The following is a 55837-nucleotide window of genomic DNA, read 5'->3' as shown; positions in this document are numbered from 1 at the left end:
CAGTACACCCTCAAGCAGCGCGAGCACGTCCTCACCGTCCCCGTAGCCGCCCTCGTGGCCCTCGCCGAAGGCGGCCACGGCCTCGAGCTCGCCGACGGCGAAAGCTTCGTCAAAGCGACCACCGGCCTCTTCGCCGACGGAAAAGTCGAGGTCAGCGGCCCCGGCATCCACGAGGGCCTGAAGGTGAGGATCCCCGAGTGACCGTCGTCCGCCTCGAAGACGTCACCAAGACCCACCCCGGCGGCGTCACCGCCCTCGACCACGCCGACCTCACCATCGGCCACGGCGAACTCGTCTGCGTCGTAGGCCACTCCGGCTCCGGCAAGTCCACCCTCCTCCACCTCATGGGCACCCTCGACCGCCCCACCACCGGCCGCGTCACCGTCGCCGGACACCGCGTCGACAAGCTCACCGACCGCCAGATATCGGCGCTCCGCGCCCAGCACATCGGCTTCGTCTTCCAGCAGTTCCACCTCGCCGTCGGCGTCCCCCTCCTCGACACCGTCGCCGACGGCCTCCTCTACGCCGGCATCCCCCTCCGCGAACGCCGCCGCCGCGCCGAGCACGCCCTCACCCGCGTCGGCCTCGCCCACCGCCTCGACCACCTCCCCCACCAGCTCTCCGGCGGCGAACGCCAACGCGCCGCCGTCGCCCGCGCCGTCGTAGGCGAACCCGTACTCCTCCTCGCCGACGAGCCCACCGGCAACCTCGACTCAGCCTCCGGAGCCGCCGTCCTCCAGCTCCTCCACGAACTCCACGCCGGCGGCACCACCGTCGTCGTCATCACCCACGACCGCGACCTGGCCCATACCTTCAACCGCCGCGTCGAACTCCACGACGGCCGGATCGTCGCGGGAGCCACACCATGAACCTCCGCCCCGCCCGCCTCAGCCCAGCCGACCTGATCCGCCTCGGCAGTACGGGCCTACGCACCCGCCCCCTCCGGGTCTTCCTCTCCGCCCTGGGCATCGCCATCGGCGTGGCCGCCATGATCGCCGTCGTCGGCATCTCCGGCTCCGGCCGCGCCGAAATCGACCGCCGCCTCGACCGCCTCGGCACCAACCTCCTCCGCGTCGCCCCCGGCCAGGAGGCCGGCGGAAAACAGACCGCCCTCCCGGACGAAGCCATCCCAATGATCCGCCGCGTCGGCCCCGTCGAAAGGGTTGCCGCCATCGGGGTAGTCGACGACGCCCGCGTCTACCGCAACGAGCACATCCCCCAAGGCCGCACCAGCAGCCTCCAGATAGCCGCCGCCGACCCCACCCTCCTCCCGGCCGTCGGCGCCGAACTGGCCGACGGCCGCTGGCTCACGGACGCCACCGAGGAGTACCCCGCCGTCGTCCTCGGCGCGACGGCGGCCCGGCGCCTCGACGTCCACCAACCCGGCCAGCGGCTGTGGCTCGGCGGCACCTGGTTCTCCCTCGTCGGCGTCCTGCGCCCCGTAGCCCTCGCCCCCGAGCTCGACACCTCCGCCCTCGTCGGACGGCAGGCGGCCGGTACGTACCTGCGCTACGACGGCCACGCCTCCACCGTCTACGTCCGCGCCCGCGACGACCGCGTCCCCCAGGTGCGCGCCGTCCTCGCCGCCACCGCCAACCCCGCCCACCCCAGCGGCGTCGTCGTCTCCCGCCCCTCCGACGCGCTCGCCGCCCGCGAGGCCGCCGAGTCGGCGCTGACGGGGCTGCTGCTGGGCCTCGGCGGGGTCGCGCTGCTGGTCGGCGGCGTCGGGGTGGGCAACACCATGGTGATCTCCGTCCTCGAACGCCGCCCCGAGATCGGCCTGCGCCGGGCGCTCGGCGCGACGAGCGGGCAGATCCGGGGCCAGTTCGTCGCCGAGTCCCTGCTCCTGTCCGCGCTCGGCGGCCTCGCCGGTACGGTCCTGGGCACGGCGATCACCGCCGTGTACGCCACGGTACGGGGCTGGCCGACCGCCGTCCCGCCCTGGGCGGCGGCGGCCGGCTGCGGCGTCACGCTGGTGATCGGCGCGGCGGCGGGCCTGTATCCGGCGGTACGGGCGGGCCGCCTGGCCCCGACGGAGGCGCTGGCGAGTCCGTGACCGCGGGGAGCGCGACGGTGAACACCGTCCCCGTCGTGCTCCCCACCCCGATCGTCCCCCCGTGGTCCACCACGATCTGCCGCGCGATGGACAACCCCAGCCCGCTCCCCCCGGTGTCCCGCCCCCGCGCCGCGTCCGCCCGCCAGAACCGGTCGAACACGTACGGCAGATCCTCCGCCGCGATCCCCGACCCCGTGTCCGCCACCTCCACCACGGCCCGCGCCCCGTCCCGCGTCAGCCGCAGCGTCACGGTCCCCCCGGGGCCGGTGTGCCGCAGGGCGTTGGTGAGCAGGTTCCCGACCACCTGACGCAGCCGCCCCGCGTCGGCGTGCACCCGCACCGGCTCCCCGGCGGACACCTCCAGCGCGACCCCGGCGGCAGCCGCCTGCGCCGCGTACGCCCGCCGGCAGCCCTCCAGCAGCGCGTCCAGCGGTACGTCCGCCCGGTGGTACGTGAGCGCTCCCGCCTCCGCCAGCGCCAGGTCCTGCAGGTCGTCGACGATGCGCTGCTGCTGCACGGCCTCCCCGTGCAGCGAGTCCAGCAGCTCCGGCGTCGGCTCCAGCACCCCGTCCCGCAGCGCCTCCAGATACCCCCGCAGATTGGCCAGCGGCGTCCGCAGCTCGTGCGCGATGTCGCCGGTGAGCCGGCGCTGGCGTTCCTCGGCGGACTGCACGGACCCCGCCATCCGGTTGAACGCCCGCCCCAGCTCCGCGATCTCGTCCCGCCCCGACACCGGTACGCGCCGCGCCAGATCCCCCTCCCCGACGTCCCGGGCGGCGGCCGTCAGCGCCCGTACGGGGCGCAGCACGGCGCGGCTGAGCCCCAGCGCGCCGAGGATCGCCGCCAGCGCCACGCCGGCGGCGACGGCGGCCGTGGGAGCGGCGGCGAGGGTGGGTGGGGCCTCGTCGCGGACCCCGAGGGTGATCTGCAGACCGGGCGGGGCGGTCCCGGTGACGAGGTCGTCGAACGCCCGCTGGAGGCAGTCGTCGGGGCGGGGGCCGGTGGCGCAGGGCCCGAGGACGTCGAGGTCCGCCCGGATGCGGGCCGTCCCGGTGTCCGGCGTCCGGGCGCAGCCGGGGATCTTCGCGTCAGAGGTGATCACCGGCATGCCGAAGTCGCCCTCGGCGGCCGTCACCCGGGCGCCGTTCGCGGTGAGGCAGGCGGCGTACGTGGCGGTGGCGCGGTAGCCGACCAGCGCGGTGGACGTCAGCTTGGGCTTCGACTGCGGGCGCATCCCCGCCGGGAGGCGGAGCGTCGGCCGGGGGTCGACGAGGAGCGGCGGCTGCGTACTCACCGCGCGCGGTGTCCGTCCGGCGAGCGCGTCGGAGTCCGCCAGCAGCACCCCGTCCTGCGTCGCCACCCGGATCCGCTGCCCGGTGTCGCGGGCCAGCGCGGCGATCACCGGGGACACGCCCGCCCAGGTGCCGTGGGTCCAGCCGTACGCGCGCAGCTCCCCGGTGATCCGCGCGGTCTCCTGCCGCCCGGCGGTGACGGAGTCCCGGACCTGCCGGTTCACCTGGCGCAGGGTGAGCCAGGCCGTGGCGGCGGTCGCGGCCAGGGCGACGAGCGTCAGCAGGGCGAGCGCCCGCAGCCGGAAGCTCACCCGGCGATCCGGTAGCCGCGCCCGTACACCGTCTCCACGTACCCCGGGCCGCCGAGCTTGCGCCGCAGGTTCATCACATGGGCGTCCACGGTCCGCTCCAGCACGTTGCGGTCGTAGCCGAAGACCCGGTCGATGATCTGCGCCCGGGTGAAGACCCGCCCCGGCTCCTCGGCCAGCGCGGTGAGGATCGCGAACTCCTTCCCCGTCAGCGCCACCGGCTTCCCGTCCGCCCGTACCTCGAAACGCGCCGTGTCGATCTCCAGCGCCCCCACCCGCAGCACGTCCGGTACGGCCGCCCCCGCGACGGCGCCCCGCCGCAGCAGCACCCGCACGCGGGCGGTCAGCTCGCGCGGGCTGTACGGCTTCGTCAGATAGTCGTCGGCGCCCAGATCGAGGCCCAGGAGCAGATCCTCCTCGGTGGTCCGCGCGGTGAGCATCAGGATCCGTACGTCGGCGGCCTCCGCCCGCAGGATCCGCGTCACGTCCAGGCCGTCCACGCCGGGCATCATCACGTCCAGCACGAGCAGGTCGGGCCGTACGGTACGGGCCCGCTCCAGCGCCGCCCGCCCGTCCCCGACGACCTGCACCTCGTGGCCCTCACGCTCCAGGTACACCCGGATCAGCCGGGCCTGCATCGCGTCGTCCTCGGCCACCAGGATGCGTGCGCTCATCCGGACCCCCCTTCCCGCAGGGGCTCAGCGTACGGACAATCCCCATCAGGATTCGAACGAGCCCTCTCATCCGCTTCTCAGGAAAGCGGTCTAGGGTGCGCACATGAGCGACACGAGCCCCTCCGGGTGGTACCCGGACCCGCAGCGCAGCGCAGACGATCCGCCGCGTGAGCGGCGATGGGACGGAGAGGTGTGGACCGACGAGGTCCGCGCCGCGCTCCCGGCGACGTTCGCCGCGCCCCCGCCGCCCAAGCGCGAGCGCCCGCACCCGGTGCGCTGGCTGCGGGCACGCCCCTTCATCGCCGGCATCGTCCTCGGCGCCCTCGGGATGCTCGTCGTCGGCGGCGGCATCACGGCCGGCGTAGTGGCGGCATCGGACGACGACGGCGGCGGCCACCGTCCGAGCGCCTTCGACCGCCGCGCACCGGGCGGAAACAAGGACAACAGGGACAATAAAGGCAACGGCGAAAAGGGTCCGCGGGGCGAACAGCCCGGCCCCGACACCCGCGGCCAGAAGATGCCGGGCATGGAAGACGGCTTCGCCACCGACCTCGCCAGCGGCATCAAGCTCCCCGTCCCCGACGGCTGGAAGTCCCAGTCCGGCATGGGCGCCAGCATCTCCACGGGCGAGTACAAGTGCCCCACGGCCCCCGACCAGACCTGCCTGCGCGGCGGCGTGAACTCCATCCCCGCGAAGGCCCTCGAGATCAAGGCGACCACGGCGAAGGCGGTGGCCGAGGCGGACATCGAGAAGAACGCCGAGGAGTCCTACGGCACCCAGGCGTACGGCGGCATCACCTCGCACGACGAGCTGAAGGCCGAGGCCGTGAAGGTCGCCGGCCAGGACGGCTACCTGATCCGCTGGCAGGTCGTCACCAAGACCGGCGACGACGGCTACGTCCAGTCCCTGGCCTTCCCGTCCCCCGCCGACGGCAAGACCATGATCCTCGTCCGCTACGGCTTCGACATCAGCGACAAGGCCCCGAAGCTCACCGAAATGGACACGATCACCAAGGGCATCAAGGCCGCCCGCCTGATGGGCTCCGGCAAGTCGGCCTAGCCCCCGAAAACGAGCGGTGCCGGACCACCTGCCCCGGCACCGCTCGGAACCAAAGAGCCCCGAGTTGCGCCTTTATACGTGGACGACGAAGGCAATGCTCTGGGGGATCATGTCTTTCGAAGACGAATGGGCACAGCTCAAAGCAGACGCGGCGATGCACCTCGACCGCGTCCCCGACCCGGGCCCCGGACCGCCGACGCCGCAGGGCGATCTCCAGGTGAACCAGAAGGACCTCGCCGCCGTCGGCGACGTCGCCTTCCGCCTGAACCAGTCCCTGGGCAACGACGGCCTCCACGCCATGACCGGCCTGTACGGAGCCTCGTACGCGCTGAAGACCGACTTCGCCCTCGGCGCCGCCCTCGACCAGGTGGCCGAACGCTGGACCGAGCAGGTCCGCAGCCTCCAGGGCGCCTGCGCGCACATCTCCAACCACCTGGACTACACGCAGAAGGCCCACGCGGGCGACGAGTTCTACCTCTTCACCCAGTTCAGCAACATCAACACCCTGGACGACGGCTTCCGCGAGGGGGACGCCTGATGGATTACGAGGCGCTGACCTTCACCAACTTCGGCGCGTTGAACACCGCCGTCACCGAGATGACCCAGATGATCGGCAAACTGGAGAAGCTGCAGACGCAGGCCGAGACCGAGCTCGACGGAAAATCCCGAAAAGCTGCCTGGGCCGGCGTCAACGCCACCGTGACCAGGGAGTTCATCTCGAAAACCGCCCGCGAATTCGGCCAGGCCGTCACCGAGGCCACCTCGATCCGCAACATCCTGCGCGACACCCACGGCGAGCTGACCGCCGCCCAGCAGGAGCTGAAGGGCGCCGTCGAGGCGGCCCGGCAGCGCGACATCCACGTCATCGGCCTCTGCGGCGGCTGGGGCTTCCGCGTCGAGGGCCGCTCCCCGGGCGGCAGCGCCCCCGCCCCGTCCCAGGGCGAGGTCGACGGCGTGGTCACGCAGATCGAGGGAATCCTCAAGCGCGCCACCGAATCCGACACCTCCGCCGCCGAAGCCCTCAAGGGCCTCGTCAGCCTGGCGAAGACCGGCTTCAGCAGCGCCCCCGTGATCGAGGACCGCGACCACGCGGGCACCGCCGTCCAGCGGGAGAAGATCCGGCTGCAGGGCATCGAGCTCTCCGAGAAGTACCGCAAGGAGACGAAGTGGCCCTTCGAATGGGGCCCCGACGGCAAGCACCCCCGCGGCCGGGACGCCGAGTACGAGGACTACGGCGGCATCCACTGGGCGGAGCGCGATCTGCTGAAGCAGCGCCCGTGGGAGGCGCTGACGTACAAGGAGGTCTCCGAGTGGGCGCTGGCCGAGTCGCAGGCGGAGAAGGCCCGTAACCCGAACATCGACCAGAACGCCTACCGCCACTCCATCTGGCAGGCCCGCCTCACCTACGAGCTGGGCCCGGAGAGCGCCGAACGATGGGCCGACGCGCACGAGGCGTACTACCCGAAGAACGAGCTCCCCGACCACCGGGCGGACCTGGTGAACAACGTGTACGGCCGGGGACTGGGGCAGGAGACCATGGACAAGGTCCCGCCGAAGTATCTGCCGAACTACAGCGGTGGGCCGCCCGTAAGGATCAACGGCGAGGAAGTGAACCAATACATCATCGAACAGGCCCGCCAGTACGCCCAGTCCGAACGCGCCGCGACGCCCGACCACTTCGCGCCGCGATGACCCGCCGCCTCCCAGTGGCTCTGCTGGGCGTCCTGCTGCTGACGGCCGGCTGCCAGTCGGACGCCGGAAAAGCCGGGGACGACGATGTCGTGGGCGTCTGGCAGAGCAATGCCGGCGGGCGGATGGAGTTCCACGCCGACGGGACGTTCGAGGCCGTGAACATCGCCGTCAACTCGCTGTGCGTCAAGAGCCAGGACCCGTTCGAGGAGAAACGCACCGACGCCACCGGGACCTGGGAGAACGAGGGCTTCTCGGACGAGGGCCCGGGCAGCCACATGGTGATCGACTCACCCGACGGCGTCCTCCACGACTGCGAGATCTGGACCACGTTCGTGGGCGACCCGGGCACCGAGCTGTACCTCATCCACCAGGACGGCGAGGGCGAACGCTACCGCCGTACGAGCAAGACGGCGCCGTAAAAAAGGGGGGCGGCGCCAACAAAGCACCGCCCCCCGGCTCACCCCCCGTACAACCCCTCGATCTCCTTCGCGTAAGCCGCCCCCACCGCATGCCGCTTGACCTTCAGCGACGGCGTCAGCAGCCCGTTCTCCTCCGAGAATTCCCCGGGCACGATCACGAACTTCCGTATCGACTCCGCCCGCGACACCGCCTCGTTCGCGTAATCCACCGCCCGCTGCACATCCCGCCGCAGTTCAGGATCCTCCACCAGCTCCGCGACCGGCGTATCCCGAGGCCGCTTGCGCACGGCCAGCCAGTGCTCCACCGCCTCCGCCTCCAGCGTGACCAGCGCCGCGATGAACGACCGGTTGTCCCCGACGACCATGCACTGCCCCACCGGCGGCCGGCTCCGCAGCCGGTCCTCGAGCACCGCCGGGGACACGTTCTTCCCCCCGGTAGTGATCAGGATGTCCTTCTTCCGCCCGGTGATCGTCAGATACCCGTCCCCGTCCAGCGCCCCCAGATCCCCGGTGGCGAACCACCCGTCATCCAGCGCCGCCCCCGTGGCCTGCGGGTTGTGCCAGTACGACCCGAACACGATCCCGCCCTTGACCAGCACCTCCCCGTCCTCCGCGATCCGCACCGACGTCCCCGGCACAGGCTTGCCCACCGTCCCGGGCCGAGGCTCCAGCGGCGGGCTGATGGTGGCCGCCGCGGTGGTCTCCGTCAGCCCGTAACCCTCGTAGATGACGATCCCGGCGGCGTAGAAGAAGAGACTCAGCCGACGGTCAAGAGGCGACCCCCCACTGATCGCGTACCGCAGCCGCCCCCCGAGCTCCTTCCGCACCCGCCGGAACACCAGCAGGTCGTACAGTGCCCACCCCAGCCGCAGCCCGAGCCCAGGACCCCGACCGGTCCCCAGATACCGGGCCAGATGCTGCTCCGCGAACCGAACCGCGATCCCGTCCGCCCGCTGAAAGGACGCCCCCCGGCCGATCTTCTCGGCCGTGGCCCGCCCCGTGTCGTGGATCTTCTCGAAGAGGTACGGCACCCCCACCAGAAACGTCGGCCTGAACGCCCGGAACTCCGGCCGCAGCTCGTCCGGTTTGATGCTCGGCCAGTGCCCGATCTCGATCCGCGCGCTCAGACACGCGATCTGGATCGCCCGCCCCAGGATGTGCGCCAGCGGCAGGAACAGCAGCGTCGACGCCGTCTGCCCGGTCACCGCCTTGAACACCGGATGCAGCAGCTCGATGGTGTTCGCGGCCTCCGCGTACAGATTGCCGTGCGTGAGCACGACGCCCTTCGGCCGCCCCGTCGTCCCGGACGTGTAGCAGACGGTCGCGATGGTGTCGGAGGTGAGAGCCGTACGACGCTTCGTCACCTCCTCGTCCGACACCCCCGCCCCGAGCGCCTGCAGCGCGACGAGCCCGTCGCCCTCCAGCGTCCAAGTCCGGGGAGAATCGGCAGAGTTGGCCGTAGCCGCGTTCTCCGCAGTCTCCACGACCAGATGCGTAGCCCCCGAGTCCTCGAGGATCCACGCCACCTGCTCCGCCGACGACGTCGGATAAATCGGCACGGTCTGCCCCCCGGCCGCCCACACCGCGAAGTCCAGCACGCACCACTCGTACCGCGTACGGGACATCAGCCCCACCCGCCCGCCGGACTCCAGCCCCGCCGCGATCAGCCCCTTGGCCGCCGCCATGACGTCCGCCGCGAAACCGGCCGCCGTCACCGGCCGCCACGGGCCCGACGTGTTCTGCTCCTTGCGCCGGATCGCGACCCGGTCCGGCTCCTCCGCCGCGTTGGTGAACGGGATGTCGGCACAGGTCCCGGTGGCCGGCGTGGCGACGAGGGCGCCCGCGCGCACCTCGCGCACCACATCGCCCTCCCGCACCACGTCGTACGTGACACGGCTCGCCAGGTCACCGCGCTGTCTCGCGCGCTTCAAATCCTTGCGTACGCCCATCTGCCAGCTCCCGTCTAAGCCTCGAGAATCGCCGTGACGCCCTGTCCACCCGCCGCGCAGATGGAGATCAGTCCCCGCGCCGGCGCGCCCTTGGCGTGCAGCATCTTGGCCAGCGTCGCCACCAGCCGCCCGCCCGTCGCGGCGAAGGGGTGTCCGGTCGCCAGCGACGACCCGTTGACGTTCAGCCGCGCCCGGTCGACGGTCCCGAGGGGGGCGTCGAGGCCGAGGCGGTCCTTGCAGAAGTCGGCGCTCTCCCACGCGGCCAGCGTCGCCAGCACCTGGGAGGCGAACGCCTCGTGGATCTCGTAGAAGTCCAGGTCCCCCAGTCCGATCCCGGCGTCGTCGAGCAGCTTCGGCACCGCGTACGCGGGCGCCGTGAGCAGCCCGTCCGGTCCCTCGACGTAGTCGACGGCGGCGCTGCGGGAGAAGCTGACGTACGCCAGCACGGGCAGCCCCCGCTCCGCCGCCCACTCCTCGCTCGCCAGCAGCACCGTCGAGGCGCCGTCCGTCAGCGGCGTGGAGTTGCCGGCGGTCATCGTGGCGCCCTCGCCCTTGCCGAAGACCGGCTTGAGGCGGGCCAGCTTCTCCGCCGTCGAGTCGGGGCGCAGGTTCTGGTCCCGGGTCAGGCCCCGGTACGGGGTGAGGAGGTCGGCGAAGAAGTCCGCCTCGTACGCCGCCGCCAGGCGCTGGTGGCTGGTCGCCGCCAGCTCGTCCTGCGCCTCGCGGGAGATCCGCCACTCCTTCGCCGTGCGCGCCGCGTGCTCGCCCATCGACAGGCCCGTCCGGGGCTCGGCGTTGCGCGGGATGTCGGGGACGACGTGCCGGGGGCGCACCTTGGCGAGGGCCTTGATCCGGCCGCCGGTGGTCTTGGCGCGGCGGGCCTCGAGCAGTAGCTTGCGCAGGTCGTCGTTCACGCCGAGGGGTGCGTCGCTCGCGGTGTCCACGCCGCCGGCGATCCCGGCGTCGATCTGGCCGAGGGCGATCTTGTTGGCCACGAGGATCACCGCCTCGAGCCCCGTGCCGCACGCCTGCTGGAGGTCGTACGCCGGGGTGCGGTGGTCCAGGGCGCTGCCCAGGACCGTCTCGCGGGCGAGGTTCCAGTCGCGGGCGTGCTTCAGGACGGCGCCGGCGACGAACTCGCCGAGCTGCGCGCCCTGGAGGTGGAACCGTTCGACGAGCCCTTGCAGCGCGGCACTCAGCATGTCCTGGTTGGAGGCCGTGGCGTACGGGCCGTCCGCGCGGGCGAACGGGATGCGGTTGCCGCCTATCACCGCGACGCGGCGGGGTCCTGCGGTGTTCATGTGACTCCTCGGGCGCCTTGTTCCTTGTGATCCTGAGCCGCTAACTTTACTCTTCAGTAGACTTACTCATCCGTTAAGGGGATTGCAATGGCCGATCGCTACCAGAAGTTCACGGCGAGCGGACCGGGGGGCTTTCTGGCCAAGCGGCTCGGCCTCCCGCGCCCGGAGCCCCTGCGCCGCCACCGCCCCGGTGACCCGGCCGTTCCCGGTCCGGTCGTGCTGGGCGGAGCGCCGGAGGGACGGCTGCTGAAGCCGGTACGGGCCGTCCTGGACGCGTGCGGCGCCACGCCGGGGGAGTCGGACCGTCCGCACGCGCTCGTCTTCGACGCGACGGGGATCACGACGAGCGCGGGGCTGCGGGAGCTGTACGACTTCTTCCACGGCCGGATCCGCTCGGTCGCCCCCTGCGGGCGGGTGATCGTGCTGGGTACGCCGCCCGAACTCGCCGGTACCGTCGCGGAGACGACGGCGCAGCGGGCGATCGAGGGCTTCGTACGGTCGGTCGGCAAGGAGCTGCGGCGGGGTGCGACCGCGCATCTGCTGCTGGTCGCGCCGGGGGCGGAGGGGTCGGTCGAGTCGTCGCTGCGCTTCGCGCTGTCGCCGCGGTCGGCGTACGTGTCGGGGCAGGCGGTACGGATCACCGGCACGTCCGCGGACGCGCCCGCCGACTGGGAGCGCCCGCTGGCCGGGCGTACGGCGCTGGTGACGGGGGCGTCGCGGGGGATCGGGGCGGTCGTCGCGGAGACGCTGCACCGGGACGGGGCATCGGTGACCGTGCTCGACGTGCCCGCGCAGTCGGGGGATCTGGCGGCGGTGGCGGTACGGGTGGACGGGCGGGCGCTGGAGCTCGACATCACGGCGCCGGACGCGGGGGAGCGGCTGGCGGCCCACTTCGGGGAGGGCGGGCTGGACATCGTCGTCCACAACGCGGGGATCACCCGGGACAAGACGCTGGGGCGGATGGACGAGAGCCGCTGGGACGCGGTGATCGCGGTGAACCTGACGTCGGTCGAGACCCTGACGGAGTCCTTGCTGGCGAAGGGGATTCTCGCGGACAACGCCCGGGTGATCTGCACGTCGTCGATCAGCGGCATCGCGGGCAACGTCGGCCAGACGAACTACTCCGCGAGCAAGGCCGGCCTCATCGGCTACGTCCAGTCCCTGGCCCCGTCCCTCACGGACCGCGGCATCACACTGAACGCGGTGGCCCCCGGCTTCATCGAGACGCAGATGACGGCGGCCGTCCCCCTCTTCATCCGCGAGGCGGGCCGCCGTATGACGTCCCTGAAGCAGGGCGGCCAGCCGGTGGACGTGGCGGAGACGGTGGCGTACTTCGCGTCGCCCGGCAGCGGGGCGATCACGGGCCAGGTGCTCCGCGTCTGCGGCCAGGGCCTGCTGGGGGCGTGAGGCGCATGCAGACGCTGCCGAAACCCCCGGGCCTGGCGGGCTCGTACGTCAAGGCGGTCCTCCCGCGCCGCCGCCCCCCGGGGGCGACGCTCCCGACGGAGGTCTTGCGCCTGGCGCCGACGCTCCCGTCGGAGGACCACGTCCGCCGCTACGCGAAGGTCTGCGGCTACTCAGAGGCCCCCGCCCACCTCCCGCCCCTCTACCCCCACATCGCGGCGTTCCCCCTGGCGATGCGCCTGATGACGTCCCCGGCCTTCCCGTACCCGGTCCTGGGAATGGTCCACCTCTCGAACCGCATCGACCACATCCGCCCGATAACCGCCACAGAACCCCTGACGTACGAGGTCTGGACGGAAAACCTCCGCCCCCACCCGAAGGGCAAAGCGTTCGACGTCCGCTCCCGAGCCCTCTCGAACGACACCCCGGTCTGGGACGAAACGTCCACATACCTGGCCAGAGGCAAGGGCGAAGGCACCACACCCCCCTGGCCGACCCGCGACTTCACCACCCCATCCCTGACGGAAACCTGGCAAGTCACGCAATCCACAATCCGCACCTACGCCGCAACCTCAGGCGACCGCAACCCAATCCACCTCCACCCCCTGACAGCCCGCCTCTTCGGCTTCCCCCGCTCAATAGCCCACGGCATGTGGACAAAGGCCCGCTCCCTGGCATCCCTGTCCTCAGCGGCCCTACTCCCGGACGCCTACACAGCCACCACAGACTTCCGAGCCCCGGTCCTCCTCCCAGCAACCCCAGAGTTCCGAGCGGCCAGCACTTCCGAAGGCACAGCCTTCGCCCTCCGCCGCCCAAACGATGAAAAGGAACACCTCAGGGGCTTGATCACGCCCCTGGAGCCCTGAAAGCAACGCCCGGGGTCCCAAAAAGCCGAGGACCCCGGGCAATTACCTCAGTGCCCCCGCTTGACCCACTCCTCCAGCTGCGGAGCCTCCGCACCGACCGTCGTCGACTCCCCGTGCCCCGTCAGCACCTCCGTCTCCGGCGGCAGCGTCAGCAGCCGGTCCCGGATCGAGTCGATGATCGTCGGGAAGTCGGAGAACGACCGCCCCGTAGCCCCCGGCCCGCCCTGGAACAGGGTGTCCCCGGTGAAGACCGTCCCCAAGGCCGGGGCGTGGAGGCACACCGCCCCCGGTGCGTGTCCCGGCGTGTGGATGACGTGGAGCGGGGTCACCGCCTCGATGATCTGCCCGTCCTCCAGCCACCCGTCCGGGTCCCGCTCCGGGTGCGTCTGGCGCCACAGCGGGAGGTCGTCCCGGTGCAGCAGGATCGCCGCCCCCGTGCGCGCCGCCAGGGCCGGGGCCGCGTCGATGTGGTCGTTGTGGGCGTGCGTGCAGATGATCGCCGTCAGCCGGCGGTCGCCCACCGCCGCCGCGATCGCGTCCGCGTCATGGGCGGCGTCGATGACGACCGCCTCCGCGTCGTCCCCGACGATCCACACGTTGTTGTCGACGTCCCACGTCCCCCCGTCCAGGCTGAACTGCCCCGACGTGACGAGCCGGTTGATACGAGCGGCGCCCATCAGAGGATCACGACCGACCGCAGCACGTCCCCGTGATGCATCCGCTCGAAGGCCGCCTCGACATCCCCCAGCCCGATCGTCTCGGTGACGAACTTGTCCAGCGGCAGCCGCCCCTGCAGATGCAGGTCGACGAGCATCGGGAAGTCCCGCGACGGCAGGCAGTCCCCGTACCACGACGACTTCAGCGACCCGCCCCGCCCGAAGACGTCGATCAGCGGCAGCTCGAGCTTCATCTCCGGCGTCGGTACGCCGACGAGGACCACGGTCCCCGCCAGATCCCGCGCGTAGAAGGCCTGCGCGTACGTGGCCGGATGTCCGACGGCCTCGATGGCGACGTCGACACCGAAGGTGTCCGTCAGCTCCCGGATCGCCTTGACGGGGTCGGTGGTCTTGGAGTTCACCGTATGGGTGGCGCCCATCCCGAGGGCGGTCTCCAGCTTACGATCATCGATATCCACCGCGATGATCTTCGAAGCCCCCGCCAGCCGCGCCCCCGCGATGGCCGCGTCCCCGACGCCCCCGCACCCGATGACGGCGACGGAGTCCCCCCGCCCGACCTGCCCGGTGTTGATGGCGGCCCCGATCCCGGCCATGACCCCGCACCCGAGCAGCCCCGCCACGGCCGGCGACACGGACGGATCCACCTTGGTGCACTGCCCCGCATGGACGAGCGTCTTCTCCGCGAACGCCCCGATCCCCAGCGCCGGACTCAGCTCGGTCCCATCGGTGAGCGTCATCTTCTGCTTCGCGTTGTGCGTGTTGAAGCAGTACCACGGCCGCCCCCGCAGACAGGCCCGGCACTGCCCGCAAACGGCCCGCCAGTTCAGTACGACGAAATCCCCGGGCGCCACATCCGTGACCCCGTCCCCCACAGCCTCGACGACCCCAGCCGCCTCATGCCCCAGCAGAAACGGAAACTCATCGTTGATCCCGCCCTGCTTGTAATGCAGATCCGTATGACACACCCCACAGGCCTGGATCTTCACCACGGCCTCCCCGGGCCCGGGATCCGGCACCACGATGGTCTCGACCCGAACGGCCTCGTTCTTACCCGGAGCGATGACGCCCCGTACTTCCTGCGCCATGGCGAAAAGCCCTTCCTCGACGGCTGCGGCAGCGGCCGGCGACACCGAAGCGATCATCGCCGACCGAACCCCTGACCACCGTATTACGCAGGACGGACCCGCTCAGGCACCCTCACCGGAAGGCGGTGTCCACACTTCCCCCCGCAGGGCGCTCCGCATCCCGATCCACACCATGTTCATCAGCCGCAGCGTCACCCGCTCCGGCGACTCCCCCGGATGCCGCTCCATCCAGTCCGTCAGCGAATCCGCCGCCCCCACCAGCGCGTGCGCCACGAACTCCGCCTCCTCCGAGGCGCCACCCGGAGAGCTCGACGCCACCAGCCCCGTCACCGCCGCCATCACCGACGACCGCTGCCGCGTCACCTCAGCCGCGACCTCCCCGCCCACCTCCGGCGCCTGCCGGTAGAGCACGACCCACCCGTCCCGATGCCCCGCGACGAACGTGAAGAACGCCGTCAGCCCCGCCCACAGCTGGGCCTCCGCACCGTGCCCCTCGCGGGCCGCGCCCTGGAACTCCTCCGTCAGGCGCTCGCCCTCGCGCCGGATGCACGCGATGAACAGCCCCTCCTTCGAGCCGAAGTACAGATACACCATCGGCTTGGAGATCCCCGCCAGGTCGGCGATCTCGTCGACGACCGCCGCGTGGTACCCGCGCTTGGAGAACACCTGCATACCGGCATCGATGATCTGCTGCTCCCGCACCTGCCGGGGCAACCTGCGCCTGACCTTCTCACTCACGCTTGCCAGCCTAACCGCCGAGCCGCTAATTTGACCCCAGAGTAAGTTTACTGCGCGGTAAGGACCCAGGGAAGGGCACCCAGATGACGGACCAGCAGAGCGCCGCCAAGACACTCGCGGACCTCGACTTCGCGACCGTCTCCCCGGAGGAGTTCGCGAGGATCGTGAAGAAGCTCTCCGACAAGGAGATCACCGAGATAGCCCGCGACGAGCCCCTCCGTGCCCGCGTCATCGCCGAGATCTTCGGCCGCATGGGCCGCCAGTTCCGCTCCGACATGGCCGGCTCCCTCAAGGCCCTGATCCGCTGGAAGATCACCGGCGACACCGAGATCGTCTACGAGACCGACCTCGACCACGGCGACATCAAGGTCACCGAGGGCCGCACCAACGCCGACCCCCGCACCACCCTCGTCATGAACGACGCCGCTTTCCTCAAGCTGACCTCCGGCAACGGCAACCCGGTCACGATGTTCATGACCCGCAAGCTCAAGGTCGCCGGCGACGTCGGCTTCGCCGCCGGCCTCACCCGCTACTTCGACATCCCCAAGGCCTGAGGGAGGCACCGGACCATGGCTTTCGGATTCGACCTCACCGAGGAGCAGGCGGACCTGCGCGACTGGGTGCACGGCTTCGCCAAGGACGTCGTACGCCCCGCCGCCGCCGAATGGGACGAGCGCGAGGAGACCCCCTGGCCCGTCATCCAGGAGGCCGCGAAGATCGGCCTGTACGGCTTCGAGTCCCTCGCCGACCTCTTCGGCGACCCCAGCGGCATCTCCCTCCAGCTGGCGAACGAGGAGCTCTTCTGGGGCGACGCCGGCATCGGCATGGCCCTCTTCGGCACCTCCCTGGCCGTCGCCGGCATCTTCGCCGCCGGCACCCCCGACCAGCTCGCCGACTGGGTCCCCGAGTGCTTCGGCGACGAGAACGACCCCAAGGTCGCCGCCTTCTGCGTCTCCGAGCCGCAGGCCGGCTCGGACGTCTCCGCGATGCGCACCCGCGCCCGCTACGACGAGGCGAAGGACGAGTGGGTGATCAACGGCCAGAAGGCATGGATCACCAACGGCGGCATCGCCAACATCCACGTCGTCGTCGCCTCCGTCGACCCGGACCTCGGCGCCCGCGGCCAGGCGGCGTTCATCGTCCCCCCGAACACCCCCGGCCTGGCCGGCAACAAGAAGATCAAGAAGCTGGGCCTGCGCGCCTCCCACACCGCCGACGTCTTCCTCGACGACGTCCGCGTCCCCGGCAGCTGCCTCCTGGGCGGAAAGGACCGCCTGGACCGCCGCCTCGCCCGCGCCCGCGAGGGCACGACGGCCAAGGGCCAGGCCGCCATGGCCACCTTCGAGGTCTCCCGCCCCACCGTCGGCGCCCAGGCGCTGGGCATCGCACGGGCGGCGTACGAGTACGCCCTGGAGTACGCGGGCGACCGCGAGGCGTTCGGCCGCCCCATCGTCGACAACCAGGCCATCGCCTTCGCCCTGGCGGACACCCGCACGGAGATCGAGGCGGTGCGCCTGCTGATCTGGCAGGCGGCATGGATGGCCCGTAACGACAAGACCTTCGACGCCGCGCAGGGCTCGATGGCCAAACTCCGCGCCGGCGAACTGGCCGTGGCCGCCACGGAGAAGGCGATCCAGATTCTGGGCGGCGCGGGTTACAGCCGCGAACACCCGGTGGAGCGAATGTACCGGGACGCAAAGATCTACACGATCTTCGAGGGCACCAGCGAAATCCAGCGCCTGGTGATCTCCCGAGCAATAACGGGCCGCCACATCCGCTGACCGGCAACCCGGCAACCCGGCAACCCGGCAAACCGGTGAACCGGTGAACGGTGAACGGTGAACGGTGAACGAAAGAGCGTCGGCCTGGGGTGCCCCCGTTGAAACGGTAACGGGCGGCTGCGGGTGGGATTCCCCCCGCGCCGAAGGCGCGGGCAGGCCGACGCGCTCACCGTCACCCCCGGCAAAGGCCCCAGCATAGGCCCCGGCCCCAGCCGCACTGCAGTCGCCCGGGACCGGAAACCACGAGTCCGGAGGACTTACCCCCCGTCGTACGGAACGCCACCCTGAGCCCGATCCCGCAACTCAAGCGCCCGCAGCACAGCCTCCAACGCGAACCGACTCTCCGCCTCGGCCATCTCATGCCCGAACAACTGATCAGTAACCCGCAGCCGATACCGAATCGTCTGCGGATGCACACGCAACTGCTCAGCCATCTGCACCGCAGTCCCCCGAGTGGTGAGCCACACCTGCAGCGTCTCCGAGATCCGCTCCCGCCGCCCCGGCGTAAGCCCCGCCAGCGGCGCCAGCCGCCGCCCGGCGATCTGCTCCACCAGCGCCGGATCGGCCATCAGCCACAGCGTGAGCAGATGATCCTCACACCGCACCAGCGGCCCGTCCTGGACGATCCCGGTCTCCACGAGCCGCAGCACCCGCCGCGCCCACCGCAGCCCATCGGCCGCCTCGTGCAGCGGCAGGGTCAGCCCCACCGCGGCCGGCGGATGCGACACCGCGTCCCGCAGCGCGGCGAACCGCTCCTCGCCGACCTCACCGGGCACCAGCGCGTACGGCTGCGGCCCGGCCGTGTCGACCAGCACGTCCGGCCCCAGCCCCGCGGGCAGCGGCCCGTCCCCGCGCAGGGCGACCGCCGTCGCCTCGGCGGGCAGCGGCCACTCGGCCCGTTCGGCCAGCGCCTCGATCGCGCCGGTCGTCACGGCGGTGCCGGTGACCAGCAGCCGCAGCAGCCGACGCCGTGCCGTGTCCCGTTCCTCGGCGTTCCCGGCGACGGCCTCCTGGTATCCCTCGCGGGCCAGGACCGACAGCTCGTCGATGTACGCGAACAGCGCGTCCGCGAACACGATCATCACCTGCGAGGAGATACGGTGCCGCTGCCCGATCTTCATGGCCCGGCGCCAGGCGACCCGGCCGCCGATGCGATACGCGGCCTGCAGGGAGTCCAGACTCCGTCCCTCGAGCGCCTCGAACTTGCCGAGCCGCCGGTGGACCTCGTCGAATTGTGCCGTGGTCGCCCGGGGGGCGGCGACCCGTTCGGCGAAGCCGTCCAGGGACCGCTCCACCCCCGTCCTCAGGACCCGGTCATAGACGGACCCCCTCGCGTGCGCGTACTCGGGAAGCGCTCGGCGGATCTCATGGGTGATCTCCTTGAAGAGGCTCGGCAGTTCGGGCCGGATCACCGCGGCTAGCTGTTGCGGTAATTCGGGCCGCTCGGCGAGCGGTGGTATACGTGCTGCCGATTGCATACAACAACCCCTCACGTCACCGGCAGGGTACGGCCGGCAGCTTGGCGTGTTTGATGGCTGCGGCGCCGGCTGGTGTGGGGGAGGTGACCGGCGGACCGCAGGGCGTGACCTGGAACACACGTTACGTCGTTAACATAGAACAAATGGCGTATGCACGCACAGGCTGCGGAACGCGCTTTCCTGAACAGGTTTGACAAACTGCGCGGTAGGGTACGTCCCGTGCCCCGCCGCCCGGGCATGTCTCAGCCCGGGCCGGCCGCGCCCGCGGCCCGCTTGCCGGGGTCCGTGCCGTCGTCCGCCCCGTCCGCGCCCTCCCGCAGGCGCAGTGCCCGCAGCGCCACCTCGATGGCGAACCGCCGGTCCGGTTCCTGCAGCCGGTTCCCGAAGCTGTGCCCGAGGTTGCGCAGCCGGTAGCGCACGGTCTGCGGATGCACCCCGAGATCCTCCGCGACCGCCGCCGCCGTCCCCCGGGTGGTGAGCCACACCCGCAGCGTCTCGAGCATCCGCCCCTGCCGTACGGGCGTCAGCCCGTCCAGCGGCGCCAGTTCCTGCCGTGCCAGCACCTCCACCAGCGCCGGGTCCGAGAGCAGCAGCAGCGTGACGAGATGCCGCTCGGCCCGCAGCAGCGGTTCCGCCTCGATCAGCCCGGTCCGGGCCAGCTCCAGCAACTGCCGTGCCCAGCGCAGCGAATCGTCTGTCTCCGCCAGCGGTACGGTCAGCCCGGCCGCCGTCGGCCGCCCCTGAGCCGCCTCCAGCAGCATGCGCTGCCGCGCGTCGTCCAGCGGGCCGGGGACGAGCAGATGGGGCTGCGTGCCCTCCTCCTCGGCCAGTACGTCGGTGTCCAGCGCCGCCCGGTCCAGCCCCATCCCCGGCGTCAGCGCCACCGGCGTGGCCTCCTCGGGCAGCGCCCACCCCGATTCGTCCGCCAGATCCACCACCGCCGGATGGCCGGGCGTCGAGCCCCCCGCGACGACGAGCCGCAGCAGCCGGCGGCGCAGCGCGCCCTGCTCCTCGCCGGGGGTGGACAGCGCCTCCAGATAGCTGCGGTGGCACAGCACCTCGATCTCGTCGATGTACGCGAAGACGGCGTCCGCGAACATCGCGATCAGCGCGGGCGCGATCTGGTAGCGGGCGGCGACCGTACGCGCCCGGCGCAGGGCCACCCGCGCGCCGGTCCGCAGGGCGGTGCGCAGCACCTGGAAGTCCCGCCCCTCGAACGCCTCGAACCGGCCGAGCCGGCGGCAGACCTCGTCGCGCAGCGCCAGGGCCGTGCCGGGGTGGGCGACCTCGTCGACGAAGACGGAGAGGCTTTGGCCCACGCCGTCCTGCACCATCCGCCCGTACGGACCGGCCAGCAGATGCCCGTACTCCGGCACCACCCGGCCGATCTCCCGGGAGATGTCCGCGATCAGACTGGGTAACTCCGGCCGCATGACGGCCGCGAGCTCCTGGGGCAGGGGCTCGGGCGGCTGGCTGAGCCCGGAGGGTTCTGTGACCGGCATTCGGCGTCTCCTCCCGCCGCGCTGCTCTCGTCGCGCGGAGGGGCATGGGCGGTGCCCGGCGAAGGGGCCGAGGGGGCGGCCCGGGGGGCGGCGGCGGGGCACCGGGGTCGCGCCGCCCACGCGCAGCATGGACCGCCGGGGGCGGGAGCAGCAGGCGGACGGCGAGGATTTCGCACCGGGCCACAAAGCGCGCGGGGGGAAACGCTCAGCGGGTGACAAGAAAAGGGTGTGGGGTGTGGTCGCTGTCGGGTGATGGTGTGAAGGTGTTGCGCGTCATCGGTGGCGCCCGTAGCGTCCCGCCCGCCGGGTGGTGGGCGGCCGGCCCGCCGGTGATCGAGTCGAGGGAGGTGCCCGGACGGATGTCGGATTGCTCATCAAGTTACAAAAAAGAACGGCCGGACGCGCACTTCCTTAACGCAATTTACCCAACGGTAAGAATTGCCGGACTTTCTCTGAAACCTCTCTTGCGTGCTGGGTTACCGGTACGTAACGTCCTGTGCTGCAAGGTGCTCCTACCGGGAATGCAGCCCAACGGCGCCACAACACCAGTGGTGATCGCGGATGTCGCCCGCGCATCCGAGCAAGGGGGCTGTGATCCAGTGTACTTCCACTCACGGCGGGCTCAAGAGGAGAAGAGGAGAAACCCCCTATGAGCAAGTTCGCAAAGCGCACGGCGTTCGTCGGTGCGGCTCTGATCGCGGCGGCGGGTATGACCGTGTCGTCGGCGTCGGCTACGGCGGCGAGTCACCCGTATGTCGTTACCGGCGGCGGGGCGTACACGGCCACGGCAACCGGTCCCACGCTCGCCGTTCCGAACGCGACCCTTATATGCGACAGCGCGACGGCCTCTGGCTCCGTCAACGGTGGTTCGGCTGTGAACAACCCCCTTGCGACGATCACCAGCCTCGCGTTCCTCAACTGTTCGGTGTCCGGGATCCGCTTCGGCGTGACGATCTCGGGCCTGCCCTACACGCTGAATGGTGACCACACCGACACCGTGAACGGCGTAAGCACTGGCACGGTTAACGGCGCCATCCACGCCGAGATCGTGGACACGGACACGGGCGGCATGCTGTGCAGCGCGACGTTCGTGGGCACCACGATCGACGGGGCGTACGACAACAACTCGAACCAGCTGAACGTCCTCGGCGGCGGTGACCTGCACGCCTCGGCAGCTAACTGCCTCGGCTTCATCAACACGGGCGACCACGCCGACTTCGAGGGCGAATTCGTCCTCAACCACGCGGTCACGGTCAACCACTGAGCACGGAGCAATCCGAACCATCAGCAGGGTGCCCGGGCCACCGGGCACCCTGCGCCCCCTCACAGCCCCACCGAGCCGTACCCAGTACAACAACGCGGGCGGGAGCCGTAGGCTCCGTGGTCCGTCGGAGGAGTAGCGGAGAATGGACAGACGCCGCACGACGCGTGTCGCATCCGTGGGAGCGATTGCGCTCCTCTGCGGACTGCTTCCCCTGGCCGAGTCGGCCGCGCAGGAACGCAGGGCAGAGACGAGCGCCGCGTACAGCTGCGCGTTCCCGTCCGGGCCGCAGGACGTGTCTGCGGTGGTTACTGCCGACTTTCCGACCACGGGCGCCGTGGACAAGCCGATGCAGCCCCGCAACATCTCCGTGGCAGTATCACTCCCGAGTGACCTGCTGAGCGCTCTGCCAGGCGGCGATGCTCCCGGACTCACTGCCGCCGCCGAGTTGAAGGTCCAGGTGGAGCAGGGCAAGCAGACGGCTGTCGCTCCCTGGGCCGGCCTCACGGCGAAGCCCGTGTCGCAGGCCGACGAGAAGACCACGCTCCTGGAGTTCACCGGTGAGGTGCCCACCGTCACCGTGACCTCTCCCGGGACGGTGGGGTTCAGCGCCGGGCATCTTGATCTCGTGCTGACGCCCGGTGCGGTGGAGGGCGGGGCCGAGGCGTCATCGATCGCCTGTGACCTTGCTCCCCTTGAGTCCGGGTTGCTCGCGGCAGTAACCGTGCCGGGCGAAGTCGTCGATGAAGATGCCCCCTCGGACGCGCCCAAGAGTCCAACCGCGCAGCCCCAGGACGATCAGAAGAGAACCCAGGACGACGCGGCCGGTCCGGGAATTACAGCGACTGCGGACCCCGTGACCATACAGCCGTGTCCGACCGACAGGCCCACGATTGACTGGGACCCGTCGTTCTTCCCACCGCCGATTCCAGGGAATGTGATATCGGACAATCCCCTGGGCGGGGTGTACCAGTGCGCCTACATCCTTGGAATCGCGAACGCGGCCAAGCTGGGATCCGCGACCATGCTCAACAATCCAGCAGGGGTCGTACCCGCGCAAATACTGAGCAATGTCCAGTTCTCTGGCCGGGAGCAACGCGGAAAGGCCCAGCTAAATCTTCCGGATTCCACCTCCACCAACCTGACGTTCGGATTCATGCCGGTCACCGCTACCGTTGAGTTCAACGTGGGGCCGACTACCTTCTATGCCAGAGATGAGAAGAGCTCGGGGGTTCCCACCTACATACGGATGCGCATGAACCAGACCATGCGGATCAAGGATGTCCGGATCAATGGCGTTGTCTATGACGTAGGCAATGAGTGTCGTTCCGGCCCTATGCGGGTGGATGTGACGGGATTCGACTCCAACCGCGACCCCGAACCCCCGGAGTACACGGTCTTTCAGGGGGGTACCCTCCGGAGTTCCGTTACGATCCCGCCCTTCTCCGGCTGTGCCCACGGAAGCGAGGATCTGAACGATCTGCTGACGGCTACATTGTCGGGTCCCGGTAACTACATCGAACTGCGGCAGGGCTGGCTCTGCATACCAGCCACATGTTTCATCCTGCCTCAGGTGAAGCCGACGCTCCCCCAGTAGTGCCGGACAGTATCGCTCACCCGAATCCCCCGGCCGCGGCACCGCACCTTCGTGGTCAGTACCGCGGCCGGGTTGTGTTCCATCGCGCAACGCCGTCCATTCAGTGTGTGTACGAACCAATCTCGGGAGACACCAGATGAAGCGAATGCGAGCCACCCTGACGGGCCGTGGAAGAGCCGTGGTCCGCGCCATGATGGGCGTGTGCGCCGCCGCCGGACTCGTCGTCCTCGGCGCCGGGCCCGCGTCGGCCGCCCCCGTCCCGCTCGACTATCCGATCACCGGCGTCACGCATCTGGCCGGCACGGACTCGGACCTGAACCTCGGTCCCGGCACGCTGAAAATGAACGTCGACCTGAACGCCGGGACCATAACCGGCAACACGATCATTCCGCCGGCCACCGGCTCGTTCAAGACCTTTGACCTCCTCCCGGTCACCGCGACGACCGAGTTCGTCGAGACGGAGCCCACGACCGGGACCATCAGCACCACCGGCCAGGTCAACACGACCTCGAAGATCAAGCTGCGGATCACCTCCCTCAAGATCCTCGGCATCCCCCAGCTCATCGGCCCGTGGTGTGAGACCGAGGTCCCGGCGACCATCAACCTTCAGTCGCAGCCCGGCTTCAGCCCCTTCCTGGGCGGCGACATGGCAGGCACATACACCATCCCGAAGTTCGAGCACTGCCTCCTGCTGACCCCGGTCATCAACCTGCTGATCCCGAGTGACGGCAACACCATCTCGCTGACGCTGGGCAGGGCACAGGCGGGCAGTTGACCACCTCGGCTGACCCGAGCGCCTGACACAGGGCCGTGCACCGCGCGCACCACCGTGCCCGCGCGATGCACGGCCCGTTCGGCTGTGCGCAGGGCGGCGTTCCGGCCGGTGGTCGGGACTCCGGGGCTTACGTTGTATGTGCTGCGAGGGCTCGGCGTTCGCGTACCGCGTCGCGGAGGGCAGCCACCCGGGCGGCGAAGTTCGCGGTTTGCGTGGATGGGTCGGTGACGTGAGCCGGGGCGACCCCGGCGCAACTGGCGCACAGGCCCGTGTGCTGGTTGCGGGGGAGTGGGTCGCGGCATTCGGCGCACTCCGGCAGTGGGGCGGCGGGATCGCGGTGGGCACGGGGTGCGGGCAGCTTGTCGCGGAGGCGGTGGGCCAGGAAGCCGCGGGGGTGGTTCACGCGTTCCGGCAGTCCTGAGGTCAGTGCGTGGAGCATCACCAGCCGCGAGCAGCCGCGTTCCAGCCAGGGGATCACGAGGGGCGCCAGGGTGAGGGTCTCGCGCGGCGAGAGGGTCAGCTTCGGTTCGGCGGCGGTGATGTGGGCGAGTATCGCCGCCGCTTCGGTGATCTGCGGGTCGGCTTCGGGCGCGGGTCCGGCTTTGGGCTGCGCTGCGGCCCCGGGGTCCGGGAGGGCTTCGGGCTCTGGGGCGTCGCCGGGATCAGCGGGCTCATCGTGGGCCGGGGGCGGATCTTCCGCGTGCGCGGCGACCGCGCCCGCCCCCCGGGGGGTTGGTACATCTTCCCCGGTATTTCTTCCCGAAGGGAACGCTCCCGGGTTCGGGCCTGCCGGTTCACCGCTTCCCGGGGGCATGGGAAGCGGCGAACCGGCAGGGATGGGTGTATCGGTGACGTACGTCCAGCAGCGGATGCGTCCGGTGTCCGGATCGCGCGTCGTACGGCGGTGGTAGTAGCCGGCCTCGATCAGCTCGTCCAGCGCCTTGGAGATGTTCCGCCGGCCGACCTTGGGGTGCTTGTCGGCGAGGGTGCGGGCGTCCTCGCGGCTGCCGTCGGGCAGGGAGAGCAGGTACACCAGGATGCCTCGGGCCGTGAAGCTGAGGCGTGGGTCCCTGAGGACCTCGTCGCGGAGGACGGTGTAGTGGCGCGTGGGCGCGCTAAGGTGGATGCGCATCGAAGGTCTCGCTTCGGTGTCCGGCCCCGGGGTGTTGCTAGCACCGCCGGGGTCACTTACGTGACGTTATGGCTGCGGAGCGTATCCGCCCGATCGCTCTACGTCTAACTGGGCGCCATCGGACGGTACTTGGTGTATAAGCAGGGCACATTCTTTGTGAGACGCCGTGAGGCCCGTCGCATGTAGGAGCGGCCTCAAACCGCCCGGGTGATCGGACAGCTGAGGCCGCTTGGCGCGTGAGCGAAGTTGCTCAATCCCGGATACGGGCCACGAACGCGGACCAGGCTTCACGGGTGAAGGTGAGGTGGGGACCCGTGGGGTTCTTCGAGTCGCGGACGTGGACGTGGGTGGGGGCCGTGGCTATCTCGACGCACTGGCCCCCTTCGCTGTCGCTATAGCTGCTCTTGATCCAGGCTGTCGGCTCGGTGCGTGTGGACTCGCTCATGTCTCTCCCAAGATCTTTTCGATGTGGGACAGCGATTCGTGCGGAGTCAATGCCTGGGCCCGGATGAGCCCGTACCTTGCCTCCATCTCACGGACCCTGTCCGGTTCGGTGATGACCCGGCTGACTGCCTGCACCTCTACGTACCCCATCCTGCGGTGGCCTTGAGTGTCGAGCAAGGTCATGGGTCCAGCCAGTCCGGCGTGATCCGTGCAGTTGGTCGGCATCACCTGGATCTCCACGTTCCGTTGCTGCCCCACCAGAAGCAGCTGTTCGAGCTGCCCCTTCAACACGTCTCGTCCGCCGATGGGGCGGTGGAGCAGTACTTCCTCCATGACGAAGCTCATCAAAGGTGCGGGCTTGCGATGAAGGATCTTCTGGCGTGCCAGACGTGTCGCAATTCGCTGTTCGAGGGTCGCTTCATCCAGTACCGGACGACGGGTGTTGAGTACGGCTCTGGCGTACTCCTCCGTCTGCAGCAGTCCATTAGCGACCCGCGAATCGTAGGCGTGGAGCTCGAGCGCTTCGGCCTCCAGCTTCGCGAAGTCCCGAAAGAACGCTGGGTACCGGGCCTGCTCGACCCCGTCCTTGGCCGCGATGAGTAACCCGCCCGCCCCCAGCACCTCATCCGCGCGGTCGATGAACTCGGGCTGCGGGATCCGCCGCCCCTGCTCGATCGACGCGATCAACTCCGCGCTGTACCCGAGCAGCTCGGCCAGCTCCGCCCGGCTCAGCCCCGCCCGCTCGCGGCACAGCTTGAGCTGCCGCCCGAAGCCCCGCAGAAACGCGGCGCCGTCATCCCGTTGCCGTGTGATGGTCGTCATCGCCAGTACCTCCCACCGATGGGAACGTGCCCGGCACAAGTTACGGACCGTGAGATGACCCCGACCCCGATACGACTGAAATACCACCCGAATGTGCGCGTACCGACGCGTACGGACCTCGTACATACAACGCCGGGTACGCTGCCCTTTCCTGGCCCACCGCCCTCACCAGCAGAAATGCTGACGGCCATGGACCTCACGCACCACACACCGGCACCACCCCGACCGGTGCCCCCCACCCGCGACTTCGAGATGTGCTTCACCTCGACCCCACGCGGCGCCCGCCTGGCCCGCCTCCTCGCCGCCCAGCGCCTCGACAGCTGGGGCATCCCGTACGACACCCCCGCCTCGACATCGGCCACGGCGGTGGTCGCGGAACTCGCGTCGAACGCCATCACCCACGCCCTCGTCCCTGGCCGCGACTTCCGCCTCCGCCTCCTGCTCCTCCCCAACACAATCCGCATCGAACTCACGGACACCCACCCGGAGTGGCTCCCACCCACCCCCTCTCCAGCCCCCCTATCGGAATCGGGCCGCGGCCTCACCCTGGTCGCCTACCACGCCACCCGCTGGGGCGTGACGCCGTGCGTACCCACCGGGAAGATGGTCTGGGCGGATTGTGCACTGCCGGGGTGATGGTGATTCGGGGCTCCGGCCGACGAGGTCAGGGGGTGATCAGCTCACCGGGAGTGCTGATCGGAATTCGGGTCCGGCTGAGGACGGTTGGGGCAAGGGGTGAGTGCGCTCTCGGCGACAGCCAAGCGGATTATGCGGCGAGATTTGTGCAATGTGGGCTTACCTCGGAACTGGAAGGGGCTGCGGTCGGCGACGGAGAGATCGCGCGGTGCCGAGCTCAATTTTTTGCAGATCTGCGACGGCCGCACCGCAGGACGGCATGGGCGGAATGTGTGATACCGCTGACAAGATGACGCGCGGAAACGTGGATAATTGCTCACCCTTCGATAATTTGAGGGGAATCGATCGGATGCGCGCGACGTCGTGTGCTGTGTTAGCAGCCGTGGCGTGCACGGATATTGTGGACCTCGGTGTAAATGTGTATGGTGCATGGGGTGATGTGCTGACGGAGCGTGTAATCGATATGCGGAACCAGTTGAGGAGTTGGATCGTGCGAAATGTGTCTCGGTGCTTTACTTCGGCACTGTTCTCGCTGGTCACGGCGCTGGGATTGGCGGTGACACCAGCCCAGGCGGTGGGGCCAGTCCAGACGTCGGAAAGGCTGTTTATGTCTGGCCCGAACGCAATAATAACTTGTGAGCTCGGCGCCTACTTTACCGGTGATCTTTCGACGCTGACTCCACACGTCGATATCTGTCGGATGAGCGGTCTTGAGTTTGGCGTGAATTTCGGCGGATATCCCTGGCAGTTCGTTGCTCAAGGAGAGGGCATCCCCGCGTCGGGAGAGATTGTCGGTGCCATTCAGATATTCGCGATTTCCGAACCATCTATCTGCACGTTTAGTGTCGATGGTGCCGAGATCTCGGCCGCCTATGATCCGGAGCTCCATGGGTTGCATCTGCTGGATGAGGGCGATCTTGTGGTGACGGTCGCGGACTGTGTCGGCCTCTTCAACGCGGGTGACCCCCTCACCCTCTCCGGCTTCATGCCGATCCTGCCGTAGTTCCGGCCCAATCCCGTCCCCACCCGCCCGTACACACGCACTGTGCGTTCCGCACGCCGCCGGGCCTGGTGGGGACGCGTCGTTCCGGAGCCCGGAGCCGGGCCAGGTGGACCCCCTGCCGGAATCGGGCCGCGGCCTCATCTTGGTCGCCCACTACGCCACGCGCTGGGGCGTGACACCGTGCGCACCCATCGGGAAGATGGTCTGGGCGGATTGCGCTCTGCCGGGGCGGTGAGGGGGCGGTATGGGCGAGGCTGAGTTCGGACCGGGGTCCGGGGAGTATCCGGCTGCCGGAGGTCCGTCTGCGGGCAGGAGCGGCGCCACGTGCGTCAACTCGGCGGGGGATGTGGCGGGGTACACGATTCCGGGGCGCGGCCTGCTGCCGGTCCTGTGGCGCGGTGGGGTCTCGGCCGTGTTACTGGCTCAGGTTCCCGACAGCATCCATGGTGCGGTCACCGTGATCAACGACGCCGGCGAATGCGCCGGTACGGACCAGACCGGGGAACACCCGTCCATGCCCGTGCGCTGGTCGGCGTCAGGGGCGGTCGTCGTGATGGAGACGCTGCCCGGCGGCCTCAGCATCGTAAGCGGTATCAACGCGGGTGGTGTCACCGTGGGTTCGTGCTTTACGGAGGAGGGGACGCCGGGGGCCGTGCGATGGGACCGTGGCGGCGAGGTCACTGCTCTCGGGCTGCCGGACAGCCACGTGGTCTCCCTCGCGTGCGACATCAACGATGCCGGCGTGATCGTGGGTAACGCCGGCCCGGCCGACCTCATGGGCAAGGCCGTGCGCTGGAACGCCGATGGGACGATTACCGAACTGCCCATGCCCGAGGATGCCGAGAACGCGGTCGCGATGGCGATCAACAACGCGGGCGTCATCGTAGGTGAGGCAACGTCCGGCCGGCTGCTCGCCGAAAGCGGCTCCGACCCGGGGCAAGCCGTGCGCTGGAACACCGACGGTACGGTGACCCGGCTGCCGACCCTGGGCGGAGACCACGCGGCGGCCCAGGACATCAACGACAGCGGCGTGGTGGTGGGCAGCGCCCGTCGCGCGGACGGTTCGGTGCGGGCGGTGCGCTGGTCGGCCGAGGGGGAGGTCGTGGACCTCGGGGTCTTGGCCGGCGACGTGAAGAGCCGCGCGGAAGCGGTGAACAACGCGGGCGTCGTGGTCGGCGAGTCCATCAACGCGAACGACGAAACGCACGCGGTGCTGTGGCAGCCGGACGGAACCATGGTGGCCCTCGGCCAGCTGCCGCCCCGGCGCCCTGACCCGAGCTGACCGGCGATCAGCGCACCGGGAGCACGGAGAACTTCCCGCTGACCTTGAACACCAGCGGCACGCCGTCGATCGCCTGCGGCGACTCGGGCACATCGGCGAGGGAGAGCACGTACACGTGAATCGCGAAGTTCTCACCCTGCCCGGAGGCGTCGGTCACGCTGTCGTCAAACGCACCGATCCCCGTCCCCTGCACCGACCGATACCGCTCCCGGATGACGTCCCGATTCCGCTCGACGACCTCCTTCGCCCGGTTGTACGACACACCACGGGCCGGAGCCGGGGATTCCGAAGGCGGTGTCGCCTCCACCGCCGGAGAGTTCGAGGGCGGTGTTGTCTCCGCCGCCGGAGAGGGAGTCTCGGCGGCCTCGGGCTGACCGCTCTCCGCACCCTGCTGCCCTTGATCCCCGCAGGCGGCAAGCGCACCTCCGACAACAGCCAACACGACTAATCGACGCGAGACACCCGACATGAACTCACCTCGGAAGCTCCCCGGGCCGACACCTCCATCGGCCCCTTGGCCGGACCCTGACACACCCACGCGGACGGGACAAGACATCCGAGACCACCGAGGACGTCACGCCCGGTACGGATCCGCCAGCCGCAGCATCCGGTTTGCTGTCGGGGTGTAGGAGCGGTGGCTCGAAGGCGCAATGTCGCAATCATTGCGACATTCGGACGTGGAGCCGTCGTTGCTTCCTGATGGGCGGGTGGCATCAGGAGCAGCATGAGATACCCGTCACTGTCGCTCCCGCTCCACCGAACAGTGCCGCCGTACAGTGAATGATTCGTCACTCTAGGTTGCGTAAGTTCAGTTATCATAACTGGACCTATGTAAGTTGAGAGGTGATGGGCATGGCGCTGCCCCGGCCGTCCGAGATGTTCGATCGCGAGCGGGAGTGGTCCGCCCTCGGTGCGTTCGCTGGTGACACCCGGCCTGGCGCGGCGCTCGGCATCGTGTCCGGGCGGCGGCGGCAGGGGAAGACCTTTCTGCTCCGGGCTCTGTGCCAGGCGACCGGGGGCTTCTACTTCGCCGCCGACGAAGCGGCCGACGCGGAGTCGTTGCGGCGGCTCGGGGCCGCGCTCGGGGAGTATCTCGGGACGCCGACGACGCTGGTGCCGCAGGACTGGCATGAGGCGGTCGATGCGCTGTTGGCTCTCGGGCGTGAGCGACCCGTGCCTGTGGTGATCGACGAGTTTCCCTACCTCGCTCGGGTCAACACCCAGTTGCCTTCAATCGTGCAGAACGCTCTCGCGCCGCTGCGCGCGGAGCGCGACGAGAGCCGTAGCCGACTGCTGCTTTGCGGATCCGCCATGTCCTTCATGGGGCGGCTGCTGGGAGGAAACGCGCCCTTGCGGGGGCGGGCGAGCCTCGAACTCGTCGTGCCGACGCTGGATCACCGGCTGGCGGCCGAGTTCTGGGGGATCGATGATCCGGTGACCGCCCTCAAGGTCAACGCCATCGTCGGCGGCACTCCGGCGTATCGCCGCGAGTTCGTCCGCGACGACGTGCCCGCCGGACCGGACGACTTCGACCCGTGGGTGCTGCGGACGGTGTTGAGTCCGACGAGCCCGCTCTTCCGTGAGGCGCGCTATCTCCTGGCGGACGAGCCGGAGATAAAGGACGCGGGCCTCTATCACTCGGTCCTGGCCGCGATCGCCTCGGGGAACGCGAGCCGAGGCGGGATCGCCTCGTACCTCGGGCGCAAGTCCGGTGATCTGGCGCATCCGCTGACGGTCCTCGAGGACTGCGGACTGGTCGTGCGTGAGCCGGATGTGTTCCGGGACAACCGGACCGCGTACCGGATCGCGGAGCCGCTGGTGACCTTCTATCACGCGGTGATGCGTCCGATCTGGTCGGATCTGGAGCACTCGAGGGACGCCGGCCGGTTGTGGGAGCGCAGCCGCTCGCGCTTCGAGAGCGGCGTCATGGGGCCGCACTTCGAGCAGGTCTGCCGGTACTGGACGCGCTTCACGGCACCTCCCGAACTCCTCGGGGACTATCCGAACCGGGTCGGTTCCGGAGCGGTCAACGACCCATCGAACAAGACCAGTCACCAGCTCGACGTGGTGGCGTTCGGCCTGGAGGACGGAGGGCGCAGCCCGCTGCTCGCCATCGGGGAGGCGAAGTGGCAGGAGGTGATGGGCACGGCGCATCTGGACCGGCTTCGCCGCGTCCGCGCTCTCCTCGCGGGGCAGGGTCGCTACGGGGCGGAGACGGCGAAGCTGGTCTGCTACAGCGGCGCGGGGTTCAGCGAGGCGCTGCGACGGGAGGCGGCGGAGGGCACGGACGTCGTACTGGTGGGGGCGGACGCGCTCTACCGGTGAGGGGTGGGGCGTAGGTTGGTGCGCCTGGAAGGGGCGGCGCGCACCCGTCATCCTCCACCCGGAGCGCCGCTGCACCCCTATCACCGCAAGACTTACTTATCGACAAAGCGGCACCCTCACCTCACTTGTCCCGCGTGATCGGCGGGCGAAAATTGCTCACCCGGTTATAGAAACCACCTCCCTGCCGCTCGCCCGTCGACAAGAAAAATCCCCCCTTCGCGCCCTCGCGATTTTTCTCGGAAACGAGTATTGCGCAGCGAGTTACCCGTGCGTAGCGTCCCCTTCGCGGAGCGCTCACCGGAGTTGCTTCCTCCACCGCAATCCCAGATGTCGCCGCCGGGCGTCGGCGACTGGTGTACGCGGATTCGGACTGTCTGGAATCGCCCCCCAAGGCCTGGAGGTCGGCCGTGCGCGCAAGGTGTCGGGGTTCGGATCGGCGGCAGGCCGTGGTCGTTCGGGGGCGACGCGCGGGGTCCGCGCAGGTCGGCCCGGCCGGGCTGCTGGTCGGGGCCGGGGTTGTTCGGGGCCGGGGGCCGGGGCGCCCCCGGAATACGCGGTATCGGGAATCGCTCACGGAAGGACAAGGTCGTGATGGCGGTTTGTCACATGGTGACAAGGAATCCGGCGGGCCGGTTTCGGTGGCGATCACCTGTGCTGAGCTATGGCCGCAATTCGACGGCGACTGCGAAGTGGGGGGTGTGACATGGGCGTCGAGGTGAAGGTCGAGGGCCTCAGCATGGCGTTCGGCCGGCAGCAGGTGTGGGAGGACGTCTCGCTCACCTTGCCCGCCGGTGAGGTGAGCGTGATGCTCGGACCTTCCGGCACCGGCAAGACGGTGTTCCTGAAGTCGCTCGTCGGACTGCTCAAGCCCCAGCGGGGCACCGTGCACGTCGACGGCTGCAACATGGTCAGGGACCGCGAGCGGGACGTCTTCGAGGCCCGGAAGATGTTCGGGCTGATGTTCCAGGACGGCGCGCTGTTCGGGTCGATGACCCTCTTCGACAACATCGCCTTCCCGCTGCGCGAGCACACCCGCAAGAAGGAGCGGGAGATCCGCGACATCGTGATGGAGCGGATGGAGCTCGTCGGCCTGGTCGGCGCGGAGGACAAGCTCCCCGGCGAGATCTCCGGCGGTATGCGTAAACGCGCCGGCCTCGCGCGGGCGCTGGTGCTCGACCCGCAGATCATCCTGTGCGACGAGCCCGACTCGGGCCTGGACCCGGTCCGTACGGCCCTGCTGTCGCAGCTGCTCATCGACGTGAACACGCAGATCGACGCGACGATGCTCATCGTCACCCACAACATCGACATCGCGTCCACCGTCCCCGACAACATGGGGATGCTCTACCGGCGTTCGCTGGTCACGTTCGGCCCCCGCGAGGCGCTGCTGACCAGCGAGGAGCCGGTCGTCGCGCAGTTCCTCAACGGCAGCCCGCACGGCCCCATCGGGATGACCGAGGAGAAGGACTCCGCGACGCTCGACGCCGAGCTGGCGATGGGCAACGGCCTGGACTTCCAGACCCGCGAGATCGTCCCGCAGCTCGAACCCTCGCCAGGTCTGCCGCCGCGCGCGGCCGTGCACCGGCGCCGGGAGCGCGTACTGGGGATGCTGGCCACCCTGCCCCACGCCGCGCGGGAGGCCATCCTCGCGACGATGCCGGGGCACACGCACCCCACACCGCCGCCCGCCGCTCCCGACGCGGAGACCCTGGCCATGGAGCCGCTGCGGGTCGATCCGAGCACCTGGAGCCCGAGACCGGAGGGCCAGGCATGACGACCCTGATCCCGCCCCCGCCGCCGGGCGGGCCGCCCGGCGACCCGGCGGATGACGGCGAGACGACGACGCGGAAGCAGACCGGCGAGCGGCGGCCCGTACCCGGCCTGGGCTGGCTCCGGCAGACCGGGGCGCTGTTCTCGCTGTCGCTGTCCGTGCTGCGGATGATCTTCAAGCGGCCGTTCCAGTTCCGCGAGTTCATCGAGCAGTTCTGGTTCATCGCCAGCGTGACGATCCTCCCGGCGGCCCTGGTCTCCATCCCGTTCGGCGCGGTGATCGCCCTCCAGGTCGGCTCCCTCACCGAGCAGTTCGGCGCCCAGTCCTTCACCGGCGGCGCGAGCGTGCTGGCGGTGATCCAGCAGGCATCGCCGCTGATCGTGGCGCTGCTGATCTCCGGCGCCGGCGGCTCCGCGATCTGCGCCGACCTCGGGTCGCGGAAGATCCGCGAGGAGCTGGACGCGATGGAGGTCATGGGCGTCTCACCCGTGCAGCGCCTCGTCGTACCGCGGGTGCTGGCCGTGATGGGCGTGGCCGTCCTGCTCAACGGGCTGGTGTCCGTCGTCGGCACCCTCGGCGGCTACTTCTTCAACGTGATCATGCAGGGCGGCACGCCGGGCGCGTATCTCTCCAGCTTCTCGGCCCTCGCCCAGCTGCCCGACCTCTACATCAGCGAGATCAAGGCACTGATCTTCGGCTTCATCGCCGGCATCGTCGCCGCGTACCGGGGTCTGAACCCGCGCGGCGGCCCCAAGGGCGTGGGTGACGCGGTGAACCAGTCCGTGGTCATCACGTTCCTGCTGCTCTTCCTGGTCAACGTGATCCTCACGGGGATCTACCTCGAGCTCGTCCCGGCGAAGGGAAGCTGACGATGGCGCTTCTCGACCGCAAGCCCACCCCGGCCCCGGACCCGGAGTCCGGCCCGCCCGTCCCCGCGAAGCCGCAGCGGCCCCCGCTCCTCGACCGCTATCTCGGCTGGCTCGACGCGGCCGGCGACCAGCTGCTGTTCTATGTCCGCGCCCTGCTGTGGATCCCGCGCACCTTCCGCCGCTACATGAAGGAAGTGATGCGGCTGCTGTCGGAGGTCGCCTTCGGCAGCGGCGGTCTCGGCGTGATCGGCGGCACCATCGGCGTGATGTTCGCTATGACGCTGTTCACCGGCACCGTCGTCGGCCTCCAGGGCTACGCGGCGCTCGACCAGATCGGCACCGCGGCGTTCACCGGCTTCGTCTCCGCGTACTTCAACACCCGTGAGATCTCCCCGCTGGTGGCGGGCCTCGCGCTCTCCGCGACCGTCGGCGCCGGGTTCACCGCGCAGCTCGGCGCGATGCGGATCAACGAGGAGATCGACGCGCTGGAGTCGATGGCGGTGCGCTCCATGCCGTACCTCGTCTCGACCCGCATCATCGCCGGCGTCGTGGCGATCATCCCGCTGTACGGGATCGGGCTGCTCAGCTCCTTCCTGGCCTCGCGCACCGTGACGGTCGTCTTCAACGGCCAGTCCACCGGTACGTACGACCACTACTTCAATCTGTTCCTGTCGCCCACGGACGTGCTGCTGTCGATCGTCAAAGTGCTGATCTTCAGCGTGATGGTGATCCTCGCGCACTGCTACTACGGCTTCCGCGCCACCGGCGGTCCCGCCGGCGTGGGTGTGGCCGTGGGTCGCTCGGTGCGTACCGCGATCGTGCTGATCGCGGTCACCGACTTCTTCCTCAGCCTGGCGATCTGGGGCACCACGACGACCGTGAAGGTGGCCGGATGAGTACGCACACGCTCGGCCGCCGGGCCGCCGGACTGGTGTTCCTGCTGGTGCTGGCAGTGCTGGTCTGGCTGTCGGTGGCCATCTACGACAAGCAGTTCACCGACACCGTGACCGTGACCGTCGAGACCTCCAGCGTCGGCAACGAGATGCACCCCTACGCCGAGGTGAAGATGCGCGGCGTCGTCATCGGCGAGGTCCGCGAGATCGAGACCCGCGGCGGCGGGGAGGGCGCCCGGCTGGTGCTGGCGATGAAGCCGGACAAGGTGGGCTCGGTCCCGTCCGACGTACAGGCGCGGATGCTGCCGACCACGCTGTTCGGGGAGCGGTTCGTGTCCCTGGAGGTGCCGGAGGGCTCGTCCGCCGAGCCGCTGCGCGAGGGCAGCGTCATCCCGCAGGACCGCAGCGCCAACGCGATCGAGCTGGAGCAGGTCCTGGACCACTCGCTGCCGCTGCTCACCGCCGTAAAGCCGGAGAAGCTGTCCGCGACCCTGACGGCGATGTCCACGGCGCTCGACGGCCGCGGCGAGAAACTCGGCGACACGCTCGTCGAACTCGACAAGCACCTGAAGGAACTCAACCCGCACCTGCCGACCCTCAACGAGGACATCCGCCAGCTGGTCGAGTTCAGCCAGCTGTACGCGGACACGGCACCCGACATCATCGACGCCCTGCGCGACGCCACGCACACCAGCGCCACCATCGCCGAGCAGCGCGAGAACCTCGGCAGCCTGTACGGCGCGATGACGGGCGCCACCCAGAACCTCGACACCTTCCTGAAGCAGAACCGGGAGAACATCATCCGGCTCACCGGCGACAGCCGCGCGAGCGTCGAGCTCCTGGCCCGCTACTCGCCCGCCTTCGGCTGCACGCTGCGCACCATGGCCGACTTCGTGCCGGTGATGGACAAGGCGCTCGGCAAGGGCACGAACAAACCGGGCCTGCACATCAACGTCGAGGTCCGGCCCGCGCGCGGCAAGTACGTCCCCGGCAAGGACACCCCCCGCTACACCGCCGGCGGCGGACCCAAGTGCTACGGCGTGCCCTACACCGGCAAGCCCAGCACCCGCGCCGCGAACACCGCGGAGCAGACCGCGGCGACCCTCACGACCACCACCACCGTCCCGGACGGGCTCGGCCTGCCCAACTCGCCGGAGGAGAACGAGCTGGTGAACGAACTGCTGGCGGCCGGCATGAAGCAGCGGCCCCAGGACCTGCCCGACTGGTCGAGCCTGCTGGCCGGCCCGGCGTTCCGCGGGGCGGAGGTGACGGTCGAATGAGCGCGCACAGCCGCGGCATCGGCGGACCCCTCGTCAAATCCGCGATCTTCGTGCTGGTGACCGTCCTGGCCACCACCGCACTGGCGTTCAGCATCGCCAACACCGGCGTCGGGGACACCGACACCTACCGGGCCCGCTTCACCAACGCCACCGGCCTGATCAGCGGCGACAGCGTCCGTATCGCCGGGGTGAAGGTCGGCGAGGTCGAATCCATCAAGATCGTCGACCGGCGTTACGCACAGGTCGAGTTCACCCTCCGCAAGGGCCGTACGCTCCCCGCGTCGTCCACCGCGTCGATCAAGTACCTCAACATGGTCGGCCAGCGGTACGTCGAACTCGCCCAGGGCGACGGACCGATGAACAAGACCCTCACGCCCGGCACCGAGATCCCGCTGGCGCGCACCCAGCCCGCCCTGGACCTCACCCAGCTGTTCAACGGCTTCCAGCCGCTGTTCGCCGGACTCTCCCCGCAGGACACCAACAAGCTCGCCGGTGAGATCGTCCAGGTACTCCAGGGCGAGGGCTCCACCGTGGAGTCACTGGTGCGCACCGTCGGCTCGCTGACATCGACGCTCGCCACCAAGGACCAGGTGATCGGGCAGGTCATCGACAACCTCACCCAGGTCGTCGACACCGTCAACAACCGGCAGACCGAGTTCAACGACCTGCTGGTCACCCTCCAGGAGCTGGTCTCCGGCTTCGCCGACGACCGCGAGCCGCTGGGCGACGCCATCCAGGCGATGAGCGACCTGACGGTGAGCACGGCCGGCCTGGTCGACGAGGGCCGCGCCCCGCTGAAGAACGACATCCATCAGCTCGGCCGGCTCACCGACACCCTCGGCGACAACATCGTGCCGCTGGAGAACTTCCTGACCAAGACGCCGCAGAAGATGAACGCGATCGCCCGGCTCTCGTCCTACGGCTCCTGGTTCAACCTGTATCTCTGCGAGGCCAACGTGAGCGGAGTGTCGACGACCGACGGAAGCGAGCCGTCCACCGGCATCGCCATCACCCAGCCGAGGTGCACGCGATGAGACTCCCGCACCTCAAACCCATCCGCGAACGCAACCAGGTCGCCGTCGCCCTCGTCGGTCTCCTCGTCGTCGCGCTGATCTCCCTCGCCGCGTACCGGGCGGACGCGCTGCCGTTCGTCGGGAGCAACGGCACCACGTACACGGCGGACTTCAAGGAGTCCGCGGGCCTGAAGTCCGGTGACGAGGTACGTATCGCCGGCGTCAAGACCGGCGAGGTCACCGGCGTCGCGCTGGACGGTCCGAAGGTGAAGGTGACCTTCGAGGTCGAAGACGCCTGGGTCGGCGACTCCAGCACCGTGGGCATCGCCATCAAGACGCTGCTGGGCGAGAAGTTCCTGGCCCTGGAGCCGCGCGGCTCCGTCCGCCAGGACCCCGGCAGCCGCATCCCGATGTCCCGCACCACCTCCCCGTACGACGTGACGGCCGCCCTGCAGGATCTGGCCGGCACCGTCGGGGAGCTGGACACCGGGGAACTGGAGAAGAGCTTCCAGACGATCTCCGACACCTTCCGCAACACCCCGCCGCACGTGAAGAAGGCGGCGGAGGGACTCGCGGACCTGTCCCGGACCGTCTCCACCCGGGACGCCGAACTGGCCCGGCTGCTGTCCGGCAGCAACCAGGTCACGGCCACCCTCAAGGATCAGAACGAGACGTTCCAGACCCTCCTCACCGACGGCAACCTGCTGCTGGCGGAGATCAGCAGCAGGCGCGCCGCCATCCACTCGCTGTTCACCGGCACCCGCGATCTGGGCACCGAGCTCGAGGGTCTGGTCAGCGACAACGAGAAGCAGCTCGGCCCGACGCTCGACGCGCTCACCCGGGTCACCGACGTACTGGAACGCAACGAGAAGAACCTCGACAAGGTGCTGGCCGCCGTCGGCCCGTACTACCGGCTCGTCGGCAACAGCCTCGGCAACGGCCGCTGGTTCGACAGCTACATCTGCGGGCTGGTGCCCAAGAATTACGCGCCCAACGGCGTCCCGGACACCGGCTGCATGCCGCCCAAGCAGAAGGGAGCCCGGTGATGGCGCAGGCCACGACCGTGCGAGCGCGGCTGCGCGACGCCGCCGGCGGCTTCACCGCGCACCGCCGGATCATCGGGGTGCTGCTGGTCCTCGCGCTGCTGATCGCCGCCGGGGTCACCTGGGGCGTGAGCGCCCTGGCCCGGAACGACGGACGCGAGATCACCGCGTACTTCAGCTCCGGCGTCGGCGTCTACCCCGGCTCCGAGCTGAAGATCCTCGGCGTCGCCGTCGGCACCGTCGACTCGATCGAGCCGCAGGGCGAGAAGGTCAAGGTCACCATGACCCTGGACGACGGGGTGCAGGTCCCCGCGGACGTCAACGCCGTCGTCATCTCCCCGAGCGTCGTCTCCGGCCGCTACGTCCAGCTCACCCCCGCGTACGAGAGCGGACCCGAGCTGAAGGCCGGCGCGAAGATCCCGGTGGAGCGCACCGCGACACCGGTGGAGATCGACGAGCTGTACGCGTCGATCACCGAGCTCACCGACGCCCTCGGCCCGGGCGGCGCCAACGTCAACGGGGCGCTCAGCGACCTCATCGACACCGGCGCCGAGAACCTGAAGGGTAACGGCAAGGAGATGGCCGACAGCATCGAGGCGTTCGGCGACGCCACCGCGACCCTCTCCGGACGCAGCGAGCAACTCTTCGGCACCATCCGCAACCTGCAGTCCTTCACCACGATGCTGAAGAACAACGACACCCAGGTCTCCACCGCCGAGCAGCAGCTCAGCGACGTCATGGGCTTCCTGGCGCAGGACAAGACGGAGCTGGCCGAGGCGCTGCGCCAGCTCGGCGACGCGCTCGGCCGGGTCGAGACGTTCGTCAAGGACAACCGCGGCAAGCTCAAGCTCAACGTCGACCGGCTCGCCCAGATCACCGGGAAGCTGGTGGAGAACCGGGCGTCGTTCGCCGAGTTCATGGACGTGGCGCCGCTGGCCGCGGACAACTTCCTCAAGGCGTACGACCCCAACAGCCGCACCATCGACGGCCGCGGCAACCTCAACGAGATCAGCATGGGCGGACCGCTGTTCGAGCCGACCGGCACCGAGGGTCTCGCCCCGGTGTCCGCCGCGGAGCAGAAGTCCCTGCCGCCGCTGCCGCTGCCGACAGTCGGCGACGTCTACGGCACGCCCGGCTCGGCGGAGAAGACCGACGGGCAGTCCACGGAGAAGAAGGGAGGCGGGCAGTGAGACGCGACACCAAGACCGCACTCATCGGTGTGGCCCTGCTGGCGCTGCTGGCCTCCCCGCTGCCGCTGGTCCTGGCGTTCGGCGACGGCGCGCCCGAGTTCACCGGCATCCAGGACCTGCCGCTGCCCGGCGGCGCCGACCTCGGCGACCACCCGCACGAGATCACCGCCGAGTTCGGCAACGTACAGAGCCTGGTGCCGCAGTCGTCGGTGAAGGTCAACGACGTCGCCGTGGGCCGCGTCACCGACATCGACCTCGCCGACGACGGCTGGACCGCGCTGGTCACCATGAAGGTCAACGGCGACGTGGACCTGCCCGACGGCGCGTATGCCCGGATCGAGCAGTCCAGCCTGCTGGGCGAGAAATACGTCCAGCTGATCCCGCCGCCCGAGGAGCAGCAGGTCGACGCGCAGCCGGCCGCCGCCACCATCGCCACCACCCAGCAGGACGTGGACATCCCCCTGGCCCACACCAACCGCAACCCCGAGGTCGAGGAGGTCTTCGGCGCCCTGTCGATGCTCCTCAACGGCGGCGGCATCGAGCAGCTGCGCACCATCTCGCAGGAGCTCAACAAGGCTCTCGGCGGCAACGAACCGCAGGTCCGCTCGATGCTCAAGCAGGTCGACACCCTGATGAAGAGCCTGGACGGCAACAAACAGGCCATCACCGACGCCCTCGACGGCGTCAACCGGCTCTCCGCCACCCTCGCCACCCGCAAGACCGAGATCGGTGACGTGATCACCGGGATGAGTCCCGGCATGAAGGTGCTGGAGCAGCAGCGCGGCTCGCTGATGACGATGCTGCGATCGCTCAACGACCTGTCCGACACCGCCGTCGACACCATCGACCGGAGCAAGGAGGACATGGTCGCCGACCTCAAGTCGATCGGCGTCATCCTGAAGAACCTGGCCGACGCCGGTGAGGCCCTGCCCGCGTCGCTCCAGGTGCTGCTCACCTATCCGTTCACCGACGAGGTGCTCACCGGGGTCAAGGGCGACTACCTCAACGTGTATCTGAAGCTCACCGCGGCGCCCGGCACACAGATCATGCCGCCGATCGCCGAGGACCCGATCCAGGTGGCTCCATGGGAGCAGCAGACCTCGGTCGGCGGAGTCAGCACCCAGTCGGAGTCGCTGCCGCTGCCGCTGCCCTCCACCGACGACAGCCAGGGAGGTGGCCGGTCGTGATCACGCGCGCCGTCGTCGTCAAGAACCTCGCCTTCCTCGTCGTCGCCGTCCTGGTGCTCGGCTTCATCGGAGTCCGGTACGCCGATGTGGGACGGCTCGTCGGGGTCAGGGACTACTACACCGTCAGCGTCGAACTGCCCCGGACCGGTGGTCTGTTCACGCACTCCGAGGTCACCTATCGTGGGGTCGCCGTCGGCCGGGTCGGGCCGATCGAGCTCACCGACCACGGGGTGGAGGCCGAGCTGCGGATCAACGACTCCGCCCCCGTCATCCCCGCCGACCTCGACGCGGTGGTGGCCAGCTACTCGGCGGTGGGCGAGCAGTACATCGACCTGCGGCCCAAGACCGAGGGCGCCCCCTATCTGGAGGACGGCGCGGTCATCGCCGAGCAGGCCACCAGCGTGCCCGCCCCGGTCACCAACATGCTGAGCAGCATCGACACCTTCGCCACGTCCGTCGACACGGAGAACCTGCGCACGGTCGTCGACGAACTCGGCACCGCCTTCAACGGGCAGAGCCAGAACCTCCAGCAGCTGCTCGACACCGGCAGCGAGTTCGTCCGGGCGGCGGACGCGGCCCTGCCGTACAGCACCAAGCTGATGATCGACGGCAAGACCGTACTGATCACCCAGAACCAGGCCGGTCAGGCGCTGCAGTCCTTCGCCGACGGCGCCGCGCAGTTCGCCGAGCAGCTCCGGGACTCCGACGCCGACATCCGGGAGATCATCACCACCGGACCCAAGGCCGCCAAGCAGGTCACGGGCGTGCTGCGGGATCTGGACCCCTCCTTGAGCGTGCTGCTGGCGAACCTCCTCACCACGTCCGAGGTCGCGGTGAGCCGGCAGGACGGCATCGAACAGATCCTGGTCCGGTTGCCGCAGGTCACCGCGGCCGGGTCGACGGCCATCAACAACTCCGGTGCCCGCTTCGGTATGGCGCTGACCTTCTTCGACCCGCTGCCGTGCACCGCCGGCTACGGGGCGACGAAGTACCGCAACGGCCTGAACACCGACACCGCGCCACCGCTCAACACGGCTGCCCGCTGCACCTCGCCGGCGAGCTCGGGCATCAACGTCCGCGGCTCCGCCAACGCGCCGCGCGGCGGACCGGTGCCGAAGCCGGCCGAGCCGGGTTCGGGGCTGGCCGACGACCGGGCGGACACGCTGAGCACGGCGGACACCGGCAGCCCGCTGCCGGGGGCGCTGAAGCTGCCGGCGCTGCCGGACGGCGGGCCGGACGACATGGCGGGGCTGCTCGGGCTGTGAGTGCCGGGGTTGTGAGGGCCGGGGTTGTGAGTGCTCGGGCTGTGAGGGCTCGGGCCGTGCGGCCGGGGCCGTGAGGGAGCCGGGAATGAGGGAGCGACGAGATGGCGGATAAGCGCGGCGGCACGGCCGTCGAACCCGAGGCCGTCGGACCGGAGGCCGAGGAGCCGGAGGCGGCCGAGGCGACCCCGGGCGCGGTCGAGGAGGCCGGGCCCGGGGAGCCCGCGGGGGCCGGGGAGTCCCGGGAGCCCGGGGCGGACGCTCCCGCGGCTGCCGCGCGCCGCCGTACGCTGCCGCGCGCCGCCTTCGCGCTGCTCGTCGCCGCCGTGCTCGCCTTCGCCGGCTTCGCGGCGACGACGTACGCGGACGCCGCCGGTGACGACGACCTGGCGTTCGCCCGGGACCGGGACCGGGTGCTGGCGGCCGGACGCGAGCACATCGCCCGGGTCAACAGCATCGACGCCAAGAACGCCGACGCCGGGTTCGCCGGCTGGCTGGACGCCACCACGGGCCCGCTGCACGACGACCTCAAGCGCCAGCGCGACACCGGCGCCGCCGCGCTGAAGCGGTCCGGCAAGGTGGCCCGCGCCACCGTCACCGAGGCCGCCGTCATCGACCTCGACACCCGCGCCGGGACCGCGAAGGTCATCGCCAGCGTACGGATCGAGCTGAGCGGCGGCACGGACGCGCCGGCCACCGACCGCAAGCGGTTCGAGGCGGCGCTGGAGGACACCGGCGACGGCTGGAAGCTGCGCTCGCTCACCGCGATCACCGTCGAGGAGGCGTCATGACGGGCCGCCGCCGTATCGGGTGGATCACGGGCTGGACGGTGCTCGCCGTGCTGGTGCTGGGCAGCGCCGGCCTGCTGATCCGGGCCGGACAGCTCACCGGCACGGCCGCCGCGAAGAACCGGGCGCTGACCGACTCCGCCGCGACGAGCACCGTGACGGGTGCCGTCAGCGACACCCTGACGCGGATCTTCTCGTACTCCCCGAAGAGCACCGACACCACCGAGGCCGCCGCCGCCGACCGGCTCGACGGCAAGGCCAAGAAGCAGTACACGGACCTCTTCGCCCAGGTGAAACAGCGCGTGGCCGAGCAGAAGCTGACGCTCACCACGCATGTCGTACGGGCCGGGGCGGTCCGGCTCGAGGACGGCGAGGCCACCGTGCTCGTCTTCCTGGACCAGGTCACCGAACGCACCGGCGCCGAACCGACGTCCGTCGCCGCGCAGCTGTCGGTGACCGCGAAAGAACACGACGGCCAGTGGCTCATCACCGACATGAAGTCCCGCTGACCGCACCCGAACCGAGAGGCAGACCCCGATGAGGCTCACGAAGAACCCGCTGCTCCTCGCGGCCCTCGTGCTGGCCGTGCTCGCGGCGGCGGCCGCCCTCTGGTCCGGCACGTCCTGGTACGCGGCGGCACAGGACTCCGACGCCGACTTCGCCCGCAGCCGCGACGACGCGGTGAGCGCCGCCCGGCAGGGGGTGCAGAACCTCAACACCCTGGACTACCGGAAGATCGACGAGGGCCTGGCCAACTGGGAGGAGTCCGCGACCGGCGCGCTGCTCGAGCAGCTGAAGGGCGGCCGGGACGCGTTCAAGAAGTCCGTGGGCGAGGCGAAGACGGTCACCACCGCCAAGGTGTTCTCCGCCGCGCTGACCGAACTCAACGAGCGCGAGGGCAAGGCGAACGTGATGGTCGCCGTACGGATCACCGTGACCCCGGCCGAGGGGAAACCGCAGGCCAAGCAGAGCCGGATGCTCGGCGAGCTGACCCGCACCCCGGACGGCTGGAAGCTCAGCGCCCTGGCCCAGGCACCCGTGGGGAACACGGGCAGCCCGGCCGGGAACTGAGCGAGGAAGACGAGAGGACGCCGCCATGTCGACCACCCGCCATCTGATCAACCGCCGCCGGCGGGCAGCCGCCGCGACGGAGACCCCGCCCACCCGGGCCAAGTCCACGACGACGACCACCGCCGCCGATCCGGTACGGGCCAAGCGCCCCGGGCCGGTACGGACCGTGAAGGTACAGCCCAAACCCCGGCCGCAGCAGACCGAGGACAAGCCGTCCCCCACCAAGTCCCGCCCCCCGGCGCCTTCGGCCCGCCGCGGCCTGCGGCTGCCGATCGTGCTCGGTGTCCTCACCGTGCTCCTCGGCGGCTTCGCCGCCTTCGCCACGGTCCGGACCTCCGAGGCCGGGGACGCGGGGAGCGGCAACGCGGCGCTCACCGACGCCGCCCTCACCAGCGAGGTCAAGGGCGGTGTGACGGAGGCGGTGAACGCCGTGTTCTCCGTCGACTACGCCGACACCGGCAAGAACGAGGCCGCCGCCCAGAAGTACCTCACCGGCACGGCGGTCGAGCAGCACCAGACGATGCTCGCCGAGGTCAAGGCCCAGGCGGCGAAGAAGAAGCTGGTCCTCACCACCACCGTCACCGACGTGGGCGTCGAATCCCTCCAGGGCGAGCGGGCCCGGGTGCTGGTCTTCGCGGACCAGCGCAACACCGGTACGGACAAGAAGGAGGAGACGACGTACGGCGCGGCGATGCTCGCCGTCGACACGGTACGGACGGACGGCGTGTGGAAGATCGCGAACATCGAGACCTTCACCCGCTGAGCGGGCCGGACGGAGGAACGCGACAATGAGCCTGTTTCACAGGCGGCCCCGGAAGGAGTGGGCGACCGGCGACGAGTTCGCCGAGTGGCTGGGGGAGACGACCGGGCCCGAGGACGATCCGTGGGGCGGCACGGCGACGGACACGCCCGAGCGCGGTGAGGAACTCGCGGACGACGGGAAGGACTCGTACGGGGAACCCGCGGACGACGACGAGACCGTCGTGGCGAACCACCCCCGTGGCAAGGTCCGGCGCGGCTCCACCCGCGCGGCCATCGCGGCCGTGGCGATGGTGGCGCTGACCGCCTCCCAGGCGCCGGGACTGGCCGACACGCCCCGGCCGAAGCCGCGGGTGGCCGACCTCCCGCCGGGCCAGCCCACCGACACCAACTACCACACCGAGCTGCCGCCGTTGGCCGCCGCCGACCCCACCACCGGCCGGCCGGCCGCCCCGCAGCTGACGATCGGCGAGCAGCAGGGCATCCCGGCCACGGTGCTGGCGGCGTACAAACACGCCGAGCGGAAACTCCGCGGCTCCGACCCCGGCTGCCGGCTGCCGTGGGAGCTGCTGGCCGCGATCGGCAAGGTGGAATCCGGCCACGCCCAGGGCGGCCGGGTAGACGCCAACGGCACGACCAGGGCCGTCATCCTCGGCCCGATGCTCACCGGCGAGGAGTTCGCGCGGATCACCGACACCGACGACGGACTGCTCGACGGCGACAAGGTGTGGGACCGGGCCGTGGGCCCGATGCAGTTCATCCCCTCGACGTGGGCCCGCTGGGGCGCCGACGGCAACGGCGACGGCCAGGCCAACCCGAACAACGTGTACGACGCCGCCCTGGCCGCCGGGCAGTACCTGTGCGCCGGGCAGCGGAATCTGTCGGTGTCCGACCAGCTGAACGCGGCGATCCTCAGCTACAACAACTCCAACACATACCTGGCGACCGTCCTGTCCTGGCTGGCCTTCTACCGCAGCGGCGTCCACTCGGTCCCCGACGGCCTCGGCGTCCTGCCGACGTCCCCGGGCGCGGGCAATCCGAAGACGGAGGAGTCGGGCGACTACAACGGCGACGGCAAGAAGGACCCGGGCATCATCATCGGCCCCCAGCCGTCACCGTCGCCGACGCCCCCGTCGACGGGCGGCAACCCGCTCCCCGGCCTGCCTCCTGACTCGCAGCCCCCGACGGATGATCCGACGGACCCCACGGAGGACCCGACGACGGATCCGACTGACCCGACGGAGGACCCGACGGACCCGACCGAGGACCCCACGACGGATCCGACGGACGATCCCACCGAGGACCCGACCACGGACCCCACGACCGACCCGACCGAGGACCCGACCACCGATCCCACGACCGATCCGACCGAGGACCCCGTCACGACCGACCCGACCGCGGATCCCTGCGTGGACCCGGCCGACCCGGCCTGCGCGACGACGGACCCCGGGGGCGAGCCCCCCTCGCCGTGACGCGGACAGAAGAGTGCCCTCGGCGCCTGGGGGGGGAGTAGGCACCGAGGGCGGTCTATGGGACGGGGTCTTACGCTGCCGCGTCGAACCCCGTGCTGTGGGCGAGCTTCTTCAGCTCGACCAGCGCGTGCTTCTCGATCTGACGGATCCGCTCGCGGGTCAGCCCGTGCTGCTTGCCGACCTCCGTCAGCGTCCGCTCACGTCCGTCGTCTATACCGTAACGCGCCTTGATGATCGATGCCGTCCGAGGCTCCAGCCGGCCGATCAGATCGTCCAGCTCCTCCCGGCGCAGCATCACCAGCACGGACGACTCCGGCGACTCGGCGCCGGTGTCCTCCAGCAGGTCACCGAACTGGGTCTCGCCCTCATCGTCCACCGACATGTTCAGCGACACGGGATCCCGCGCCCAGTCCAGCACGTCCGTCACCCGCTCGGGCGTCGACCCGAGCTCCGTGGCGACCTCCGCCGGCTCCGGATCGCGTCCGTGCTCACGGTTGAACTCCCGCTGCACCCGGCGGATCCGGCCCAGCTCCTCCACCAGATGGACGGGAAGCCGGATGGTCCGGGACTGGTCGGCGATCGATCGCGTGATGGCCTGACGGATCCACCACGTGGCGTACGTGGAAAACTTGAATCCCTTGGAGTAGTCGAACTTCTCCACGGCCCGGACCAGACCCGCGTTGCCCTCCTGGATCAGGTCCAGCAGCGGCAGCCCGCTGCGCGGATAGCGCCGGGCCACGGCGACCACGAGCCGCAGATTCGACCGGATGAACAGATCCTTCGCCCGCTCCCCGGAGCGCACCAGCGTCTCCAGCTCCTCACGCGTGGCCGTGGCGGAAGCGGAGCCCTTGTCTCCCGGCTCCACATCGCCCGCCAGCAGCCGCTCGGCGAACACCCCGGCCTCGATGGCGAGGGACAGCTCGACCTCCTTGGCGGCGTCCAGCAGCGGAGTGCGGGCTATCTCGTCCAGGTACATACCGACCAGGTCGCGGTCCGCGATCTCACCGGTCGCACGAGCGCTCCTTGCCCGGCCCGTCGCGCCTGTGTCCGAGGCGGCGGGACGGCGGGCGACGACACGAGTAGCCATGCGTGCTCCCTAACGCGAAGAGATAACGATCAGACACCTGGTGGGTGCCCGTTTCATTGCTTCCAACGTTGGGAATCCGGACAGAATTCCCAAGAGGTACGTCGATTTTTGAGATCTTGCAGTATCCTGCGCGGCGCACGATAGGCTGCCGCCGTGGACGAGACCCCAGAGGTGCAGGTCAGACCGGGAACCGAGGCGGATCTCACGGCCCTCACCAGCATCTACAACCACTACGTGCGAGAGACGGCCGTCACCTTCGACATCGAGCCGATCACCCCCGAACAGCGGCGTCCGTGGCTGCTCTCCCATCCTGAAGACGGTCCGCATCGCCTGAAGGTTGCCTGTGAGACGGGTTCGGGCCGGATTGTGGGCTACGCCACCTCAAGCCCGTTCCGCCCCAAACAGGCGTACGCGACCTCGGTCGAGGTGAGTGTGTACCTGTCGGCCGACGCGGGCGGCCGGGGGACGGGCTCGCTGCTGTACGAGGCCCTGTTCGCGGATCTGCGCGGGGAGGACGTGCACCGGGCGTACGCCGGGATCGCGCTGCCGAACGAGGCGTCGGTGCGGCTGCACCAGCGCTTCGGGTTCACGTATCTGGGGACGTACCGCGAGGTCGGGCGGAAGTTCGGCCGGTACTGGGATGTGGCCTGGTACGAGAAGCCGCTCGGCCCTGCGGACTAGCACCTCAGCCGGTTCCGGCGCCGCTCGGCCCCGTCCAGCGCCCCCGGCATGGACAAGAGCGGGGTCTTCAGGCCCCGGCCAGGGCGGCCCGCTCCTCCTCCGCCGTGAAGCCCACCCCGAGCGGCGGCTCGCCCCGGTCGCGGTCCCAGGCCAGGACGTCCGCCGCCGTCCGTACGAGCGGGGTGGCCGTCAGGCCCGCGGCGCGGGCGCGGGCCGCCGAGCGGCGGAACATCGGCCACTTCTCCTCCGGCCGTACGAGGGGGAAGAAACGCGGCGCCGCGTCCGCCCGTACCGGCACCAGCTCCGGCTCCGGCGTGGTCCCGGCCGCCGCCGCGCAAGCCGCGATCAGCTCGGCGAGGGTGACGGGGTCGGCGGGGCCGTTCGCGTTGAAGGCGCCGGGGCGCTCGTCGGCGATCAGGCGCAGGACCAGGCGGGCCAGGTCCCGTACGTCCACGACCTGCACCGGCTGCTCGGGCCGCCCCGGCAGCGCGATGCGCCCGCCGTGTGCGGCCCGGCGGACCCAGTAGGTGAAGCCGTGCTGGTTGTCGTACGGCCCCGCGACGACCCCCGGTCGTACGAACGTCGCCCGCTCCCCGTACCGGGCCCGGATGTCGTCCTCGCACGCGACCTTCAGCGGCCCGTACGTGTCCCCGCCGATCTCCTCCGTGCCCCGCTCGGGCGCGAGGCGCGGGGTGTCCTCGCCGGCGCCCGGCGTGGCCCCGTACACGGCCTGGCTGGAGACGAACAGATACCGCCCCACCCGCGAGCCGAGGGCGTCCATCGCCCGGCCCACCTGACTGGGCACGTACCCGGAGACGTCGACCACGGCGTCCCAGGAGCCGTCCGCCAGCGCGGCGTAGTCGCCGGTGTCGCGGTCGCCGATGAGCCGGGGGACGCCCGGGAAGAGGTCCGTCCCCGTCCGTCCGCGCCCGAAGAGCGTGACGTCCGCGCCGTCCGCCAGGGCCGTCTCCGCGATCGTGCGGCCGATGAACTCCGTACCGCCCAGGATCAGGATCCGCATGCGCCTCACGCCTCGTGGAGCTTCGTCACGAACTCCGCCAGGCGGGCCGTCAGCCGGTCGACCTTCTCGTCCAGCGTCAGCGTCTCCTCGGGGCGGTCGGGGCCGACCGTCTTCTTGCCGCGGAGGTAGAGGGAGCAGGCCAGGTCCGTGCAGAGATGGAGGCCCGCCGAGTTGCCGTCGCGGCCCGACTTGCCGACCTTGCGGGCCGTCAGGAGGGACACGCCGTTGCCGGGGTGGGTGGTGAGGCAGAGGGTGCACATGTTGCGCTGGAGGAAGCCGCGCTGGATACGGGGGAAGCGGAACGCGATGCCCGTCAGGGCGCCCTCGTGGTGGGCGACCAGATAGCTGCGGTCGGGGGCGCCCGGATCGCGCCAGCCCAGGAAGTCGAGGTCGTCCCACGGGAGGTCGGAGAGATCCCGGGGGACGGCCAGCCGCTTGGCCTCGCCCTTGGAGACGTTGATGAAGGACGCGCGTATCTCGGGCTCGGTCAGTGGGTGCATGGTGTCGACATTAGGCGGGGCGGGTTCGTCCGGGCGAATCGTTTACCCGAGCTGGATCGACCGCTTCGCCAGCCCCAGCCAGAACCCGTCGATCACGCTCCGCTGCGTGTCCAGCTCCGCCTCCGCAGCCCCCAGGGTGACGAACAGCGGCGCGAAGTGCTCGGTGCGCGGATGGGCGAGCCGCCCGGCGGGGGACTTGTGCTCGAAGTCCAGCAGCGCGTCCAGATCACGGGCGGCGAGCGCCTCGCTGCCCCACGCGTCGAACTCCGTCGACCACGCCGGCGGGGTGGGGCCCGCGTGGCGGAGGGCGGCGAGGTTGTGCGTGAAGAAGCCGCTGCCGACGATCAGCACGCCCTCGTCCCGCAGCGGCGCCAGCTTGCGGCCGATCTCCATCAGGCGCTCGGGGTCCAGGGTGGGCATGGAGATCTGGAGCACGGGGATGTCGGCGTCGGGGTACATCTCGACCAGGGGTACGTACGCGCCGTGGTCCAGCCCCCGGTCGGGGATGTCCTGCGTCGCGGAGCCGGGGCCGTGCAGCAGCGCCCGTACGGAGGCGGCGAGCGCGGGGGCGCCGGGGGCCTCGTAGCGGACGGAGTAGTAGTGCTCGGGGAAGCCCCAGAAGTCGTACACCAGCGGCACGGTCGTCGTGGCGCCGATGGCGAGGGGGGCCTCCTCCCAGTGCGCGGAGACGACGAGGATCGCCGAGGGGCGGGGGAGGTCGCGGGACCAGGCGGCGAGCTGGCCGGGCCAGACGGGGTCGTCGGCCAGGGGCGGGGCGCCGTGGGAGAGGTAGATCGCGGGCATGGTGGGCATGGTCGGCTCCCTGATGTTGAGACCTCAACCATACCGGAAGGCGAAGGGCCCCGCCCGTACCGGAGTACGAACGGGGCCCGTGAACCCTGCGCCCGGTGGTGTCAGTGCATGGCCACCAGCGGGGCGTCCGCCTGCTCCTCCGCGTCGGCCTTGCCGCCCGCGGTGGCGACGGTGGAACGGCCGCCGCCGGGCCGCCCGGCGTTGACGAAGGTGAACGCGATGGTCGCGGAGACCACCAGGATGCCGACCGCCCACCAGATCGCCGTCGAGTAGCCGTGCACGGCGGCGGCGTTCGCGAAGGCCTGCTTGCCCAGCGTCCCCGCCTCGCTGCCGTGCGAGGTCACCCAGGAGGTGGTGGCCGAGGCGGCGATGGTGTTCAGCAGCGCCGTACCGATGGCGCCGCCGACCTGCTGCGAGGTGTTGACCATCGCGGAGGCGACACCGGCGTCACGCGTCTCGACGCCGTACGTGGCCAGGGACATCGCCGGCATGAACGCCGTACCCATACCGAGGCCCATCAGCAGCATGCCGGGCGCCAGCAGCCCCCAGTACGAGCTGTCGACCGAGATCTGCGACAGCACCAGCATGCCGGCCGCCGCGGTCAGGAACCCGGGCGCCATCAGCGCGCGCGCCGGGAGCCGCAGCATCAGGCGGGCGCCGATCTGGGTGGAGCCCGTGATCATGCCGACGATCATCGGCAGGAAGGCGAAGCCGGTCTTCAGCGCGCTGAACTCCTTCACCACCTGCAGATAGAAGGTGAGGAAGAGGAACAGGCCGAACATCGCGATGACGGCGAGACCGAGGGAGAGGTAGACACCGCCGCGGTTGCGGTCGACGAGTACCCGCAGCGGGAGCAGCGGGGCCTTGGCCTTGGACTCCCAGCCGACGAACGAGGCCAGCAGCACGACGGACGCGACGAACATCGTCACCGTGATGCTGTCGCTCCAGCCGTGCGACTCGGCGCGGGTGAACCCGTACACGAGGGAGACCAGACCGGTCGTCGACAGGATGACGCCGGGGATGTCGAGCGGGGAGCGGTTGCGGCTGCCCGCCGGGTCGTTGATGTACGCCAGGGCGCCGAGGACGGCGACGACGGCGAAGGGGATGTTGACGAAGAACGTCCAGCGCCAGTTCAGGAACTCGGTCAGCGCGCCGCCCAGGATCAGGCCGAGCGCGCCGCCACCGCCGGCGATGGCGCCGTAGATGCCGAACGCCTTCGCGCGCTCCTTGCCGTCCGTGAAGAGCACGGCCAGCAGCGACAGCGCGGCGGGGGCGAGCAGCGCGCCGAACGCGCCCTGCAGGGCGCGGGAGGCGAACAGCATTTCCTGGCCGGTGGCGGCGCCGCCCAGCGCGGAGGCGCCGGCGAAGCCGATGAGGCCGGTGATGAACGTGCGCTTGCGGCCCCAGATGTCGGCGATGCGGCCGCCGAAGAGCAGCAGACCGCCGAAGGCCAGGGCGTACGCGGTGATGACCCACTGGCGGTTGCCGTCGGAGATGCCGAGGTCCGTCTGGGCGGTGGGCAGGGCGATGTTCACGATGGTCGCGTCGAGGACGACCATCAGCTGGGCCACGGCGATGAACGCCAGGGCCTTCCAGCGGGTCGGATCGGGCTGCTTGAGGGCAGCCTCGGGCAGGGCTGAGGACATACGGGTGCTACCTCACTGGGTGCAGGGTGTTGTTTTCGGGCGTTTGTGGTGCTTTTTTGACGCTCGTTACATGGGCTCGCACCGTTGCGGAGCCAGGTCCTCGAGCGTCGCGGCCTTGCCGGGCAGCTCGGACCGTGCGGGGGTCTCGAGGCCGTCGAGGAAGAGCTGGAGGTGTCGGTGGACGTACCGGTCGAAGTCGACGCAGCCGGTGCCGGGCAGGGGCCGGGACAGCTGGGTCACGGCCACCATCAGGTCGCCGACGGCGATGTCGGCGCGCAGGCGGCCGGCCGTGCGGGCGGCGTCCATGATGTGTTCGATGGCGGAGTTCAGCCGGTCGCGGGTGGCGAGGACGTCCGGGGCGGTCTTGTCGAAGCCGCCGGAGAGCAGCGGACACAGGGAGCTGATCCGCTCGTCGGCCGCGCGGTGCACGAAGCGCCGCAGGGCGTCGAACGGGTCCGCCTCCTCGGCCAGGGCCGTCTCCGCCTCGTCGGCGATGTGGTCCATGGAGGAGAGGGTGACCTGGTGGATCAGGTCCCGGCGGTCGCTGAAGTGGCGGTAGACCGTCGCGTTGCCGACGCCGGCGCGGCGGGCGATCTCGTCCATGGAGACGTCGGCGCCGTGCTCGACGAACGCGGTCCGCGCCGCGTCGACGATCCGGGCGCGGTTGCGCTCGGCGTCGGCGCGGAGGTGGCGCTGGGTGCCGATCATCGGGGCCGTCCCTTCTCCGTTCGCGATCCGGGGAGTCGTTCCCCGTTTCGCCGTACGAGGGTCTAAACGGGGAAAGGGTCCCCGGATATTTCCGGGCGTCCGAGTGACGTGAGTCACGCGGTTCGGGGGGCCCGGCGGGGGGTGGGTCCACGGAGGGCGATAGCTTGAGTGCGTACAGCGCATATCACTCGTTTCCCTACCGGAGGCTCTGATGGCAACCACGCGTACCGCGAAGACGCACTGGGAAGGCAACCTTCTCGAGGGCAAGGGCACGGTCGCCCTGGAGTCCTCAAAGGTCGGCACGTACGACGTCAGCTGGCCGGCGCGGTCGGCGGAGCCGGGCGGGAAGACGTCGCCGGAGGAGCTGATCGCGGCGGCTCACTCGTCGTGCTACTCGATGGCGTTCAGCCACGGCCTCGCCGGCAAGGGCTACACGGTGGAGACGGTGGACACGCAGGCGGACGTCACGTTCCAGCCGGGCGAGGGGATCACGGGGATCGCGCTGACGGTGTCGGCGAAGGTCCCGGGCCTCTCGGAGGAGGACTTCCAGGCGGCGGCGGCGGACGCGAAGGCGAACTGCCCCGTGAGTCAGGCCCTCGCGGGGGTCAAGAACATCACCCTCACGGCGACGCTGCTCCCCTGACGGGGGCGGACGGTTCGGGGGCTCCGCCCCCGGACCCCCGCCGTCGGCGCTGCGCGCCTCGGCCTCAAGCGCCGGCCGGGCTGGGAACGGATCCTGTTTCGTCCTTGGCCTGCGGCCGGGCAGTCGGCGCTGCGCGCCTTGGCCTCAAGCGCCGGCCGGGCTGGGGGTGGGACTCGTGTCCCGCTCTCGGCCTGCGGCCAGGCAGTGCTGGCGCTGCGCGCCTCGGCCTCAAGCGCCGGCCGGGCTGGGGGTGGGACTCGTGTCCCGCTCTCGGCCTGCGGCCAGGCAGTGCTGGCGCTGCGCGCCGTGGCCTCAAGCGCCGGTCGGGCTGGAATGGTGCTCGTGTTTGGCGATCGGCCTGCGGTTGGGCTGGAACTGGTGCTTACGCTTCGCGATCGGCCTGCGGTCGGACTGGATGGCGAAGAGCGCCGACGATGAAACGCAAGCCACTCCCAGCCCGGCCGGCGTTTGAGGCCAAGGCGCGCAGCGCCGGCTCTGCCCGGCTGCAGGCCAGGGACGAAACAGGATCCGTTCCTAGCCCGGCCGGCGCTTGAGGCCGAGGCGCGCAGCGCCGACGACGGGGGCCGGGGGCGGCGCCCCGAGGCGGGGCAGGGGGGAGCCCCACCGTGCAATCCCCTCGGCCCCCGAGCGGGGCCGGACTACCATCGACCCCATGACCGAAGGCGCAGCCACCGCACGAGTAGACGCCTGGGTATGGGCCGTCCGTCTGACCAAGACCCGCGCGATGGCCTCGACCGCCTGCCGAGCAGGCCACGTCAAGGTCAACGGCGAACGCGTCAAGCCCGCCCAGCCCGTGAAACCCGGCGACGAGGTCCGCGTCTTCCATGCCGGCCGCGAGCGCAAGGTCGTCGTCTCGCGGGTCATCCGCAAACGCGTCGGCCCCACCGTCGCCGCAGAGTGCTACGTCGACCACTCACCCCCGCCCCCGCCCCGCGCGGAGATCCCCGTGATCGCCGTCCGCGACCGAGGCGCCGGCCGCCCCACAAAACGCGACCGCCGCGACCTCGAACGCCTCCGCGGCGAAACGGGCACCGCCCCCACCCGCAAACCGAGCCGCTGACGCCCGGGGGCAGCCCCCGGAGAAACCTCACGCAGCCGCAGCCGCAGCCGGAGCCGCAGTCCGCGGGGCTCCCGGAGAAGGCAGCCGGCCTACGCCGGCTCCCCGAGCGCACTCAGCTCCCGCGCGATCGCGAGTCCCGTATCGAGGTACTGCACGAAGTAGTGATTGTTCAGCGCCCACGGCGACCGCCGCTGACGGATCATCGAGATCGCGGCCCCCGGCTCATACCCCAGCCCCACCATCGCCTGCGCGATGACCAGCCCCGACCGGTTGTACCCCGAGTGACAACGCACGAGCACGAGCCGCCCCGCCCGCTGCGCGGCCGCAGCGACCCGCCCCAGCTCCATCACCTGATCGATCTGCTCCGCGGTGAGCAGATCGTCGGGCATCTCCACCGCATGATGCTCCACCCCGGCCGCGGGCCCGTACCCCTGTCCCGAGGCCAGACTCATCACCAGGTCGAACTCCCGGTCCGCGACCACGGGCTGCAGCTCGCCCAGCGCGTCCGTCCAGTACTGGCCGCCCATCCATAGTCCGGGGATGATCTCGTCCCACGGCGATTCCGGTCCGGGCACGCTCCGGCTGCGTCGGATTCTCTTCACGGCGTCCCTCCCCGAGACCCCCAACGCATGGGCGTCGCCGGTGAGTTCCTGCCGGAGGGAGGATGTCCGTCAGTCGACGTGATGCGGCGGCTTCTCGTCCAGGAAGCGGGCCAGATCGGCCGCGCTGTTCCCGGTGGACGCCGGCCGCTCGCCCCAGCCCTCGTCGGTGTCGTCGGACGACGTCCGGGTCAGGGGATCGTCGAAGACCAGCGGATTCTTGGCGGCGTCGCTCATACGTCCAGCCTACCGGCCCGCCCGATTCGCCCCGGATCCCGCTCGTGCCCCGACCCCCGCACCCGCCCCCGACCCCACTCGGATCCCGCACTCCCGCTCAGGCCCCGGCTCCCGCACCCGTCACGATCCCCCTCACCCCCCGTACAGCTCCCGATACGACGGGAACACGCCACCCGGCGTATCCACCCCCTCCGCCGCCAGCACCGCCCGCACCACCGACCGCGTCAGCACATCCGCCCCGGCAGCGAGGACCTCGTTCAGTGCCCCCGCCTCGAGGTGAACGGAGAACGCCGCATCCGCCCCCTCCGCCACCAGCGCCCGCTCCCCGGTGGCCAGCGCGAACACGGTGTCCCCGTCCGACAGCAGATGCACCGGCCGAATGGCCCGCGCCAGCCCGTCGTGCGCGGTCCCCGCCAGCTTCTGCGCCTGCGCGGGCCCGAGCACCGCATCCGTCGCCACCACCGCCAGCGTGGTGTTCAACGGCGGCCTGCCGGACGCCGCAAACCGCACCGCACTCTCCTCCACCGCAGCAGCCATAAGGCGCTCGAGGGCGACAAGGAGTGGGGCCAGACGGTCCTGGACCTGATGGCGGCCGTGGACGAGTCCATCCCGCAGCCTGAGCGTGACGTCGACAAGCCGTTCCTGATGCCGATCGAGGACGTCT

Annotated in this window: 56 protein-coding genes and 2 pseudogenes (1 of these 58 cut by a window edge); 36 read left to right on the top strand and 22 right to left on the bottom strand. The window is 70.3% G+C overall.

The window, feature by feature from the left end; all coding sequences use genetic code 11:
• The 3 genes in view from SRB5_RS31255 to SRB5_RS31245 are tightly spaced (each overlapping or abutting the next) and all read left to right on the top strand, a layout consistent with a single transcriptional unit that may run on beyond the window.
• Positions 1-201, top strand: partial view of a peptidoglycan-binding protein gene (locus SRB5_RS31255; RefSeq protein WP_153456838.1) — the end only. 912 nt of this gene lie to the left of the window's left edge; the window shows 201 of its 1113 coding nt (coding positions 913-1113); the start codon falls outside the window, past its left edge; it ends in the stop codon at positions 199-201.
• Positions 198-869, top strand: coding sequence for an ABC transporter ATP-binding protein (locus SRB5_RS31250; RefSeq protein WP_323378784.1), 672 nt, complete (start codon positions 198-200; stop codon positions 867-869). Before SRB5_RS31255 ends, SRB5_RS31250 begins: the two co-directional genes overlap by 4 nt.
• Positions 866-2056: an ABC transporter permease gene (locus SRB5_RS31245; protein WP_153456837.1), complete on the top strand. Its 1191-nt coding sequence runs from the start codon at positions 866-868 to the stop codon at positions 2054-2056. The genes SRB5_RS31250 and SRB5_RS31245 overlap by 4 nt, the downstream gene beginning before the upstream one ends.
• On the opposite strand, the gene SRB5_RS31240 is transcribed toward SRB5_RS31245, so the two are convergent.
• Positions 1968-3659, bottom strand: coding sequence for a sensor histidine kinase (locus SRB5_RS31240; protein ID WP_323378783.1), 1692 nt, complete (start codon positions 3657-3659; stop codon positions 1968-1970). The genes SRB5_RS31245 and SRB5_RS31240 overlap by 89 nt on opposite strands.
• A complete protein-coding gene (locus tag SRB5_RS31235; protein ID WP_153456836.1) occupies positions 3656-4330 on the bottom strand; it encodes a response regulator transcription factor in 675 nt (224 codons plus the stop codon). The genes SRB5_RS31240 and SRB5_RS31235 overlap by 4 nt, the downstream gene beginning before the upstream one ends.
• A gap of 103 nt (positions 4331-4433) precedes the next feature.
• Here SRB5_RS31235 and SRB5_RS31230 point away from each other — a divergent pair, with 103 nt between their 5' ends.
• The 4 genes from SRB5_RS31230 (at position 4434) to SRB5_RS31215 (ending at position 7501) form a co-directional block, all read left to right on the top strand.
• Positions 4434-5390 carry a DUF2510 domain-containing protein gene (locus SRB5_RS31230; RefSeq protein WP_153456835.1) on the top strand — a complete coding sequence of 319 codons (957 nt, stop codon included), beginning with the start codon at positions 4434-4436 and terminating at the stop codon, positions 5388-5390.
• 109 nt (positions 5391-5499) lie between these two features.
• Positions 5500-5928, top strand: a complete 429-nt coding sequence (locus SRB5_RS31225) for a glutathione S-transferase family protein (RefSeq protein WP_153456834.1) — start codon at positions 5500-5502, stop codon at positions 5926-5928.
• The gene (locus SRB5_RS31220; protein ID WP_153456833.1) at positions 5928-7082 is read left to right on the top strand and encodes a DUF6973 domain-containing protein; all 1155 of its coding nucleotides are present in this window, start codon (positions 5928-5930) and stop codon (positions 7080-7082) included. Before SRB5_RS31225 ends, SRB5_RS31220 begins: the two co-directional genes overlap by 1 nt.
• Complete coding sequence (locus tag SRB5_RS31215) at positions 7079-7501, top strand: hypothetical protein (protein WP_153456832.1); 423 nt, start codon at positions 7079-7081, stop codon at positions 7499-7501. Before SRB5_RS31220 ends, SRB5_RS31215 begins: the two co-directional genes overlap by 4 nt.
• Positions 7502-7539: 38 nt before the next feature.
• Here SRB5_RS31215 and SRB5_RS31210 read toward each other — a convergent pair whose 3' ends face one another.
• Complete coding sequence (locus SRB5_RS31210; protein ID WP_153456831.1) at positions 7540-9450, bottom strand: AMP-dependent synthetase/ligase; 1911 nt, start codon at positions 9448-9450, stop codon at positions 7540-7542.
• Between the two features lie 14 nt (positions 9451-9464).
• Complete coding sequence (locus SRB5_RS31205) at positions 9465-10751, bottom strand: acetyl-CoA C-acetyltransferase (RefSeq protein WP_153456830.1); 1287 nt, start codon at positions 10749-10751, stop codon at positions 9465-9467.
• A gap of 87 nt (positions 10752-10838) precedes the next feature.
• Here SRB5_RS31205 and SRB5_RS31200 point away from each other — a divergent pair, with 87 nt between their 5' ends.
• The gene (locus SRB5_RS31200; RefSeq protein ID WP_153456829.1) at positions 10839-12158 is read left to right on the top strand and encodes a 3-oxoacyl-ACP reductase; all 1320 of its coding nucleotides are present in this window, start codon (positions 10839-10841) and stop codon (positions 12156-12158) included.
• 5 nt (positions 12159-12163) lie between these two features.
• Positions 12164-13021: a MaoC family dehydratase gene (locus SRB5_RS31195; RefSeq protein ID WP_153456828.1), complete on the top strand. Its 858-nt coding sequence runs from the start codon at positions 12164-12166 to the stop codon at positions 13019-13021.
• 47 nt (positions 13022-13068) lie between these two features.
• Here the strand turns inward: SRB5_RS31195 and SRB5_RS31190 are convergent, their stop codons facing one another.
• The 3 genes from SRB5_RS31190 to SRB5_RS31180 form a co-directional block, all read right to left on the bottom strand.
• Positions 13069-13698 (bottom strand): MBL fold metallo-hydrolase, encoded by a 630-nt coding sequence (locus SRB5_RS31190; protein WP_153456827.1) that lies wholly within the window; start codon positions 13696-13698, stop codon positions 13069-13071.
• Complete coding sequence (locus SRB5_RS31185) at positions 13698-14783, bottom strand: S-(hydroxymethyl)mycothiol dehydrogenase (protein WP_153456826.1); 1086 nt, start codon at positions 14781-14783, stop codon at positions 13698-13700. Before SRB5_RS31185 ends, SRB5_RS31190 begins: the two co-directional genes overlap by 1 nt.
• A gap of 102 nt (positions 14784-14885) precedes the next feature.
• Positions 14886-15521: a TetR/AcrR family transcriptional regulator gene (locus SRB5_RS31180; RefSeq protein ID WP_323378782.1), complete on the bottom strand. Its 636-nt coding sequence runs from the start codon at positions 15519-15521 to the stop codon at positions 14886-14888.
• Between the two features lie 83 nt (positions 15522-15604).
• Here SRB5_RS31180 and SRB5_RS31175 point away from each other — a divergent pair, with 83 nt between their 5' ends.
• Both SRB5_RS31175 and SRB5_RS31170 read left to right on the top strand, forming a co-directional pair.
• A complete protein-coding gene (locus SRB5_RS31175; protein ID WP_153456825.1) occupies positions 15605-16075 on the top strand; it encodes an SCP2 sterol-binding domain-containing protein in 471 nt (156 codons plus the stop codon).
• Positions 16076-16090: 15 nt separating this feature from the next.
• Positions 16091-17302, top strand: a complete 1212-nt coding sequence (locus SRB5_RS31170; protein ID WP_153456824.1) for an acyl-CoA dehydrogenase family protein — start codon at positions 16091-16093, stop codon at positions 17300-17302.
• Between the two features lie 257 nt (positions 17303-17559).
• Here SRB5_RS31170 and SRB5_RS31165 read toward each other — a convergent pair whose 3' ends face one another.
• Positions 17560-18780 carry a helix-turn-helix domain-containing protein gene (locus SRB5_RS31165; protein ID WP_153456823.1) on the bottom strand — a complete coding sequence of 407 codons (1221 nt, stop codon included), beginning with the start codon at positions 18778-18780 and terminating at the stop codon, positions 17560-17562.
• Positions 18781-19022: 242 nt separating this feature from the next.
• A complete protein-coding gene (locus SRB5_RS31160; RefSeq protein WP_153456822.1) occupies positions 19023-20282 on the bottom strand; it encodes a helix-turn-helix domain-containing protein in 1260 nt (419 codons plus the stop codon).
• Between the two features lie 649 nt (positions 20283-20931).
• Here SRB5_RS31160 and SRB5_RS31155 point away from each other — a divergent pair.
• From SRB5_RS31155 to SRB5_RS31145, 3 genes are all read left to right on the top strand, one after another.
• Positions 20932-21546, top strand: coding sequence for a hypothetical protein (locus tag SRB5_RS31155; RefSeq protein WP_153456821.1), 615 nt, complete (start codon positions 20932-20934; stop codon positions 21544-21546).
• A 142-nt stretch (positions 21547-21688) separates the two neighbouring features.
• Positions 21689-23140: a DUF6801 domain-containing protein gene (locus SRB5_RS31150; protein ID WP_153456820.1), complete on the top strand. Its 1452-nt coding sequence runs from the start codon at positions 21689-21691 to the stop codon at positions 23138-23140.
• A 136-nt stretch (positions 23141-23276) separates the two neighbouring features.
• The gene (locus tag SRB5_RS31145; protein WP_228390580.1) at positions 23277-23915 is read left to right on the top strand and encodes a hypothetical protein; all 639 of its coding nucleotides are present in this window, start codon (positions 23277-23279) and stop codon (positions 23913-23915) included.
• 127 nt (positions 23916-24042) lie between these two features.
• Here the strand turns inward: SRB5_RS31145 and SRB5_RS31140 are convergent, their stop codons facing one another.
• The 3 genes from SRB5_RS31140 to SRB5_RS31130 all read right to left on the bottom strand — a co-directional run bounded on the left by SRB5_RS31140 (position 24043) and on the right by SRB5_RS31130 (position 26313).
• Positions 24043-25047, bottom strand: a complete 1005-nt coding sequence (locus SRB5_RS31140) for a helix-turn-helix domain-containing protein (protein WP_153456819.1) — start codon at positions 25045-25047, stop codon at positions 24043-24045.
• Between the two features lie 250 nt (positions 25048-25297).
• Positions 25298-25492, bottom strand: coding sequence for a DUF397 domain-containing protein (locus SRB5_RS31135; protein WP_153456818.1), 195 nt, complete (start codon positions 25490-25492; stop codon positions 25298-25300).
• Complete coding sequence (locus SRB5_RS31130; protein WP_153456817.1) at positions 25489-26313, bottom strand: helix-turn-helix domain-containing protein; 825 nt, start codon at positions 26311-26313, stop codon at positions 25489-25491. Before SRB5_RS31130 ends, SRB5_RS31135 begins: the two co-directional genes overlap by 4 nt.
• A 189-nt stretch (positions 26314-26502) precedes the next feature.
• Here SRB5_RS31130 and SRB5_RS31125 point away from each other — a divergent pair, with 189 nt between their 5' ends.
• The 3 genes from SRB5_RS31125 (at position 26503) to SRB5_RS37635 (ending at position 29234) form a co-directional block, all read left to right on the top strand.
• Positions 26503-26949 carry an ATP-binding protein gene (locus SRB5_RS31125; RefSeq protein WP_153456816.1) on the top strand — a complete coding sequence of 149 codons (447 nt, stop codon included), beginning with the start codon at positions 26503-26505 and terminating at the stop codon, positions 26947-26949.
• A gap of 490 nt (positions 26950-27439) precedes the next feature.
• Positions 27440-27952 (top strand): hypothetical protein, encoded by a 513-nt coding sequence (locus SRB5_RS31120; protein WP_153456815.1) that lies wholly within the window; start codon positions 27440-27442, stop codon positions 27950-27952.
• A 457-nt stretch (positions 27953-28409) separates the two neighbouring features.
• Complete coding sequence (locus SRB5_RS37635; protein WP_194293083.1) at positions 28410-29234, top strand: hypothetical protein; 825 nt, start codon at positions 28410-28412, stop codon at positions 29232-29234.
• Between the two features lie 7 nt (positions 29235-29241).
• On the opposite strand, the gene SRB5_RS31110 is transcribed toward SRB5_RS37635, so the two are convergent.
• The gene (locus tag SRB5_RS31110; RefSeq protein ID WP_153456813.1) at positions 29242-29496 is read right to left on the bottom strand and encodes a hypothetical protein; all 255 of its coding nucleotides are present in this window, start codon (positions 29494-29496) and stop codon (positions 29242-29244) included.
• A gap of 590 nt (positions 29497-30086) precedes the next feature.
• On the opposite strand from SRB5_RS31110, the gene SRB5_RS31105 reads away from it, so the two are divergent.
• The 15 genes from SRB5_RS31105 (at position 30087) to SRB5_RS31035 (ending at position 46157) form a co-directional block, all read left to right on the top strand.
• A complete protein-coding gene (locus SRB5_RS31105; RefSeq protein WP_228390579.1) occupies positions 30087-31559 on the top strand; it encodes an ATP-binding protein in 1473 nt (490 codons plus the stop codon).
• Positions 31560-32262: 703 nt separating this feature from the next.
• Complete coding sequence (locus SRB5_RS31100) at positions 32263-33333, top strand: ABC transporter ATP-binding protein (protein WP_153456812.1); 1071 nt, start codon at positions 32263-32265, stop codon at positions 33331-33333.
• Positions 33330-34199, top strand: a complete 870-nt coding sequence (locus tag SRB5_RS31095) for an MlaE family ABC transporter permease (protein WP_153456811.1) — start codon at positions 33330-33332, stop codon at positions 34197-34199. The genes SRB5_RS31100 and SRB5_RS31095 overlap by 4 nt, the downstream gene beginning before the upstream one ends.
• A 2-nt stretch (positions 34200-34201) precedes the next feature.
• Positions 34202-35095, top strand: coding sequence for an MlaE family ABC transporter permease (locus SRB5_RS31090; RefSeq protein WP_153456810.1), 894 nt, complete (start codon positions 34202-34204; stop codon positions 35093-35095).
• Positions 35092-36372: an MCE family protein gene (locus SRB5_RS31085; protein WP_153456809.1), complete on the top strand. Its 1281-nt coding sequence runs from the start codon at positions 35092-35094 to the stop codon at positions 36370-36372. Before SRB5_RS31090 ends, SRB5_RS31085 begins: the two co-directional genes overlap by 4 nt.
• On the top strand, positions 36369-37406 hold the full coding sequence (locus tag SRB5_RS31080; RefSeq protein WP_153456808.1) for an MCE family protein: 1038 nt from the start codon (positions 36369-36371) through the stop codon (positions 37404-37406). Before SRB5_RS31085 ends, SRB5_RS31080 begins: the two co-directional genes overlap by 4 nt.
• Complete coding sequence (locus SRB5_RS31075) at positions 37403-38431, top strand: MCE family protein (RefSeq protein WP_153456807.1); 1029 nt, start codon at positions 37403-37405, stop codon at positions 38429-38431. Before SRB5_RS31080 ends, SRB5_RS31075 begins: the two co-directional genes overlap by 4 nt.
• Positions 38431-39618 carry an MCE family protein gene (locus SRB5_RS31070; protein ID WP_153456806.1) on the top strand — a complete coding sequence of 396 codons (1188 nt, stop codon included), beginning with the start codon at positions 38431-38433 and terminating at the stop codon, positions 39616-39618. The genes SRB5_RS31075 and SRB5_RS31070 overlap by 1 nt, the downstream gene beginning before the upstream one ends.
• Positions 39619-39653: 35 nt before the next feature.
• Positions 39654-40805, top strand: a complete 1152-nt coding sequence (locus SRB5_RS31065; protein ID WP_153456843.1) for an MCE family protein — start codon at positions 39654-39656, stop codon at positions 40803-40805.
• Positions 40802-42070 carry an MlaD family protein gene (locus SRB5_RS31060; RefSeq protein WP_323378779.1) on the top strand — a complete coding sequence of 423 codons (1269 nt, stop codon included), beginning with the start codon at positions 40802-40804 and terminating at the stop codon, positions 42068-42070. The genes SRB5_RS31065 and SRB5_RS31060 overlap by 4 nt, the downstream gene beginning before the upstream one ends.
• Positions 42071-42171: 101 nt before the next feature.
• Positions 42172-42858 carry a hypothetical protein gene (locus SRB5_RS31055; protein WP_228390578.1) on the top strand — a complete coding sequence of 229 codons (687 nt, stop codon included), beginning with the start codon at positions 42172-42174 and terminating at the stop codon, positions 42856-42858.
• Complete coding sequence (locus SRB5_RS31050) at positions 42855-43364, top strand: hypothetical protein (protein WP_228390577.1); 510 nt, start codon at positions 42855-42857, stop codon at positions 43362-43364. The genes SRB5_RS31055 and SRB5_RS31050 overlap by 4 nt, the downstream gene beginning before the upstream one ends.
• 28 nt (positions 43365-43392) lie before the next feature.
• Positions 43393-43926: a hypothetical protein gene (locus SRB5_RS31045; protein ID WP_153456804.1), complete on the top strand. Its 534-nt coding sequence runs from the start codon at positions 43393-43395 to the stop codon at positions 43924-43926.
• Positions 43927-43951: 25 nt separating this feature from the next.
• Entirely contained in the window at positions 43952-44689 is a 738-nt protein-coding gene (locus tag SRB5_RS31040; RefSeq protein ID WP_153456803.1) for a hypothetical protein, read from the top strand.
• A gap of 25 nt (positions 44690-44714) precedes the next feature.
• Positions 44715-46157, top strand: coding sequence for a lytic transglycosylase domain-containing protein (locus SRB5_RS31035; protein ID WP_407704009.1), 1443 nt, complete (start codon positions 44715-44717; stop codon positions 46155-46157).
• A gap of 70 nt (positions 46158-46227) precedes the next feature.
• Here SRB5_RS31035 and SRB5_RS31030 read toward each other — a convergent pair whose 3' ends face one another.
• Positions 46228-47244 carry a sigma-70 family RNA polymerase sigma factor gene (locus SRB5_RS31030; RefSeq protein ID WP_153456802.1) on the bottom strand — a complete coding sequence of 339 codons (1017 nt, stop codon included), beginning with the start codon at positions 47242-47244 and terminating at the stop codon, positions 46228-46230.
• A 153-nt stretch (positions 47245-47397) separates the two neighbouring features.
• Between SRB5_RS31030 and SRB5_RS31025 the strand changes: the two genes are divergently transcribed.
• The gene (locus SRB5_RS31025; RefSeq protein ID WP_323378778.1) at positions 47398-47925 is read left to right on the top strand and encodes a GNAT family N-acetyltransferase; all 528 of its coding nucleotides are present in this window, start codon (positions 47398-47400) and stop codon (positions 47923-47925) included.
• 67 nt (positions 47926-47992) lie between these two features.
• Here SRB5_RS31025 and SRB5_RS31020 read toward each other — a convergent pair whose 3' ends face one another.
• The 5 genes from SRB5_RS31020 to SRB5_RS31000 all read right to left on the bottom strand — a co-directional run bounded on the left by SRB5_RS31020 (position 47993) and on the right by SRB5_RS31000 (position 52613).
• Positions 47993-48946 carry an NAD-dependent epimerase/dehydratase family protein gene (locus SRB5_RS31020; protein ID WP_153456801.1) on the bottom strand — a complete coding sequence of 318 codons (954 nt, stop codon included), beginning with the start codon at positions 48944-48946 and terminating at the stop codon, positions 47993-47995.
• Between the two features lie 5 nt (positions 48947-48951).
• Entirely contained in the window at positions 48952-49446 is a 495-nt protein-coding gene (locus SRB5_RS31015) for an FBP domain-containing protein (protein ID WP_153456800.1), read from the bottom strand.
• A 42-nt stretch (positions 49447-49488) separates the two neighbouring features.
• Positions 49489-50259, bottom strand: coding sequence for a dioxygenase family protein (locus tag SRB5_RS31010; protein WP_153456799.1), 771 nt, complete (start codon positions 50257-50259; stop codon positions 49489-49491).
• Positions 50260-50360: 101 nt separating this feature from the next.
• Complete coding sequence (locus SRB5_RS31005) at positions 50361-51905, bottom strand: MFS transporter (protein ID WP_153456798.1); 1545 nt, start codon at positions 51903-51905, stop codon at positions 50361-50363.
• Positions 51906-51971: 66 nt separating this feature from the next.
• A complete protein-coding gene (locus tag SRB5_RS31000; RefSeq protein ID WP_153456797.1) occupies positions 51972-52613 on the bottom strand; it encodes a TetR/AcrR family transcriptional regulator in 642 nt (213 codons plus the stop codon).
• Between the two features lie 211 nt (positions 52614-52824).
• Between SRB5_RS31000 and SRB5_RS30995 the strand changes: the two genes are divergently transcribed.
• Both SRB5_RS30995 and SRB5_RS30990 read left to right on the top strand, forming a co-directional pair.
• Positions 52825-53256 (top strand): OsmC family peroxiredoxin, encoded by a 432-nt coding sequence (locus tag SRB5_RS30995; protein WP_153456796.1) that lies wholly within the window; start codon positions 52825-52827, stop codon positions 53254-53256.
• A 673-nt stretch (positions 53257-53929) separates the two neighbouring features.
• Positions 53930-54337 (top strand): RNA-binding S4 domain-containing protein, encoded by a 408-nt coding sequence (locus SRB5_RS30990; protein WP_153456795.1) that lies wholly within the window; start codon positions 53930-53932, stop codon positions 54335-54337.
• An 89-nt stretch (positions 54338-54426) separates the two neighbouring features.
• Here the strand turns inward: SRB5_RS30990 and SRB5_RS30985 are convergent, their stop codons facing one another.
• From SRB5_RS30985 to SRB5_RS30980, 3 genes and pseudogenes are all read right to left on the bottom strand, one after another.
• Positions 54427-54939, bottom strand: coding sequence for a protein-tyrosine phosphatase family protein (locus SRB5_RS30985; protein WP_323378777.1), 513 nt, complete (start codon positions 54937-54939; stop codon positions 54427-54429).
• A gap of 69 nt (positions 54940-55008) precedes the next feature.
• Positions 55009-55173, bottom strand: a complete 165-nt coding sequence (locus tag SRB5_RS36025; protein WP_194293081.1) for a hypothetical protein — start codon at positions 55171-55173, stop codon at positions 55009-55011.
• 132 nt (positions 55174-55305) lie between these two features.
• Positions 55306-55716 (bottom strand): annotated as a pseudogene (locus SRB5_RS30980) (P1 family peptidase); the annotation flags it as partial.
• On the opposite strand from SRB5_RS30980, the pseudogene SRB5_RS36830 reads away from it, so the two are divergent.
• Positions 55702-55837 (top strand): annotated as a pseudogene (locus SRB5_RS36830) (elongation factor Tu); the annotation flags it as partial. The pseudogenes SRB5_RS30980 and SRB5_RS36830 overlap by 15 nt on opposite strands.

This window comes from Streptomyces smaragdinus, assembly GCF_009604385.1.
In the GTDB taxonomy this organism is placed as follows: Bacteria; Actinomycetota; Actinomycetes; order Streptomycetales; family Streptomycetaceae; genus Streptomyces; species Streptomyces smaragdinus.
This window is presented reverse-complemented; position numbering and strand designations above follow the sequence as displayed.

Coding starts and splice junctions, on each gene's coding strand:
- SRB5_RS31230 (WP_153456835.1), top strand. CDS start 4,434: ATGAGCGACACGAGCCCCTCCGGGTGGTACCCGGACCCGCAGCGCAGC.
- SRB5_RS31175 (WP_153456825.1), top strand. CDS start 15,605: ATGACGGACCAGCAGAGCGCCGCCAAGACACTCGCGGACCTCGACTTC.
- SRB5_RS31095 (WP_153456811.1), top strand. CDS start 33,330: ATGACGACCCTGATCCCGCCCCCGCCGCCGGGCGGGCCGCCCGGCGAC.
- SRB5_RS31235 (WP_153456836.1), bottom strand. CDS start 4,330: ATGAGCGCACGCATCCTGGTGGCCGAGGACGACGCGATGCAGGCCCGG.
- SRB5_RS31170 (WP_153456824.1), top strand. CDS start 16,091: ATGGCTTTCGGATTCGACCTCACCGAGGAGCAGGCGGACCTGCGCGAC.
- SRB5_RS31055 (WP_228390578.1), top strand. CDS start 42,172: ATGGCGGATAAGCGCGGCGGCACGGCCGTCGAACCCGAGGCCGTCGGA.
- SRB5_RS31050 (WP_228390577.1), top strand. CDS start 42,855: ATGACGGGCCGCCGCCGTATCGGGTGGATCACGGGCTGGACGGTGCTC.
- SRB5_RS31100 (WP_153456812.1), top strand. CDS start 32,263: ATGGGCGTCGAGGTGAAGGTCGAGGGCCTCAGCATGGCGTTCGGCCGG.
- SRB5_RS31090 (WP_153456810.1), top strand. CDS start 34,202: ATGGCGCTTCTCGACCGCAAGCCCACCCCGGCCCCGGACCCGGAGTCC.
- SRB5_RS31085 (WP_153456809.1), top strand. CDS start 35,092: ATGAGTACGCACACGCTCGGCCGCCGGGCCGCCGGACTGGTGTTCCTG.
- SRB5_RS31225 (WP_153456834.1), top strand. CDS start 5,500: ATGTCTTTCGAAGACGAATGGGCACAGCTCAAAGCAGACGCGGCGATG.
- SRB5_RS31145 (WP_228390580.1), top strand. CDS start 23,277: ATGAAGCGAATGCGAGCCACCCTGACGGGCCGTGGAAGAGCCGTGGTC.
- SRB5_RS31205 (WP_153456830.1), bottom strand. CDS start 10,751: ATGAACACCGCAGGACCCCGCCGCGTCGCGGTGATAGGCGGCAACCGC.
- SRB5_RS31020 (WP_153456801.1), bottom strand. CDS start 48,946: ATGCGGATCCTGATCCTGGGCGGTACGGAGTTCATCGGCCGCACGATC.
- SRB5_RS31000 (WP_153456797.1), bottom strand. CDS start 52,613: ATGATCGGCACCCAGCGCCACCTCCGCGCCGACGCCGAGCGCAACCGC.
- SRB5_RS31190 (WP_153456827.1), bottom strand. CDS start 13,698: ATGGGCGCCGCTCGTATCAACCGGCTCGTCACGTCGGGGCAGTTCAGC.
- SRB5_RS31135 (WP_153456818.1), bottom strand. CDS start 25,492: ATGAGCGAGTCCACACGCACCGAGCCGACAGCCTGGATCAAGAGCAGC.
- SRB5_RS31005 (WP_153456798.1), bottom strand. CDS start 51,905: ATGTCCTCAGCCCTGCCCGAGGCTGCCCTCAAGCAGCCCGATCCGACC.
- SRB5_RS31210 (WP_153456831.1), bottom strand. CDS start 9,450: ATGGGCGTACGCAAGGATTTGAAGCGCGCGAGACAGCGCGGTGACCTG.
- SRB5_RS31245 (WP_153456837.1), top strand. CDS start 866: ATGAACCTCCGCCCCGCCCGCCTCAGCCCAGCCGACCTGATCCGCCTC.
- SRB5_RS36025 (WP_194293081.1), bottom strand. CDS start 55,173: ATGAGCGACGCCGCCAAGAATCCGCTGGTCTTCGACGATCCCCTGACC.
- SRB5_RS31185 (WP_153456826.1), bottom strand. CDS start 14,783: ATGGCGCAGGAAGTACGGGGCGTCATCGCTCCGGGTAAGAACGAGGCC.
- SRB5_RS31130 (WP_153456817.1), bottom strand. CDS start 26,313: ATGACGACCATCACACGGCAACGGGATGACGGCGCCGCGTTTCTGCGG.
- SRB5_RS31125 (WP_153456816.1), top strand. CDS start 26,503: ATGGACCTCACGCACCACACACCGGCACCACCCCGACCGGTGCCCCCC.
- SRB5_RS31030 (WP_153456802.1), bottom strand. CDS start 47,244: ATGGCTACTCGTGTCGTCGCCCGCCGTCCCGCCGCCTCGGACACAGGC.
- SRB5_RS31155 (WP_153456821.1), top strand. CDS start 20,932: ATGAGCAAGTTCGCAAAGCGCACGGCGTTCGTCGGTGCGGCTCTGATC.
- SRB5_RS31150 (WP_153456820.1), top strand. CDS start 21,689: ATGGACAGACGCCGCACGACGCGTGTCGCATCCGTGGGAGCGATTGCG.
- SRB5_RS31160 (WP_153456822.1), bottom strand. CDS start 20,282: ATGCCGGTCACAGAACCCTCCGGGCTCAGCCAGCCGCCCGAGCCCCTG.
- SRB5_RS31075 (WP_153456807.1), top strand. CDS start 37,403: ATGAGACTCCCGCACCTCAAACCCATCCGCGAACGCAACCAGGTCGCC.
- SRB5_RS30995 (WP_153456796.1), top strand. CDS start 52,825: ATGGCAACCACGCGTACCGCGAAGACGCACTGGGAAGGCAACCTTCTC.
- SRB5_RS31195 (WP_153456828.1), top strand. CDS start 12,164: ATGCAGACGCTGCCGAAACCCCCGGGCCTGGCGGGCTCGTACGTCAAG.
- SRB5_RS31045 (WP_153456804.1), top strand. CDS start 43,393: ATGAGGCTCACGAAGAACCCGCTGCTCCTCGCGGCCCTCGTGCTGGCC.
- SRB5_RS30990 (WP_153456795.1), top strand. CDS start 53,930: ATGACCGAAGGCGCAGCCACCGCACGAGTAGACGCCTGGGTATGGGCC.
- SRB5_RS31015 (WP_153456800.1), bottom strand. CDS start 49,446: ATGCACCCACTGACCGAGCCCGAGATACGCGCGTCCTTCATCAACGTC.
- SRB5_RS31035 (WP_407704009.1), top strand. CDS start 44,715: ATGAGCCTGTTTCACAGGCGGCCCCGGAAGGAGTGGGCGACCGGCGAC.
- SRB5_RS31070 (WP_153456806.1), top strand. CDS start 38,431: ATGGCGCAGGCCACGACCGTGCGAGCGCGGCTGCGCGACGCCGCCGGC.
- SRB5_RS31215 (WP_153456832.1), top strand. CDS start 7,079: ATGACCCGCCGCCTCCCAGTGGCTCTGCTGGGCGTCCTGCTGCTGACG.
- SRB5_RS31140 (WP_153456819.1), bottom strand. CDS start 25,047: ATGCGCATCCACCTTAGCGCGCCCACGCGCCACTACACCGTCCTCCGC.
- SRB5_RS31105 (WP_228390579.1), top strand. CDS start 30,087: ATGGCGCTGCCCCGGCCGTCCGAGATGTTCGATCGCGAGCGGGAGTGG.
- SRB5_RS31040 (WP_153456803.1), top strand. CDS start 43,952: ATGTCGACCACCCGCCATCTGATCAACCGCCGCCGGCGGGCAGCCGCC.
- SRB5_RS31220 (WP_153456833.1), top strand. CDS start 5,928: ATGGATTACGAGGCGCTGACCTTCACCAACTTCGGCGCGTTGAACACC.
- SRB5_RS31200 (WP_153456829.1), top strand. CDS start 10,839: ATGGCCGATCGCTACCAGAAGTTCACGGCGAGCGGACCGGGGGGCTTT.
- SRB5_RS31010 (WP_153456799.1), bottom strand. CDS start 50,259: ATGCCCACCATGCCCGCGATCTACCTCTCCCACGGCGCCCCGCCCCTG.
- SRB5_RS31165 (WP_153456823.1), bottom strand. CDS start 18,780: ATGCAATCGGCAGCACGTATACCACCGCTCGCCGAGCGGCCCGAATTA.
- SRB5_RS31080 (WP_153456808.1), top strand. CDS start 36,369: ATGAGCGCGCACAGCCGCGGCATCGGCGGACCCCTCGTCAAATCCGCG.